Raw genomic sequence first — 57671 nt, 5'->3', positions numbered from 1 at the left:
CCAGCTCATCGGCCAGTGCGAAACTCCAGGCGGCCAGGGCCAGCTTCGACCTGCGGTACGCGGTGATCCCGTCGTAGTCCAGCACCAGCTCGACATCGGCGAAGTCGATCGGCTCCTGCCCGAGCGACCCGACGTTGACGACCTTGGCGGGGGCGTTGGCGGCGAGGGTCGGCAACAGCGCCCTGGTCAGCCGCACCGGGGCGAGGAAGTTGACGGCCCAGCGCAGCTCGTGCCCGTCGGCGCTCTCCTCCCGGGGCCCGCCCGGTTCCCCGAAGCCGACGCCGGCGTTGTTGACCAAAATCGTCAGGTCGCCCCGGTCACGGACGGCGGCGGCGAGGCGGTCGACCTCGGCCAGGTCGGCCAGGTCGGCCACGAAGCCCTCGGCGGTGCCTCCGGCGGCCCGGACCTCGTCGACGCCACGGTCGACCTTGCCGGCGTCCCGCCCGTGCAGCAGGACGGTGAGTCCCGCCTGCCCGAGCCGCGGCGCCAGCCACCGTCCCAGTCCCGAGGTTGCCCCGGTCAACAGCACAGCAGTCATGCCTCGACCGTACCCAGCCCTGGCCGACCGGCACGGGACGGGCAGAAATGCGGCGGCCCCGCGGACCGTGAGGTCGGCGGGGCCGTCGTGACGTGCGGTGCGGGGGTCAGCCGCCGAGGCCGGCGGGCAGGCCGCTGCTGTCGGCGTCCTTCGCATCGAGGATGTCGACGACGAAGCGCAGCGTGCCGGCCGGGTAGCCCTCGGGCGCGTCGTCGCCGTAGGCCTTGTTGCCGGGGATGTCGAGCTGGACGCGGGTGCCGACCTTCAGACCGACGAGGCCCTCGTCCCAGCCCTCGATGACCTGGAGCTGCTTGCCGAGCTGCTTCTGCCCGACGGGGATCTCGATGGTCTTCTTCCGCGGCCAGGAGGCGTCGAAGGTCTTGCCGTCCTTCATCGTGGCGCCGACGTAGTTCACCGTGACGGTCTGGCCAGCCTTGACGGTCTTGCAGTCGCCCTTGATCAGGATCGTCGTCCGGACGGTCTTGATCTGGTCGCTGCTGGCCGTGATCGTCGGCTCCGTGGCCAGAGCCTTGTTCATGCCGCCGAGCAACGGCGGGAACGCGTTGGCGTCACCCACCGGCTTGCACTTGACCTTGTTCTTCTCGGCCCGATCGCCGAAGTACCAGATACCGGCGAACGCACCGCCGACGGCCAGCAGGAGGATGAGCGTGCCGGCGATCGCCTGGCCGGTGCGGCGGCGGCGGGCCGCCTTCGCGGCGGCGATCCGCGCGGCGGCGCGCTTCTCCGCCTTCGACAGCGGCGTGACGACCTTCGCGTTCTTCCCCTTGGCGGCCTTGGAGGTCTCGGCCGCCTGGACGTCGTCCTCGTCGTCGCCGGCCGCGTCACCGGCGTCGTCACCGGCATCGGCAGCGCCGTCGGCGCCGTCGGCGGCGGCCTCCGGGTCGTCGGCCGTCTCGTCGTCGGCGTCCGCGTCCTCAGCCGTCTCGGCGGCCTCGACCTCGGACGTGACGGCGTCGTCGTCCTTCTTGCCCAGCGACACCGTCTCCGCTGGGGTTGTTTCGTCGCTTTCCGCATCCACGGTGGTCGGTTCGACCTCGGTGTCCGGGGTCGCCTTTGGCGCAGTGGCCTTGGTCGACCTCGCAGTGCGGCGGCTTCTGCCCCGATCGCTCACAGTTGGAAGACTCCCCTGCTGGACGGACCCGATACTGGCGGACCTGAGTTTTGTTCGCCAGAGCTTCCCATATCACACGCGCCGCGACACGCCCCGGGTGGCAGCGCAGCCGATAGGGTCATGACATGGGCACTGTTCAGGGCGTCGAGATTACCGGACCGGTTGACGGCCGCTTCGCTGAGATACTCACTGAAGAAGCTCAGAGTTTCCTGGCAGACCTGCACAGGGCGTTCGACGCCCGGCGGCTGGAGCTGCTCGCGGCCCGCAAGGAACGCGAGGCGGAACTCGCCGCCGGCGGGACGCTGGGGTTCCTGCCCGAGACGCGAAACATCCGCGAGGGCGACTGGCAGGTGGCCGAGCCGGCGCCGGGACTGATCGACCGGCGGGTGGAGATCACCGGGCCGACCGACGCGAAAATGACCATCAACGCGCTCAACTCAGGCGCGAAGGTCTGGCTCGCCGACCACGAGGACGCCAACACGCCACTGTGGGCGAACGTGATCGGTGGACAGCTCAACCTGCGGGACGCGAATGCCGGGGCACTGACGTACACCTCCGGCGAAAAGCAATACGCACTGACCGACGGACCCCGCCCGACCGTCGTCGTCCGGCCGCGGGGCTGGCACCTGCCGGAGAAGCACATCCTGGTCGACGGGGCGCCGACGTCCGGCTCGCTCACCGACTTCGGGCTGTACTTCTTCCACAACCACCTCGTCACCCGGCCGTATTTCTACCTGCCGAAGATGGAGTCGCACCTGGAGGCGCGGCTGTGGAACGAGGTGTTCGCGTTCGCGGAGGAGCGGTTCGGCCGGCCGACGGGCACGATCCGGGCGACCGTGCTCATCGAGACGTTCCCGGCCGCGTTCGAGATGGACGAGATCCTCTATGAGCTGCGCGAGCACTCCGCCGGCCTCAATGCCGGGCGATGGGACTTCATGTTCAGCGTCATCAAGAAGTTTCGGACCCGTGGCAAGGACTTCCTGCTGCCGGACCGCAACACGGTGACGATGACGGTGCCGTTCATGCGGGCCTACACGGAGCTGCTGGTGCAGACGTGCCACAAGCGGGGCGCGCACGCGATCGGCGGCATGGCGGCGTTCATCCCGAGCCGGCGGGACCCGGAGGTCAACCGGATCGCCCTGGAGAAGGTCACCGCCGACAAGACGCGGGAGGCCGGCGACGGCTTCGACGGCTCCTGGGTCGCGCACCCCGACCTGGTCGGCGTCTGCCGGGACGTGTTCGACGGCGTGCTCGGCGACCGGCCCAACCAGCTGGACCGGCTCCGCGACGACGTGTCGGTGTCCGCGGCGGACCTCCTCGCCGTCGGCGACACCCCCGGCCAGCAGACCGAGGCCGGGCTGCGCAACGCGGTCAGCGTCGGCGTGCAGTATCTCGACGCGTGGCTCAAGGGCAGCGGCGCCGTCGCGATCAACAACATGATGGAGGACGCCGCGACCGCCGAGATCTCCCGGTCGCAGGTCTGGCAATGGCTGCACAACGGTGTCACCCTGGCCGACACGGGCTCGTTGGTGACGCGCGAACTGGTCGAGCGGATCGCCGACGAGGAGCTGGCCCTGCTCAACGGCGACCTCGCGGCGGCGCGGGCCCTGTTCATGGAGGTGGCGGTGGCGGACGAGTTCATCGATTTCCTGACCTTGCCGGCGTACGACCGGATGCCATGACCATCGACGGGCTGGCTGCGCGCCTCCGGGGCTTCCTGAAACCGGAGCAGGTGCTCACCGACCGCCAGCAGCTGCGCACCTACGAGTGCGACGGCCTGACCCACTACCGGGTCGTGCCGGCGGTCGTGGTGCTGCCGCGCACCGCCCAGGAGTGCGCGGACACGGTCCGGGCCTGCGCGGAGGCCCGGGTGCCGTTCGTGGCGCGCGGCTCCGGCACCGGCCTGTCCGGCGGGGCGCTGCCGCACGCCGACGGCGCGCTCATCGTCACCTCGCAGCTGCGCGCGATCCGCGAGGTCGCCCCGCAGGACGAGCGGGCCGTGGTCGAGCCGGGCGTGATCAACCTGCAGGTCAGCCGGGCCGCGTCCCCGCACGGGTACTACTACGCGCCGGACCCGTCCAGCCAGCAGATCTGTTCGATCGGCGGCAACGTCGCGGAGAACTCCGGCGGCGCGCACTGCCTCAAGTACGGGTTCACCACCAACCACGTCACCGGCATCGAGATCGTCACGCCCGACGGCGACCTGGTCCGGCTCGGCGGGCGGGCCCCGGACCCGCCCGGCTACGACCTGCTCGGCGTGTTCGTCGGCTCCGAGGGCACGCTCGGCATCGCCACGGAGGTCACGGTGCGGCTCGTGCGCCTGCCGGAGACGGTCCGCACGCTGCTCGCCGCGTTCCCGGGCACCGACCAGGCGGGCGCCGCCACCTCGGCGATCATCGCGGCCGGGGTGGTGCCGGCCGCGGTGGAGATGATGGACGCCCTGGCCATCGAGGCCGCGGAGGCGGCGGTGCACTGCGGCTACCCGGCCGGCGCCGGCGCCGTGCTCATCGTCGAGCTGGACGGGCCGCAGGCCGAGGTCGACGCGCAGTTCGCCGCGGTCGAGGCGTTCTGCCGGGAGCACGGCGCGTTCGAGATCCGCATCGCCGCCGACGACGCGGAGCGGGCCCTGTTCTGGAAGGGGCGCAAGTCGGCGTTCGCGGCCGTCGGCCGGATCAGCCCCGACTACATCGTCCAGGACGGCGTCATCCCCCGCACCGCGCTGCCACGCGTCCTGACCCGCATCGCCGAGCTCGCCGACGAGCACGGCGTCCGGGTCGCCAACGTCTTCCACGCCGGCGACGGCAACCTGCACCCCCTGGTGCTGTTCGACGAGACCGTCCCCGGGCAGGCGGAGCGCGCCGAGGCCGTGTCCGGCGCCATCCTCGACATCTGCGTCGAGCACGGCGGGTCGATCACCGGGGAGCACGGCGTCGGCGTCGACAAGGCCAAACACCTGCCCAGCATGTACAGCGCCGCCGACCTCGACACGATGCAACTGGTGCGGTGCGCGTTCGACCCGCAGGGCCTTTCCAATCCGGGGAAGATCTTCCCGACGCCCCGCCTGTGCGGCGAGGTTCCGGGACGGCACAAAGGTCCCCATCCGCTGCACCAGCCAGGCATCGCGGAGGTCTTCTAGAACATGACAGCCGAGATCGCGGGGACGCCGGCCGCCACCGTCGCCACGCCCGGGTCGACCGATGAGGTCGCCGAGGTGGTCCGCGACGCCGCCGGCGGGGGGCTCGCACTGGTGGTGCGCGGGGCCGGCACCCGGCAGGACTGGGCGCTGCCGCCGCAGCGACTCGACCTGATCCTGGAGACGTCCAGGCTGTGCGGGCTGGTCGAGCACGCCGCCGGTGACCTCGTCGCGGTGGTCCGGGCGGGCACGCCGCTGCGCCAGGTCCAGGAGGCGCTGCGCCCCGCCGGGCAGCAGCTGGCCCTCGACGAGCCGCTGCCGGGCGCCACCGTCGGCGGGACGGTCGCGGTCAACGCGTCCGGTCCCCGTCGGATGCTGTACGGCACGGTCCGCGACCTGCTCATCGGTGTCACCGTCGTGCGCGCGGACGGCGTCGTGGCGAAGGCCGGCGGCAAGGTCGTGAAGAACGTCGCCGGGTATGACCTCGGCAAGCTCGTCGCCGGCTCGTACGGCACCCTCGGCGTCGTCACCGAGTGCGCGTTCCGGCTCCACCCGCTGCCCGCCGCGCGCCGGTTCGTCTCGGTGCGCCTCGACGGGCCCGACGACGCCGCCCGGGCGCTGTCCGCGGTCCTCGGCGCGCAGATCGTGCCGAGCGCGCTGGAGATCGACACCCACCCGCTCACCGTGACCGCGCTCGTCGAGGGCGTCCCGGCCGGCGTCGCCCAGCGGGCAGCCGACCTGGAGAAGCTCCTCGGCGCCGATGCCACCTCCACGGAGACCCCACCGGACGGCTGGGGCAGCTACCCGTGGGCGCCCGGCGACATCGGCATCAAGCTCACGTCGGCGCTGTCGCGGGTGCCGTACCTGCTGACCGCCGCCGGCGTGACCGCCCAGCTGCACGACGTGGCGCTGCACATCCGGGGCTCCGCCGGCACCGGCGTGCTCTACGCGGGGCTGCCCGGCGGCACCGACCCGGGCTCGGTCATCGGGGTCGTCAGCGACCTGCGGGCGGCGACCCGGGCCGGCGCCGGGCACTGCGTCGTGCTGACCGCGCCGGCGGCGATCCGGTCCCGCGTCGACGTGTGGGGCCACGTCGACGGCCTCGACCTGATGCGCCGGGTCAAGGAACAGTTCGACCCCCTGGGCATCCTCGCGCCCGGCCGGTTCGTGGGAGGCATCTGATGTCGTTCGTCGATCCCGATCTGGTCTCCGACTGCGTCCACTGTGGATTCTGCCTGCCGACCTGCCCGACCTACGTCCTGTGGGGCGAGGAGATGGACTCCCCGCGCGGCCGGATCCAGCTGATGCTGCAGCAGCTGGAGGGGGAGCCACTGACCCCGTCCGCGGCCGGGCACTTCGACGCGTGCCTGGGCTGCATGGCGTGCGTGACCGCGTGCCCGTCCGGGGTCCGCTACGACACGCTCATCGAGCAGACCCGGGTGGGTGTCGAGGAGCAGCATCCCCGGGCACTGCCCGAGCGGGCGCTGCGCGGGCTGGTCTTCGGCCTGTTCCCGCACCCGCGGCGGCTCGCCGTGCTGAAGCTGCCGCTGTGGCTGTATCAGCGGCTCGGCTCACCGCTGCTGGACCGGCTGCCGGGGCGGCTGTCGGCCCTGTCCGCCCTGGCCCCGCCGGTGCACCGGTCGGTGCCCCTGCCGGCCCGGCTGCCCGCGCTGGGGACGCGCCGGGCCGTGGTCGGGATGCTGACCGGCTGCGTCCAGCGGGCGTTCTTCCCCGACGTGAACGCGGCGACGGCGCGGGTCCTGGCGGCCGAGGGCTGCGACGTGGTGATCCCGCCCGGGCAGGGCTGCTGCGGCGCGCTCAGCGTCCACAGCGGACGGCGGGACGAGGCGGCCGGGTTCGCCCGCGGCATCGTGGACACGTTCGCCGACGCCGGCATCGACGCCCTCGTGGTCAACGCCGCCGGTTGCGGGTCGTCGTTGAAGGAGATCGGTGCCCTGCTCGCCGACGATCCGGTGTACGCACCACGCGCCGCCTGGCTCGCCGGGCGGGTGGCCGACTTCTCCGAGCTGCTGGGCCGGCTCGGCCCGGTCGCGCCCCGGCACCCGCTGCCCGTCACCGTGGCCTACCACGACGCGTGCCACCTGGCCCACGCGCAGGGGGTCCGGTCGCAGCCGCGCGAGCTGCTCCGCGGGATCCCGGGCCTCGTCCTGCGGGAAATCGCCGACCCGGAGCTGTGCTGCGGCTCGGCGGGGGTGTGGAACGTGCTGAACCCCGAGCCGGCCGCGGAGCTCGGCGCCCGAAAGGCGGGCAACGTCCTCGCGACCGGCGCGGACTGGCTCGTCACCGCGAACCCGGGCTGCCTCATGCAGATCGGCGCCGGGGTGCGCGCGGCCGGCGGCACGATCCGCACCGCGCACACCGCCCAGGTGTTGGACGCCTCGATCCGCGGTGTGCGCCTGCCGCGCTGACCTGCGTCGGGTAGGCGACGGGGCCGAGCCTGACGGCCCGGCCCCGCGTGTTTGCCGACATGAGAACAACGCTTGTGGACTGCCCCGAGTGCGGGCTGCCGGCGACCGCCCGCCCTGAGGGCCGAGTGTGGAGCACCGGCGGCCCGGTCGAGCACGTGCGGCTGCACTGCGTGCTCGGCCACCGCTTCTTCGGCCCGGCGACGACGCTGCTGCGCCGGCTCAGGGCCGCCTGACGATCCGGGGCTGAACGTTCAGTTCAGCCTGAACGTTCAGTTCCGGTTGACGTTCAGTTCCGGCTGACGCTCGGTTCGGGCCGACGCTCGGTTCCGGCTGACGCTCAGTTCGGGCGCAGCGGGCGGCCCTGGCCGTCGACCGGGCGGCCGGCGAGCATGATGATGCCGTCGACGACGAACCACACCCACAGGCCGAAGAAGACCAGCCAGGTCAGGCCGAAGACGACGAACCCGCACCAGAACGCCGTCCAGCCGACGACCACGCTGAGGATCAGCTGCGTGACGCCCATCGCGACGTTGCCGGCGTAGAGCCGGCCGATCCCGCCGAGGCCCAGGAACAGGCCCGGCAGCAGCTGCAGCAGGCCGGCGGCGAGCTTCGACTTGTCCGAATACGGCTGGCCCGTCACCGGGTCGTAGGCGGCACCGGCCACGCCGAGCACCGGCACGCCGTAGGCCGGCTGCTGGCCGTAGGCCGGCTGCTGGCCGTAGGCGGCCTGCTGCCCATACGGGTCGTAACCGCCGGACGTCGGCGCGCCGGAGACCGGCAGCTGGTAGGTCGGCGAATACGGCGGGCTGGACCCGGGCGGGCCAGAGGACGGCGGCCCCGACATCGGCTGCTGCGGCGCGGCAGGCAACGCGTACGGGTCGGAAGGCTGCTGCCCATACTGGCTCTGGCCATACGGATTGGGCTGATATGGGTCCTGCTGCCCGTAGGGTGGCTGCGTCATGGGAGCAGGCTACGTCACCCGTCCACCTAGCAGGAGCCTGTGACCATGGTGACGTTGAGCGTTTTCACACCATGCGATCGGATGGGTGCATGGACTTCGACGGCCGCAGGCCGCTGCGCACCACTGTCCGGCTCCTCGCACCCCGCAAATGGCGCATCGCCCTGGCCACCGTCGCGTTCGCGGCCAAGGACAGCCCGATCTGGCTGTTGCCGCTGCTCACCGCCAACATCATCGACGTCGTCGTGGACCACCGGCCGCTGCCGCAGCTGTGGCTCAACGCGGCCGTCCTCGCCGTGATCCTGCTGCAGAACATCCCCATGCACATGCTCTGGGTCCGGCAGATGAGTCTCATCGTGCGGGAGCTCGGCACCGACCTGCGCTCCGCGCTCGCCGGCCGGCTGCAGCAGCTGTCGATCAGCTTCCACACCAAGGCCGGCGCCAGCCTGCTGCAGACCAAGGTCGTCCGCGACGTCGAGAACGTGGAGATGATGCTGCAGCAGGTCGCCGCGTCCGGCACGTCGGCGGTGCTGACCCTCGTCGGCGCGCTGAGCCTGACCGCGGTGCGGGTGCCGCAGTTCGTGCCGCTGTTCCTGCTCGTCGTCCCGGCGACCGCCGGGCTCGTCGCGATGGTCCGCCGCCGCTCCGGCGCCCGCAACGAGGAGTTCCGCCGCCGGGTCGAGGACCTCTCCGCCCGCGTGGACGAGATGGCGCACCTCATGCCCATCACCCGCGCCCACGCCCTGGAGACCGAGGCGCTGCACCGGGTCCGCGGCACCGTCGACGAGGTCCGCGCCGCCGGCCACCGCCTCGACCTGGTCAACGGCAGGTTCGGGGCGCTGTCCTGGGTGACCTACCAGCTGCTCGGCGCGACCTGCCTGATCGCCGCCGGCTGGGCCGCCTGGAGCGGGTTCGCCCCGGTCAGCGCCGGCGACGTGGTCCTGCTCAGCACCTACTTCGCCGTGCTCACGTCCTCCGTCATCGGCCTGTTCGGCCTGGCCCCGATCATCACCAAGGGGCTCGAGTCGATCCGGTCCGTCGGCGAGGTGCTCGCCGCCCCCGACCTGGAGCGCAACGAGGGCAAGCAGACCGTCACCACCGTCGCGGGGGCCGTCACGTTGCAGGGCGTCGGCTACCGGTACGCCGACGCCGCGGCACCGGCGGTGAGCGGCATCGACCTCGACGTGCGCCCCGGCGAGACCATCGCGTTCGTCGGGCCGTCGGGCTCCGGCAAGTCCACCATGCTCAACCTGCTCATCGGGTTCATCCGCCCGACCGAGGGCCGGATCCTCCTCGACGGCGTCGACATGGAGCACATCGACCTGCGCAGCTACCGCAAGAGCGTCTCGGTGGTGCCGCAGGAATCCGTCCTGTTCGACGGCACGATCATCGACAACGTCACCTACGGGCTGCGCGGCATGACCGAGGAGACCGTGACCCGGGCGCTGCGCGACGCCAACGCCCTGGAGTTCGTGGAGCGGCTCCCGCACGGCTGGGACACGGTCGTCGGCGAGCGCGGCGCCCTGCTCTCCGGCGGCCAGCGGCAGCGCCTGGCGATCGCCCGGGCCCTGGTGCGCGACCCGCGGGTCCTCCTGCTCGACGAGGCCACCTCGGCCCTGGACAGCGAGTCCGAGGCCCTGGTGCAGGAGGCCCTCACCCGGCTCATGCGGGGCCGAACGACCTTCGTCGTGGCGCACCGGCTCGCCACCGTCCGCGGCGCCGACCGGGTCGCCGTGCTGTCCGGCGGCCGGCTCGCCGAGCTGGGCACCCACGACGAACTCATCGCCGCCGACGGGCTCTTCGCCAGGCTGCACCGGCTCCAGAAAGTCTGATCTGTGAGTGTCTGCCACACTGGGCGGGTGAAGCCGCCCGGTGCGTCAGACGAGCTGGCCAGTGCGAGCCTGGTCGAGCTCGCCGTGTCCCGCCTGAGCCGGGAGATCCTCAGCGGCGCCACCGACCCCGGCGAGCGCCTCGTCGAGGAGCAGCTGACCCGCCGGTTCGGCATCAGCCGCGCCCCGCTGCGCGAGGCCCTGCGCCTGCTCGCGCAGCAGGGCCTGGTCGAGCACGTGCCGCGCCGGGGGGTCCGGGTGGCCACCCTGTCCGCCGACGACATCCAGGAGCTCTACGCGGTCCGCGACGTCCTGGAGCGGCACGCGGTCACCGCCACCCCGCCGGACGCCGACCTGGCCGGCATCGCCTCCGCCGTGAAGGCCATGCAGGAGGCCGACGCCCGCGGCGACCAGTTCGACGTCGCGACCGCCCACCGCGAGTTCCACGTCGCGGTGGTCGCGCTCGCCGGCAACCGCCAGCTCACCCAGGTCTACGAGTCGATCCTGGTGAAGATCCAGCTGTACATGGCGCTCAACCTGCGCCGCGAGGCCGAGGTGGCCCGCCCGCACGACGGCGTGCACCGGCACGAGCACCTCTTCGAGGCGGTGTCCGCCCGGGATCCCGCCGCGGTGCTCGCCGCGCTCGACGCGCACGGCGCCCGCTCCTACCTGCCCTGACGGCCGCCTATGCGCTCGGCGGGGCCCAACCGTGCGCCGCTGTGTCCACCGATGGTGCTGTGCTTTCGTTGTTCGCGGTGGGTACCGGTGGGCCGCCCGACGCCCGAACGTCGGCAGGAGTGGGAACCGGGCTGAAGCCCGGTGCCGGGCCGGAGACTCGATCCGGCGTGGGCACCGGGCCCGGGGCCCAGACGGCGACGTGCGGGGCGGCCGCGGCCGGGACCGTCCAGCCGGCCGGCATCGGATACGCGGGGGCCGGCTGCGCGCGCAGCGCGGCGACGAAGTGCTCGTGGGGGCGGGGCAGCTCCAACCACGCCCCGTCGCGGCTCACCCGCACGCCCGCCGAGGCACCCGCGGAGCTGCGGGTGAACACCACCCACCCGGAGATCATCAGGGTCCCGGTGACCGCGATGACGACCAGGGCCGCCGCGCCCCTGGCGGACTCGCTGGTGCCCAGCGCCAGCACGGCGCCGGCGGCGAGGATGACCAGGCCGAGCAGGGCGCGCCACAGCTGGGTCAGGCCGCAGCGGCCGCACCAGGGCCAGCCCCGCACATAGACGACCTTGCGCAGGTAGTGGATCACGATGAGATAGAGCAGACCGCCGCCGACGAGCAGCAGCAGGAACATCCAGAGGGGCGGCCGGGAGAGGAACACCATCGGCTTCATCCTGGCCGGGCGGCCGTGCCGGACGCAGACGGGCAGGGTCAGGTGGTTCGCGGCGGCGGCCGGGATCCGGACGGGCGGCATGGCAGCTCCAGCTCAGAGGACTGGCGGGATTGTGCCATGCCACCCGCCGGTCAGACGGCCGCCAGAATCGTGCAGCTGGTGGTCGAGGCGCCGTCGGCGCCCGGGTAGCACAGGTCGGAGTCGAGGCCGCCGTTGAGGTTGTCGTAGCCGGCGTCGCCGTACAGGACGTCGTTGCCGGAGCCGCCGTTGAGCGTGTCGGCACCCTGCCGGCCGCGGAGGGTGTCGGGACCCCCGCCGCCGTTGATGACGTCGTCGCCGGAGTAGGTCTTGCACGGCGGCGGCGCCTGGATCGCGGTGGGTGAGAGCAGGCCGGACGGGACCGGCAGGCAGGGCGTGGTGTACCAGCCGCCGTCGAGCACGTTGGCGCTCGCGTTGCCGGTCAGCGTGTCGCCCGCGCCGCCACCCGTGATGTTCTCCAGCTCCTGATACACGTCGTGCTCGCTCAGCAGCGGGTCGCCGCCGCCCGCGGGCAGGACCAGGGTGGCCGTGATGGCGCCGGTGCGGCCCTGGTAGGTGACGGTGTCGGTGCCGTCACCGCCGTTGATCCAGTCGTCACCGGGGCCGGAGTAGATGATGTCGTCGCCGTCGCCGCCGGACGCGTCGCCCGCCGCGGCCGGGGTGGCGTGCCCGCCCATCTTGATGATGTCGGCGCCGTCGCCGCCGGAGGCGTGCACGTTGGACGTGGTGCGGTTGTCGATCACGTCGTCGAGGTCGGACATCTTGAGGTCCAGGAACGTCGCGGAGTGCACGCAGTGCACGGTGGTCATGGTGGCGTACGGATAGGAGCAGGTGCTCCCGTCCGGGGTGCTGAAGGTGATCGGGTAGACGTCGGTGAAGGCGACCACGCCCGCCGACGGGTTGCTGATGGTGAGCCGGTTGGCCTGGTTGAGCGCCGCCTCGTAGTGCATCTCACCGCTCATGGTGAGGGTGGCGACCGGTGGTTCCGCATGCGCGGGGCTCACGGCGGCGACGGTGAACGCGACGCCGAGCATGACCGCGAGACCGAGTCGGGACAGTCGTCTCATCGCGGCAGGGTCGCAGTGACCGTGATCACAATCCCGTGACTGTCGGATACTGTCCGCAGGACATCGACGCGTTACATGAGCCGCGGTTTCACGAAACAGAACTGTCGACAATCGACAGCATGACCGCACTCGCCGCCACCCGGACCGGGATAGCCGCCCTCCGCGACGCCTATCTCCGGGGCACACTCACCCCGGGCGAGGTCGCCGAGCAGGTCATCTCGACCCCGTCGGCGCCAGGGGTGTGGATCGAGCGGGTGTCCCCGGAGTCGCTGCGGGCCCGTGCGGCCGAACTGCAGGACCCGAGCCTGCCCCTTTACGGCGTCCCGTTCGCCGTCAAGGACAACATCGACGTCGCGGGGATGCCGACGACCGCGGGCTGCCCGGCGTACTCGTACACGCCGAACCGCAGCGCACCGGTGGTCGAGAGGCTCCTCGCGGCCGGCGCGATGCTCGTCGGCAAGACCAACCTCGACCAGTTCGCGACCGGGCTCACCGGGTCCCGCTCCCCCTACGGCGCGGTCGAGAGCGTCTTCGGCGGCGGGCTCATCGCCGGCGGGTCGAGCTCCGGCTCCGCGGTCGCCGTCGCGGCCGGCGTCGTCGCGTTCTCCCTCGGCACGGACACCGCCGGGTCCGGGCGGGTGCCGGCCGCGCTCAACGGCATCGTCGGGGTCAAACCGACCCGCGGCCTGCTCAGCACCGCCGGCGTGGTCCCGGCCTGCCGGTCCCTGGACTGCGTCTCGATCTTCACGCTCGACGTCGCCGACGCCCGCACGGTCCTGGACGTGGCCCGGGGACCGGCCGCGGAGGACCCATGGTCGCGGGCGGCCCCCGGTGAAAGCCTCCCACCGGCGGCCGTCCGCCTCGGCGTCGCGCGGCCCGACGTGCTCGAGTTCGACGGCGACCACGGGCAGGCCGAGCGCTACGTCGCCGGCTGCCTCACCGCGGCGCGGCTGACCTCGGCCGTCACCCAGGTCGACCTGGCCCCGCTGCTGGAGGCCGGCGACCTGCTCTACCAGGGGCCGTGGGTCGCCGAGCGGCTCGCCGACCTCGAGGAGTTCATCGCCGGGCACGCCGACGCGGTGCTGCCGCTGACGCTGGGCATCCTGCGCGGCGGCGAGCGCTACAGCGCCGCCGACACGTTCCGCGCCCAGCACCGGCTGCAGGTCCTCAAGGCGGAGGCCGCGCGGCTGTTCACCGCGATCGACGTGCTGGCGCTGCCGACGATCCCGACCACGTTCACCCTGGCCGAGATCGCCGAGGAGCCGCTGCGGCGCAACCTGGTCCTGGGCCGCTACACGCAGTTCGCGAACCTGCTGGACATGGCCGTCGTCACCGTGCCCAACGGGACGACGCCGGAGGGGCGACCGGCCAGCCTGTCGCTGATCGGTCCGGCCTTCAGCGAGGGGACGCTGCTCGGGCTCGCCGCGGCGTTCAAGGGCGAGGCGCTGGACGTACATGACGCTCAGCCACCGACGGTGGAACTGGCCGTGGCCGGTCACCACCTCCGGGGTGAGGCGCGAAACGCCGAGCTGGTGGCACTGGGAGGGCGGTTCGCGCGCACCACGCGAACCGAGGCGTGCTACCGGCTGTTCCGGCTGCCGACGGGGGTGCCGGGCCTGGTCCGGGTCGGCGCCGGCCAGGGCGCGCAGATCGAGGTCGAGATCTGGCGGCTGCCGAGCAGCGCGGTGGGTGCGCTGCTCAGCAGTGTCAAGGCGCCCCTGTCGATCGGTTACCTGTCCACGGTGGACGGTCAGACCGTGCAGGGGTTCCTCTGCGAGGCGTACGCGGCCGGCGACGCACAGGACATCACCGCCAGTGGGGGCTTCCGGGCCCACCGGCAAGAGGAGGGGCAATGAATGCAAGCATTGGTCCGGTCGTCGGCGCCCGGCCCTACGCCTGGCCGTATGACGGCTCGGTCCCGGTCGGGCGCACGGCACTGCTGTGCATCGACTGGCAGACGGACTTCTGCGGCCCGGGCGGCTACGTCGACAGCATGGGCTACGACATCGGCCTGACCCGCGCGGGGCTGCCGGCGACCGCGAAGCTGCTCGACCACGTGCGCAGCCTCGGCATGCTGGTCGTGCACACCAGGGAGGGCCACGACCCGGACCTGTCGGACCTGCCGCCCAACAAACGCTGGCGGTCCGCGCAGATCGGCGCGGAGATCGGCTCGGCCGGCCCGTGCGGGCGGATCCTCATCAAGGGCGAGCCCGGCTGGCAGATCGTGCCGGAGGTGGCGCCGGCGCCCGGCGAGGTCATCGTCGACAAGCCCGGCAAGGGCGCGTTCTACGCCACCAACCTCGACCTGGTGCTGCGCACGCACGGCATCACGCACATCATCCTGACCGGCATCACCACCGACGTGTGCGTGCACACGACGATGCGTGAGGCGAACGACCGTGGCTACGAGTGCCTGATCCTGTCGGACTGCACCGGCGCCACCGACCCGTCCAACCATGCCGCCGCCCTGCACATGGTCACCATGCAGGGCGGGGTCTTCGGCTGCGTCGCCACCTCCACCGACGTGATCGCAGCGACCGTCTCCTCCTAGGAGCCCTGATGGCCACAGTGGACGCACTTCCCGGACCCTTCACCTTCGACCCGGCCACCACCGCGCTCGTCGTCATCGACATGCAGCGCGACTTCATGGAGCCCGGCGGTTTCGGCGAGACGCTCGGCAACGACGTCTCCCAGCTGCGCCGGGTCATCGCGCCGACCGAGGCACTGCTGCGGGCCTGCCGCGCGGCCGGCCTCACGATCATCCACACCCGCGAGGGGCACCTGCCCGACCTGTCGGACTGCCCGCCGGCCAAGCTCAACCGCGGCGAGCCCAGCCAGCGCATCGGCGCGCCCGGCCCGATGGGGCGCATCCTCATCCGCGGCGAGCACGGCCACGACATCATCGACGAGCTCGCCCCGGCACCCGGCGAGCTGGTCATCGACAAGCCCGGCAAGGGCGCCTTCTACAACACGACGCTCGGCGAGGTCCTCGCCGGTCTCGGCACCCGCAGCCTCATCGTCACCGGCGTGACGACCGAGGTCTGCGTGCACACCACCGTCCGGGAGGCCAACGACCGCGGCTACGAGTGCCTCGTGCTGTCGGACTGCGTCGGGTCGTACTTCCCGGAGTTCCAGGAGGCGGGCCTGAAGATGATCGCCGCGCAGGGCGGCATCTTCGGCTGGGTCGCGCCGTCCACCGCGTTCATCGCCGCACTTCAACCGTCTCTGCAGAGGACGTGAGTCATGGCAACCGACACCTCTTTGAAGGTCCCGTGGTGGGTCCGCGGCGACACCAACGCGTTCTTCGGCTTCGGCGTCAACGTCCTCGTCAACGTCCTGACGCTGACGTCGCTGTGCCTGTTCGTGGTGAAGCTCAGTGAGGGCGACGTCTTCCAGGCGATCCTGCCGGCGCTCGGCATCGCGCTGGTCGCCGGCAACGTCTACTACACGTTCCTGGCGCGGCGCCTGGCCCGCAAGGAGAACCGCACCGACGTCACGGCGCTGCCCTACGGGCCGAGCGTGCCGCACATGTTCATCGTCATCTTCGTCATCATGCTGCCGGTGTACCTGAAGACGAACAATCCGACCCTGGCCTGGAAGGCCGGCCTGGCGTGGGCGTTCATCATCGGCGTCATCGTGCTCATCGGCGCGTTCGTCGGCCCCTACATCCGTAAGTACGCGCCACGGGCGGCGCTGCTGGGCACCCTCGCCGGCATCTCCATCACGTTCATCTCGATGCTGCCCGCGGCCCGGATGTGGGACCTGGCGTGGGTCGCGCTGCCGGTGTTCGCGCTGCTGCTGATCGGTCTGCTCACCGACACGAAGCTGCCCGGCAACTTCCCGATCGGCCTCGCGGCGCTGCTCGTCGGCACCGCGATCGGCTGGGCCGGCGGCGCCATGGACGGCAACGCGGTCAGCGCCGCCGTCGACGACATCGGCTTCGCGCTGCCCGGCTTCCACCTGGACCTGCTCACCTCGGGCCTGTCCGACGTGGCGCCGCTGCTGGCGACCGCGATCCCGCTCGGCGTCTACAACTTCACCGAGGGCATGTCCAACGTGGAGAGCGCCGCGGCCGCCGGGGACAACTACAACCTGCGCAGCGTGCTGCTGGCCGACGGGGCCGGCGCGATCATCGGCGCGGCCCTCGGCTCGCCCTTCCCCCCGGCCGTCTACGTCGGGCACCCCGGCTGGAAGAAGGCCGGCGGTGGCAGCGGCTACTCGATGGCGACCGGCATCGTCATCGCGATCCTGTGCTTCCTCGGCCTGTTCGGCTTCCTCGGCGCCATCTTCCCATTGCCGGCGATCGTGCCCATCCTGCTCTACATCGGGCTGCTGATCGGGGCGCAGGCGTTCCAGTTCTCCCCCAAGGCGCACGCCGCGGCGGTGATCGCGGCGCTGATACCGAACATCGCGCAATGGGCCACCAGCCAGATCGACAACTCCCTGGCGGCGGCCGGCACCAACGCGGCGAAGGTCGGCGACGCGGCCCTGGAGGGCAACGGCGTCATCTACAGCGGCCTGCTGACCCTCGGCCAGGGCGCGATCCTCGCCGGGCTGGTGTTCGGCTCGATCGTCGCGTTCATCATCGACAAACGCTTCATCCACGCCGGGATCTTCGCGCTGTCGGGGTCGCTGCTGGCCTTCGTCGGGCTGATCCACGGCGAGAAGGTCGCCTGGAACGCCAACGGGCAGGTCGCGCTCGGCTACCTGTTCATCGCGGTGGTCTGCGGGCTGTTCGCGCTGAGCCGGCCCGAGCCGCGGGTCAAGGAGCCAGACGAGATCGAGCTGGACCGCCTGCACGGCGAGGCGGCCCCCGCACCCGCACCCGCCGAGCCGGCGGCGGCTCCCGCAGCGGCTCCGGCACCGGCGGCGTAGGTTCCGTCCAACGGCGTGGTGGTCCCCTCCTCCGGTGGGGACCACCACGCGTGGATCGTCGTGCAAGCCGCTTGCAATGGAGGGGTCAGCCGTGCAGATCGACCGGGACGACGTCGTCGCCGAGGTGACCGCGGCCTTCGAGGCCTACGAGAAGGCGCTCGTCGCCAACGACACGGCCGCGCTCGCCGAGGCGTTCTGGGACTCCCCCGCCGTGGTGCGCTTCGGCATCGCGGACCGGCAGACCGGCGCCGGGGAACTGCGTGCGTGGCGGGCCGCCCAGGCGCAGCTGCCGCCCGGCCGCCGGCTGCGCGACACCCGGGTCAGCACGTTCGGGACCGACCTGGCGACCGTGACCACGATGTTCGACTACCCCGGCGGCGAGGACCGCCCCGGGAGGCAGTCCCAGACCTGGGTCCGTCTCCCGGAGGGCTGGCGCATCGTGCACGCCCACGTGTCCCAGGAGCAGCCGCCGCCGGGCCGGTGAGCGCCCGTCAGTGGGCGGCGGCCATCCGCCCCCGCCCCTGGTGTGTCAGCTGGTAGGCGGCGTACAGCAGCAGCGCGCCGCTGACGATCGCGTACAGGCCGATCGCCCACGCGATCGCGACCGCGCCCTGCGCCGGGCGGACCACCACGAACAGCCCGGCGACCACCGAGATCGCACCGACCAGCGCCAGGGTCCAGCCGCCGTGCTGGCGGGTGGCGAGCCACAGGTCGGCGACGCCGGTCACGATCGCCCACGCGCCGACCAGGACGGCCAGGACCACCCCGGTGATCCCCGGCCACACAATGGCGAGGAGACCGGCGGCGAGCCCGAACAGCCCGGCGACCGCGCGGGCCACCCGCGGGCCGGTGCCGTCGGCGAAGCCGGTCACCGGGTTCGTCGCGCCCGCGGACGGGCGCATCGCGTGCACGATCTGCTCGAAACCGGTCGCGATCGCGAAGACCCCGAACAGCAGCGCCAGCGCGATCACCGTCACCCCGGGCCAGATGACCGCGAGAATCCCGAACACGATGGCGAGAACCCCCCGCACCCCGAGCAGCCACGCTTCTCTTCTGAGCATCATGCCCTCCTAGCGAGTCGGTCTTCGACCGCCGGCGATTCGACAAGCGGCTCTAGCGAACCGGTCGGCTTCTCGCGAGTCGGTCTTCGAGTTCGTCGATGCGGTCGAGAAGGTCCAGGACCACCCCGACCGCGGCGTAGTTGAGCGTCAGGTCGTCATGCAGCCTGCGGATCCGGGCGACGGTGGCCAGTTCCGCGACGGGGAACCCGGGCGCGCCGGTCGGCCCGGTGGTGACCTCCACCAGGCCCAGCGTGACGAGGCGGGCCACCAGGTCGGGGTGCAGCCCGGCCGCGGCGGCGAAGGCGTCCAGTTGCAGGTCACGGGGCAGCCGAGCGGCCCGTACGAGAGGAAACGTCATGCCGGCCTCCGGGGGTCGGTCGTGGACGCCGCGGCGAGCTCCGCGTAGAGCCGCCGTTCGCGGTCGGACAGGTCCGGCGGGACCACGATGCGCACCTTCACGTGCAGGTCACCGGCGGCGCCTCTGGGGTTGGGCAGGCCCAGGGCGGGCAGCCGCAGCCGCCGCCCCGACGACGAGCCCGGCGGCACGTCGAGCCGCACCGGCCCGCCCGGGGTCTGGACCTGCACGGGCGCGCCGAGCGCCGCCTCCCACGGCGTCACCGGCAGCTCGACCACGATGTCCCTGCCGTGGACCTTGTACCGGGGGTGTGGCGACAGGTGGACGACGAGGTACAGGTCCCCGGACGGCCCGCCGCCGGTGCCGGGCGAGCCCTGGCCGGCCAGCCGGATGCGCTGGCCCTCGGCGACCCCCGCCGGCACGTCCACGGTGTACTGCCGGGGACGCCCGGTCGGTCCCGGCAGCGTGACTGTGCGCCGGGCACCGTGGTATGCGTCCTCGACCGCGACGGCGAACCCGGCCTGGCTGTCGGCGCCCGCCCGCGGCTGGTCGTGGCTGTCGGCACCCGGCCGTGGCCGGTCGTCGTTCGATCGCGGCCGGTCGCGGGGTCCCGGCTGGTTGTACGGGGGTTGGCGACGCTCCGGACCGGCCTGCCGCCCCGGCGCCTCCGGTCCGGCCTGCCGCCCCGGCGCCTCCGGTCCGGCCTGCCGCCCCGGCGCCTCCGGTCCGGCCTGCCGCCCCGGTGCCGGCGGCGAGCCGAGGCCGCCCTGGAACAGGCTGCCGAGCCAGTCGTCGGCGGTCGCCCCGCCCAGACCGCAGGTCGCGTCGTAGTCGCGGCGCCGCCGAGGGTCGGACAGCACCTGGTACGCCTCGGCGATCGCCTTGAAGCGCTCCTCCGCGCCCGGTTCGCGGTTCACATCCGGGTGGTGTCGGCGGGCAAGGTTCCGGTAGGCGCGCCGGACCTCCTCACTGCGGGCGGTTCTCGGCACGCCGAGGTCTGCGTAGTAGTCGCGGGTCTCAACCGGCATCGGTCCCCCCAACTGGTGCGCCGTCCGCGTCGACGGACTGCCGGCCCCTGAGGACCGGCAGCGTCGCGCGCCTCCACGGTGCTGGGCCGCCCCGGTCTCAGCTCATGCCGCTGCGACCGACCTGGCCCGTGCTGCCGGTGCCGGTGCTCCCGGCCTGCTGGCTCGCCGGCCCCGGCCGGGACTGGCCCTCACGCATCTGCTTCGCCTGCGCCGCCGGCGTGTCGGCCGGCCTGGTCTCCTGCTGCGGCCGCCCCTGCGTGCCCGGCTTGGCGCCCGGCTGCGGCTGCCCCTGTGCCTGCTGCTGCCCCGGCCGTCCGCCGGCCTGCTGCCCCTGCGGCGCCGGCTGACCCGCGCCCTGCGTCGACTGCTGGCCCAGCTGGGGCTGCGCCGCCTGGACGGTGATGCGCCGGGTCTGCTCCCCGCGCGCCTTCGGCGCGATGACGGTCAGGACGCCGCTGTCGAGGTTCGCCTCGACGCGGTCGTCGTCGATGTTGCCCGGCAGTGCGATGAGGTACTCGAACTCGCCCTCCTGCCGCGCGTGGTGGTGCATCATGCCGCCGCGGACCCGGGCCCGGTAGCTGCCCGCCACCCGGATCTCGTTGTCCCGTAGGTCGATCCGCACGTCGGCGGCGTCGACATCGGGCAGGTCAAGATCGACCCGGTAGGCGTCGGCGGTCTCCTCGATGTCGACCGGTACGCCACCGATGCGCGGCATCGCCGCCGCCGGGAACGTGAACGCCCGGCTGGGCCGGGTCACCAGGAATGCCATCGGGGTGTCTCCCAACGATGAGGGGATGTACGGGGCCATGCTGGGCGCGCATCGGGTGACCCCGTCCCACCCGCCGTGGATGAGCACGAGCCGTCGCGCCGATCGCTCCCTGCTGGTGATGGTGCTTCACCTGCCTGATGGGGAGCGTTCGGCGCATGTATGAAGACGTGTTCATAACGGAGGTCCGCGAGAAGACCGGCATCGCCACCGCGGAGGAGACCCGGCGCGCCATCCGGGGTGTGCTGCACGCACTGGCCACCCGCCTGCCGGACGGCTGGGTGCACCACCTGGCCGCGGAGCTGCCACCGACGCTTGCGGAACCGCTGTGGTCGTACCAGCACCTGTACGACCAGGAGGTGCACCTCGACTTCCTCGCCGACGTCGCGGCCCGGGCGGCCGTCCCGCCGGCGATGGCCGAGCGGCTGGCCAGGGCCGTCTTCGCCGTGATCGCGAGCGCCGGGGACCCGGCGCTGCTGCGCCGCGTGTACGCCCCGCTCACCAGCGACATCCTGGCCCTCACGGAATCCGACCGGTCGCTGCTGCCCGTATGACCCCGCCGGCCGCCAGGCGCGCCTTCGCCTGGCGGCCACCAACAGCGATCCACGGGTCCACGGCTCACCGGAAGGCGGCCATGACCTCCGCCATCGGCGCCATGCAGGCGGGGTCGGGCAGGCGGACCATCGCCTCGCGCACCCCCGCGTCCGCCAGCTGCCGGAACCGTCCGATGTGGTCGGTGACGGTGCCGGCGTTGACCTCCTTCGCGTAGGCCTCCCGGGACCGGCGGCCACGCCCCCGCTCCACGAGTTCCGCAAGGTGCCGGTCGTCGGCGGCGACGAGCGCGGTCCCCAGGTGGGTGAGCCGGGTGTCCGGGTTGTAGCCGCGCAGGACCTCGGCCTTGCGCCGCACGGTGGCGAGGTCACCCATGACGTTGGCGGCGTCGGCGTAGGTCGCGGCGAGCCGCAGGGTGCGCCGCTCGCCGTTGCCGCCGACGATGATCGGCACCCGCTCCTGCACCGGTCTCGGGTAGCACAGGGCCTCCGGCACCGTCAGGGTCCGCCCCTCGAAGCGCGGGCTGCCCTTGCCCCACAGCAGCGGCAGCACCTGCAGCGCGTCCTCGAGCAGCGCGTACCGGTCGCCGACGTCGGGGAACGGCCAGCCGTACGCGACGTGCTCCTCCTTGAACCAGGCGAGGCCCAGCCCGCACACCGCCCGGCCGCCGCTGAGCACGTCGAGCGTGGCCACGATCTTGCCGAGGTGCGCAACGTTGCGGTACGTCACGCCGGTGACCAGCGCGCCCAGCCGGACCTTCGTCGTGCACGCGGCGAGGTACGCCAGCGTCGTGTAGCTCTCCAGGAAGTCCTCCCAGGCCCGCCCGAGCTGCGGGATCTGCCGGAAGTGGTCCATCACGTAGATCGCGTCGAACCCGGCCTCCTCGGCGGTCGCGGCGGTCGCCCGCACGTCGACGCCCTGGAACTGCCCGATGTGCAGCCCGAACCCGAGCCGCGCCGGATCGTCCCGCTGCCGGTGGTGGGCCTCGGCCGCCGCCACGAACGCCTCGGGGACGGTGCGGGCCGGCGTCTCCAGGTGCACCGCGTCGAACCCCTCCGACGGCAGCGCGTCCCGGGTCGCCGCCCAGGCCCGCAGCTGCTGGGTGAGCACGTCGGCCGGGATGCGTCTGGTGGTCCTGGCCCGGTTCCTGGCCCGGCACTGCGCGGGTGGCGTGTCGAACGCGATCGCGACACACGGCAACCCGTGCGCCTTCGCCGCCGCGACCCAGCCCGCCCGCCGCTGCGCGTCCAACCCGAGGGTGTCGATGACCGTGGTCAGCCGCCGCCGGAGCCGCTGCGCCACCACCGTGTCGAGGACCGCGAACGCATCGGCGCTCGCGGTGATGTCGTCCTCACCGGCACCGACGAGGGCCCGGAGCCGGTCGCTGCTGACGATCCGGTCGGCCGCGAAGTGCGTCTGCGCCCACGTCGACTTGCCGGCCGCACCGGGCCCGACCAGCACGACCACACAGGGCTCAGGCAGCGTGAGCACGGCCGGCTGCGTCACGGTTTCGCGGGCCGGTCGAGGAGGCGGCGGACCGCCTGGGCGATCAGCGGCACGGCGCGGGCCTCCAGCTCGGCGCCGCCGTCGCGGACGAGGGTGACGCCGTGCTCGGTGACCCGGCAGCGGGCCACCGCCTGGCGGAACGACGCGACCGGGTAGCCACCGCGGGGCTCGGCGAGCAGGCCGGTGTTCCACTCGCGGGTCTCGGCGACGCCGTCGACGGGCTGGGTCCACTCGAACCGGCCGGCCACCCAGAGGGTGCCGACCTCGATCTCGTCGATCTCGACGCGTTCCCCGCCGAAGCGCAGCTTCACCGTGCGGCGGCGCTGCTCGATCACCGGACGGCCCGGGACGCCGCCGGCGACCAGGTCGCGGACCGCCTGGCCGGACATGACCCAGCGCGGCTCGTCGCCGGTGCGCTGCACCGGGCCGACGTTGCGGGCCGCACCGGCGGCGGCAGCGTGACGGCGGGCGGCGCACGGCTCGCACAGCGCGGCGTAGCCGTCGCCGGTTGCCGGGTTCCGGCCCTGGTGCGACATGCAGAACGCAGACCCGCAGTCCCGGCACCGGCCGATCGCCAGCACACCACAGTCGTCGATCCCGCATTCCGCAGCCATTCGAGCGACGATACCGCCGACGACCGCCGCGTGCCTCCACACGGGACGGCTGTGGTGCCCGCACCGCGCTCCGCATGATCCGGCGGGAATCGCAACACGGAAGGACTCGACCGGTCGGACGTTGACCGGCGGCCGGGGGTAGGCCAGTCTGGCTGCCATGCTCTCGTGGGGGCGCTTCCGGCGCTCGGCGCCGGACCTGGCCTCTTCCGGTCGTACGCTGCTGTACCGCAGCGGCGTGGGCTTGGCGTACCTGGGCACCGTACGCGCCGACGGCGGGCCACGGGTCCACCCGGTGAGCCCGCTGCTCGTCGAGGACGGCCTGTTCGCGCTGCTGATGGTCTCCCCGAAACTGGAGGACCTGCTGCGCGACGACCGCTTCGCCCTGCACACGTTTCCGCTGCAGGACGGGGAGGACGCGTTCTACCTCACCGGGCGGGCCAGGTTCCCGCGCGACGAGGCGCTGCGGCGCAGTGTCGCGGCCGCGTTCCTGGCCGAGCGGTCGCTGTCGGGGCCGCCGCCCGGCTTCGGCCAGCACGTGCTCGTCGAGTTGCACGTCGAGACCTGCGTGCTGAGCCGGGCGGGCGAGCACATCACCTGGGCGGCGGCCGAACCGAACCTGCACGAGATCGGCCGCCACCGGGCGATGCGGTAACGACACCCATCGCTGAACAGCGGTTCAGCCGATCGGACCGGCGGTCCTCGACTAGGCTCGCGCGGGTGATCGTCGTTCACGCTGCCTGGCTCGACGGTCGTCTGTCGCTCTGGGCCGAGGACCCTGACCTGCCACCCGGCCGGCGCCGCGGCCGGCCGAAGGTGCCCCCGCACCCGTTCGCCGTCCGCGGGCTCCGCCTGGACGCGGACACCGGGGTGCCCGCGACCCGGACCCTCAGCCTGCCGACCCGCGGCGACCTGCCCGAACCGTCGCCCGCCGCGCTCGGGCCGCAAGCACCCGCCGACACTCCCCTGCGGCTGAGCGAGTGGACGGTCGACACCGTCGAATACGGCCCCGACGACGCCTACGCCCTCTTGCGCTCGACACTGGTGGCGATCGCCGCCGACGACGGCACCGAGGACTTCGTGTTCGGCGACTCCGTGCGCGCCCTGGCAACCGTCGCATCCTTCGCCGGCTCCCTGGTCCGCCGCGGCCGGATGCTCCCCGGCCTGGTCACCGCGCCCGGCGGCGACGAGGCGCGCTGGGTGCCCGTGCTGACCGGGAAGGACGCCGCGTACACCCGGTCGCTCGCGCTGTCGCTGCCGCAGTCGGTGCTCGGCCCGGCGCCGTCCCGGGCCGCGCTGCTCACCGAGGTCCTCGACACCCTCGTCGACGCCGCCGCCCGGGCCGTGCTGCCCCCCGTCACCCACCGGGTCACCGGTGTCGCCGGCGCGTGGCTGACCGCGCTCACCGGCACCGACCGCGGCGTGCCCGGCGCCGCCGCCGAGCTCGACGCGCTGCGCGACGACCTGGCCGCGTGGCAGGCCGACGCGGTCGGCGGCACGGTCCGCGCCTGCTTCCGGCTGGTCGAACCACCCGAACCCGGCACCCTCGAAGAAGCCCTGGCCGACGACGAGGAACCCGTCTGGCGCCTGGAGTTCGCGCTGCAGGCCGCCGACGAACCGAGCCTCGTCGTGGACGCCGGCACCGTCTGGACGGCACCCGGTCCCCTCGAACTGTCCCAGTGGCAGGTCCCCACGCCGCAGGAGACCCTCCTGGCGGAGCTCGGCCGGGCCAGCCGCCTGTACCCGGCGCTCGAAGACTCGTTGCGCACCGCCCGGCCGGCCGCGCTGACCCTCGACACCGCCGGCGCGCACCAGCTGCTCAGCGAGCACGCGCCGCTGCTGGCCGGCGCCGGGTTCGGGATGCTGCTGCCCGGCTGGTGGCGCAAGCCCCAGGCCCGGCTGGGCGCCCGGCTCACCGCCCGCAGCCCGTCGGCGTCCCAGCCCGGCACCGTCGCCACCACCAGCGCCGTCGGGCTCGGCTCCGTCATCGACTACCGGTGGGAGCTCGCCATCGGCGAGGAGCCCCTCACCGAGGAGGAGCTGCGTCGGCTCGCCGACCTCAAGGCGCCCCTCGTCCAGCTGCGCGGGCAGTGGGTCGAGCTCGACCCGCGCCGCCTCGCCGCGGGCCTGGAGATCATGCGCCGGCAGGCCGACGAGAGCACGATGACCGTCGCGGACCTGCTGCACCTCGCCGGCGGCGACCCTGGAGATACTGGTGGAGGACCCGGCGGGCTGCCCGTGGTCGAGGTCGCCGCCGACGGGTGGCTCGGCGACCTGCTGTCCGGGGACACCGAGCTGCGCGTCCCGGCCGCCGAGCCACCGGAGCGGTTCAACGGCAGCCTCAGGCCGTACCAACTGCGCGGACTGAGCTGGCTGAGCTTCCTCGAAACCGCGGGGCTCGGCGGCATCCTCGCCGACGACATGGGCCTCGGCAAGACCGTCCAGCTGCTGGCGCTCCTCGCCGGCGAAGCGCCCGGCCCCACCCTGCTCATCTGCCCCATGTCGCTGGTCGGCAACTGGCAGCGGGAGGCGGCGAAGTTCGCGCCGGCGCTGCGCGTGCACGTCCACCACGGCGCCGAACGTGCCCGCGGCGCCGATTTCCGGGCCGCGGTCGCCGCGTCGGACCTCATCATCACCACCTACGCGATCGCCGCCCGCGACGCGACCGCGCTGAAGTCCCTGCCGTGGCACCGGCTCGTCCTCGACGAGGCGCAGGCGGTGAAGAACGCGGCCACCAAACAGGCGGTCGCGGTCCGCGGGCTGCCGGCCCGGCACCGCATCGCGGTCACCGGCACCCCGGTGGAGAACCGGCTCGCCGACCTGTGGTCGATCATGGACTTCGCCAACCCGGGCCTGCTCGGCACCGCCACGAAGTTCCGCGAACGCTTCGCCGAGCCCGTCGAGCGGCGCGGCGACGCCGACGCGGCCGCGCGGCTGCGCCGCATCACCCAGCCCTTCGTGCTGCGCCGCCTCAAGACGGACCGCAGCATCATCTCCGACCTGCCGGAGAAGCTGGAGATGGAGGTGCTGTGCAACCTCACCCGGGAGCAGGCGTCGCTCTACCAGGCCGTCGTCGACGAGATGCTCGGCAAGATCGAGCGCAGCGAGGGCGTCGCCCGCCGCGGGCTCGTGCTGGCGACCATGACCCGCCTCAAGCAGATCTGCAACCACCCGGCGCACGCCATGCGCGACGGCAGCCGGCTCGCCGGGCGCAGCGGCAAGCTGCTGCGCCTGGAGGAGATCCTCGACGAGGTCCTCGCCGCCGGTGAACGGGCCCTCGTCTTCACCCAGTACGCGGAGTTCGGCGGCATGCTGCGCGCCCACCTCTCCGCCCGCCTCGGCCGCGAGGTCGCCTACCTGCACGGCGGCCTGGACAAACCGGCCCGGGACACGCTCGTCGCCAGGTTCCAGGCCGCGTCGGCGTCCTCGCCGCCGGTGTTCGTGCTGTCGCTGAAGGCCGGCGGGACCGGGCTGACCCTCACCGCCGCCAACCACGTCGTGCACGTCGACCGGTGGTGGAACCCGGCCGTCGAGGATCAGGCGACCGACCGCGCGTTCCGCATCGGCCAGCGGCGCGCCGTGCAGGTCCGCAAGTTCGTCACCGCCGGCACCGTCGAGGAGAAGATCGCCGCCATGATCAACGAGAAGCGCGGCCTGGCCGCAAAGATCGTCGGCACCGGCGAGCAGTGGCTGACCGAGCTGTCCACCAGCGAGCTGCGGTCCCTCCTCGCGCTGGAGGCGGGCGCGGTCGTCGAGTAGCCCGTAAACTGCACCGATGTTCGTGATCACGCTCAGCTATCTGGTCGGCGTCGAGGAGATCGACGAGGCGATGCCCGCGCACCGCGAGTGGCTCGATGCGCAATACGAGGACGGGGTCTTCCTCGCCTCCGGCGCGCAGGTCCCCCGCAAGGGCGGCGTCATCCTCGCCGCCGGCCTGCCCCGGCTGGAGCTCGAGGCGCGGCTGTCCCTCGACCCGTTCAAGCAGAAGAACCTCGCCGCCTACGAGGTCGTCGAGTTCGTCCCGCGCGCCGTCAAGCCCGGCCTGGAGGCCCTGCAGGCATGACGACCCCGGAGTACTGGGGATCCCGGACGGTCAAGGTCGAGGGCGGGCTGCGGGCCCGCAGCGCGCGCGGCGCCATCGGCGAGAGCTGGTGGTCGAAGCGGTTCCTCGGCGTGCTCGAGTCCTTCGCCCTCGGCACCCGCCTGACCCGGGGCCGTAACTACGCCCGCGCAGGGCAGGTCCTGTCGCTGAGTGTCGAGCCGGGCACCGTCGCGGCGGTCGTGCAGGGTTCGCGGCCCACGCCGTACCAGGTGAGCATCGCCCTGGAGGTCTTCGACGACGACGTGTGGCGGCGGGTCGAGGCCGCCCTGGCCGCGGAGGCCCTCGGCGCGGCCAAGCTCCTTGCCGGCGAGCTGCCGCCGCACGTCGAGGACGTGTTCGCCGCCGCCGACGCGCCGCTCTTCCCCGCCCGCGTGCGCGACCTCGCGATGCGCTGCTCCTGCCCCGACGCCGCCGTGCCGTGCAAGCACCTGGCGGCGGCGTTCTACCTGCTCGCGGAGCGGTTCGACGCGGACCCGTTCCAGATCCTGCTGTGGCGCGGCCGGACCCGCGACGCGCTCCTGGCCAACCTGCGCATCCTGCGCACCGGCACCCCGCTCGTCGAGGTCGTCGAGGCCCCTGTGCCGACCGGTGCGGCCAGGGTGCTGGCCGACATGGACGAGCCGGACGTCGAGCTGGAGCGCTTCTGGTATCCCCCGGTGCCGCTCGCCGACCCCGAACCGGCCGTGGTCATCGGGCGGGATCTGCTGCTGCGTCAGCTGCCGACCCCGCCGCCGTCGCTCGGCGGCAAGGATCTGCTGAACGCCCTTCGCGGCTGGTACCGGTAACGGCATTCACGTTCGGGTAGGGTCGGCGTATGACCGGTGCGTACCCGCCGCAGGAGCCGGATCCCGCGCGCTACGGGCCGCCACCCGGCTCCTTCCCACCCGGCTCGTTCCCACCTGGCGCTGGGCCACCCTTGTACGCGCCACAGCCGGTCCGGGCGCCGCGGGACCGGATGGTCGTCATCCTGATCGCGATCATCGCCACGCTGGTCGTGCTGTGCCTGGCCATGGCCATCGGTTCGGTGTATTTCCTGCGCAAGGAGCCCGGCGCCGACGACAAGACCTCCGAGGTGCTCGACCACAGTCTCGTCACCGGCGGCTGAGGGTGCGTCGGGGCGTGGCGGTGGCGCTGCTCATCCTGACGGCGACCCTCGCCGGTTGCGGCAACCCGGCCGGCACCGACGGCGACCTGATCAACGGCTGGTTCGCGCTGCCCGCCGCCTCCTACGCCCCGCCGCCCGCCGGCACCTGCCTGACCGGCGGCGTCAGCGCGTTCGAGCCGTCGGTGGTGCCGCTGCAGGCCGTGGACTGCGCCGAGCCACACGCGATCGAGGTCGTCGGCACCGGCACGGTCCCCGACGCGGCCGCCCCGCCCGCCTGGGACAGCGACCCGAGCCGCGCCGCGTTCGCCGAGTGCGACAAGGCCGCCGCCGCGTACCTCGGCGGCGACTGGCGCGGCGGCCGGCTCTTCCCCGTCTTCCGCGTGCCGCTGCCCGCGGTGTGGCAGGCCGGCGGCCGGCAGTTCCTGTGCGGGATCGCCGAGGCGGCCGACGACCTGTTCGCGCCGCTGGAGCGCACCGGCAGCGTCAAGGGCGGGCTCGCCCAGGACCGCCCGCTCGCGCTGACCTGCGTCCAGCTCACCGGCGACGACCTGGACGCCAAGGGCTTCTACGGTGCCGTCGAGGCCGTCAAGCCCGTCGCCTGCGACGTCCCGCACGACACCGAGTTCGTCGGCGCGTGGACCGCCCCGGCCGGCGAGTACCCGAACCAGCTGCGCCTCAAGGAGCTCGCCGGCGACGCGTGCTACCTGAAGATCGCGCAGTTCCTCGGCATCTCACAGACCCAGCTGTATCAGCGCGCCGACATCTACACGTTCTGGACCGGCCTCACCGCGAGCCAGTGGGCCATCGGCGACCGCACCGCGCACTGCTTCCTCAACGTGTCGACCAAGACGCCGTTGCGCGCCTCGATCCGCAACCTCGGCACGAAGCAACTGCCCTAGGGCCGCGCTCACGCGCAGCCCCAGGACCACGCTCACGCCTCCAGGCCGCGGCCGAGGTCCAGGCTCGAGGGCAGCTCCGCGCGGCTGGTCACGTTGAGTTTGCGGTATGTCCGGGTCAGGTGCTGCTCGACGGTGCTCATGGTGACGAACAGCTTGTCGGAGATCTCCCGGTTGGTGTACCCCACCGCGGCGAGCGCGGCGACCCGGCGCTCGGCGTCGCTGAGCAACGCGACCGGGCTGGTCGCGGCGACGGCCACCAGCTCCGGGGCGGGTGCCTCGGCGGGGGCCTCGGGCTCGGCGATGCCGAACGGCGCCCGGCACTCCTGCGCCAGGCCCCGCGCCCGGCGGCTGATCAGGCCGGCCCGCCGGGACTCGCCGAGCGCCTCGTAGGTGTCGGTGAGTGCGGCGAGCGTGCGGGCCAGCTCGTACCGGTCGCCGCAGTTCTGCAGGAGGTCGCCCGACTGGCGCAGGAACATCGGCCGGTGCCGGAGCAGGCTCGTCGACGCGAACAGCCGCATCGCGATCCCGCACACCCGGGGCAGCTCCGTCGAGCGGTCGAGCTGCTCCTCGATGAGCTTCGTGGCCTGCTCGGTGCTGCCCATCGCCAGGTACGCCTCGGCCACGTCGAGCCGCCAGGCGATCAGGCCCGGCGAGTCGAGCGCCCACTCGCTCATCAGCCGGCCGCAGCGCTGGAAGTCGCGCAGCGCCAGCGAGACGTGCCCGGTCATCAGGCTGAACCGGCCGCGCGCCTGCAGGTATGACAGCCCGTAGCGGGTCTGGAACATGACCTCCGGCACCGGCTGGTCGAGGCACTGCTGCACCTCGCCGTGCTGGCCCATCGCCGCCCCGGCGAGGATGAGCACCGACAGCGGGCCGCCGACGGCGACGCCCCAGCTGCTCGCCGGGATGATCCGCAGGGCCAGGCGGGCGTGGTCGGCGGCGCTGGACAGCTCGCCGAGGCGCAGGGAGATCTCGGCGCGCACCGCCGCGAGCCGGGCCTGCCGGCTGGGGGCCCGCCGGGCGTACGCCTCCTCCATGAACAGGTCGCACCACGGCGCGGCCTGCTCCGCGTGCCCGGCGTAGGTCAGTGCGAGCAGCCCGCTCTCGACCGTGTCGAGCGTCATCTCGTCGAGGTGCGTGCTGCGCAGGATCCGCTCGACCGCGGCCACCGTGTCCCGGCCCGGGCCGCCCTCGAGCACGTTCGCCAGCACGCTCACCGCGCTGAGGCGGCGGCTGGCCGAGACCGTCGTGACGGCCGGGGCGGGGCGGGCGGACGGCCGGGGCAGCAGGTCCGGGAACTCCGGGTACGTGCAGCGCAGCCACGGCCGGCTGATCGCGAGCTCGGTGACCGTGTCCTGTTCGTCGACCGCCCCCGACTCGCCCAGCCGCTCGAACACCTCCTGCGCGCCGGCGAACTGGCCGTGCCACAGCAATGCCTTCGCCAGCACGATGGCGTCGTTGCCGCGCAGCTGGCCGCGGTACATGCTGTCGGACAGCTGCGTCAGCAGGTTGCCCGACATCGCGGGATTGATCCGCCACTCGGCGCGCAGCAGCATGGTCATGAGCGCGTTGCGGTGCGACTCCTCGCGGCACTCGCGCCAGGCGAGCTTGAGGTAGGCGACGCCGGACTCGACCCGGCCGTCGCGCAGCGCCTGCCGGGCGGCGTCCTCGAGCACCGCCACCGCCCACGGCTCGTCGATCCCGTCGGCGTTGAGCAGGTGCTCGGCGACGACCGCCGGTCCCACGCCACGGTCGTAGGCCAGGACGGCGGCGCGCCGGTGCAGGTCCATGAGCAGCTCGGTGTCGACGTCGGCCAGGACGGCGGCGCGGGCCACCTCGTGGCGGAACCGGCCCAGGCTCAGCACGCCGGCCGCGGTCAGCGACCGGACCACCTGGGACACCAGGGCGGGATCGACGCCGATCAGCCGGTCGACGGCGTCCGGCTCGGACAGCACCGCGAGCCCGCGGGCGATGTGCAGCATCCGCGGATCGCCGCGGTGCAGGCAGGTGACGACCGCCCGGCCGTACGCGTCGCTGACCGCCACCTCCTCGGGCGGGAGCCCCCGCTCGGCCGTGGCTGCGGCGTGGTCCTCCAGCAGCCCGCTGAGGAGCAGCGGGTTGCCGCCGCTGAGGGCGAACCAGTCGGCGCTGAAGCGCTCGGCCGGCGCGGCGCCGACCTGCGCGGCCGCCATCGCGAGCACCCCGTCCTGGGTCAGCGGCCCGAGCCGCAGCCGCGTGCCGTGCGGCGAGCGCAGCAGGTCGGCGTGCAGCGACGTCTCCGCCGAGCGGTCGAACTCCGAGTAGCTGAAGACCGTCAGCAGCTCCGCGAAGCGCACCCGGCGGGCGAGGTAGGCCAGGCACACCAGCGAGGCCCGGTCGGCGTGCTGCACGTCGTCGATGATGATCGCGAGGGGGTACCGCTCGGACAGCTCCAGCAGCACGGTGCACAGCGCGTGCACGATCTGCGCGTCGATCTGCCCGACGCCCTCGCCGGACTGCATGGCGGAGCGCGCACCCTCGTACAACAGGTTCATCGCGCGGTCCCGCTCGTCGGTGGGCAGCGGGGCGTCGCGCAGCAGCTGGTTGAGCAGGCCGAGCGGCAGTTCACGCTCGGCCCGGGACCCGCTGGCCTGGATCGCCAGTGCCCCGAGGTCGACGACCCGCTCGGCGAACATCTTGAGCAGTTCGGACTTGCCGGCGCCGACGGTGCCGGTGACGGCGACGACCCTCCCCCGGCCGGTCACCGCGCCGGCAAGGAACTCCTCCAACATGATCAAAGCCGCGTCCCGCTCCACGGTGTTCACTTTCGACCTCCCCGAATGTCGATTGCTGTGGCTTCATACCTACGATGTGCCGGGCCGGCCTCGGCGCACTATCGGACGGTTATCGATCCACCAGGTCCGCGGCACCTCAGCCCGCCGGAAGGGCGCGCAGCCGGCCGAGCGGCGGGGCCGGGATCCGCTGCGGGGTGGGCCTGGCGATCTGCGCCCGGCGGACCGCCGCGCAGACGGCCGCGTAGGCCGCGCGGGCGGGTTCGGCGTCGATGCCCACGCCCCACCAGCACTCGCCCCGGATCTGGCACGCCGCGTAGACGGCGACCTGGATGTCCGCGGCGTCCGGGGCCACGTCGATGCCGGTGCGGTGCAGCGCACGCACGTCGATGCCCCACAGCCCGAGCGTGGACGTGACCGCCTGGACGGCATCGGCACGGGCCGCGCCGATCGCGAACCCGCCGCCGTCGACGTACAGCTCGGTGGGGACGGTGCGGTGCGCGGCGATCGGCGCGGAGAGCAGCTGCCTGGAGACGTACGACTCGTGGAAGAGGTCGAACAGCCGGGCCGGGCCGAGCTCGCCGCCCTCGGCCTCGGCCACGCGCTGGACCCGACCGGCGAACTCGACCTGCAGCTCGCGTGGCAGGTGCAGGCCGAACCGGGAACTCATCGTATACGCGACGCCGCCCTTGCCGGACTGGCTGTTGATCCGCACCACGCTCTCGAAGGTCCGCCCGACGTCGGCCGGGTCGAGCGGCAGGTACGGGATCTGCCACGGCACGTCATCCTCGCCGGCCGCCGCCACGGCGACGGCGCGGGCCGCGAAGCCCTTGTTGATGGCGTCCTGGTGCGAGCCGGAGAAGGCGGTGTACACCAGGTCGCCGCCGTACGGGTGGCGGGGGTGCACCGGGATCTCGTTGCAGTACTCGACGGTCCGGCGGACCTTGTTGATGTCGCCGAAGTCGATGCCCGGGTCGATGCCCTGGGTCAGCAGGTTGAGCCCGAGGGTCACCAGGCACACGTTGCCGGCCCGCTCGCCGTTGCCGAACAGGCACCCCTCGACCCGCTGCGCGCCGGCCAGCTGAGCCAGTTCGGCCGTCGCGACGCCCGTGCCGCGGTCGTTGTGCGGGTGCACGGACAGGCACACGTGCTCCCGGCGGGAGAGGTTGCGGTCCATCCACTCGATCTGGTCGGCGAACACGTTGGGCGTGGTCCGTTCGACCGTCGTGGGGAAGTTCAGGATGATCGGTCGGCCCGGTCCCGGCTCCCACACGTCCATGACGGCCTCGCAGACGTCAAGGGAGAACTCGAGCTCGGTCTCGTTGAACATCTCGGGTGAGTACTGGAAGCTCAGGTCGCACCCGGCGAGCGTCCGGTCCGCGTACTTCATCATCAGCCGGGTGCCCCGCACCGCGAGGTCCCGGCACTCGTCGCGGGACATGCCGAACACCGTCGAGCGGAACAGCGGTGCCGTGGCGTTGTAGATGTGGATCGTCGCGCGGGGCGCGCCGGCGAGGCTCTCCACGGTCTGGCGCAGCAGCTCGTCCCTCGCCTGCACCAGCACCGCGATGCGGACGTCGTCCGGGATCAGGTCCTGCTCGATGAGCAGCCGCACGAAGTCGTGATCGTCCTGGCTCGCGACCGGGAAGCCGACCTCGATCTCCTTGTAGCCCATCTCCACGAGGAGCCGGAACATCACCAGCTTCCGTTCGGGGGACATCGGACGGACCAACGACTGGTTGCCGTCCCGCAGGTCGGTGGAGAGCCACCGCGGGGCTGCGGTCAGCTGCCGCGCGGGCCAGGCCCGATCAGGCAGGGCCACGCCGGCGGCGGGCAGGTAACGGTGGGCCGGACTGCGATTGCTGTTCACGGCACTTCCTCCTCGCAAGCGGTCGCCCGGGCCGCACGAGGGCAACCGGTGGGCGCGCCGCAGGCACCCCGCACCGGCACAGCCCGCTCATCCGTGCGTCCCGAAGTACATCGAGTACGACGACGGGGCGAGCACCACCTGGATCCGGCAGTTCTCGGCCCGGTCGGCATTGCGGATCGTCACGGTCACGTCGGGGTATGCGGCCGTCACACCGAGCGCAGCGAAATAGAAGTCGCTGTCGAAGACAATGCGGTGTGCACCGGTTTCAAACGTCGTGCCGATCCAGTCGGTGATGAATCCATCGATGTCCGTCTCGCCGGACGCGACCGGCTCCCACACGTTTTCACCGATGCGCTCGATACGAGCGCGAAGCCCGGCGGCGGAACGACCGTAAACGCCGTCCAACGCCTGCACCGAAACTCTCATTTTCCTCACCAACCTGGTTGCATGCGCCCGATGCGGGGTACCGGGTCACCGACGCCACGGCGCATCGAGATGTGTGCAAACAATCGACGACGGCACTATCCAACGATCTTCGGTCCGCTATCGTCGGATCATCGATCCGCTATCGCCGCACTATGATGCTGGCCTGGAAACGTCGAGATAGCGCACCGATGGAAGGCATTCCTACGTTGACTTCATCGCCGGCCGCACCGACAGGCAAGCGGCCGGAACACTCGACGAAGGCAGGTAGAGGAAATGCGTCGTTCACTCAAGATCCGCGCCATCATCGTCACGACCTGCGCCGCAGCGGCCATCATCTTCGCCGGCGCCACCGCCGCCCAGGCGGACGGCCCGGTCGGCACGCCCATTCCGATCCCCTCGAGCCCGTCGCCGAGCCCGTCGTCCAATGGGACCGACCACACGCCCTGGGGCTGAGCCTCCGGCGGCACGGCACGGCCATCAACCCGAACTGAGACCTGGTGTCGTCGCCTGTCCAGACGGCGGCGGCACGGCGGTCAGGCGGACGGGGCCGGCTCGTCCAGTGTCCGCCGCGATTGCTGCGGCACGACGGGCGACCCGGCGGGCGGCACCACGGGCGACACGGTGGGCGACTCGATGCCCTGGATCGTCGCCGACACCGAACCATCATCCACGCCGCGGCTTCCGGCCGCGGCGTATGCGTCTGCGAGCATGCTCAGCGCCTGCGCCTCGAACATGGGGGCCCGCATCCCCCGGAACAACTGCAGCGAGCGCTGCAACCGGCTGACCGCCTCCGTCGGATTCGCCTGCGCCAGGGCCAGCTCGCCCATGGCGAGCAGCACCCGTGCCTCGACCAGCCGCTCCCCTGCGGTGCCGGCCAGCCTGAGCGCCACCTCGAACGTGTCGCCCGCCTTCTGGAACGCCCCCAGGCCCAGGTGCACGGTGCCCAGGCCGTGCAGGGCGTACGCCTCGCCGATCGGGTCGCCGATGTCCCGCACCGCCTCGAGGGCCTGGCCGAACAGTTCGACCGCCGCGGTGTATGAGCGCTCCTGCAGATACAGGCCGCCGAAGCGGTGCAGCACCTGCGCCTCGACCCGGCGGCTGCCGCCGCGCCGGCTGAGGTCGAGTGCCTCGGTGAGCATCTGCTTCGCGGCGTCGACCCGGCCGCTCTCCAGCCGCACCTGCGCCAGGCCGTGCAGGACGTAGGCCGCCGCCACCAGGTCGCCGTCGCGGCGGAAGATCTCCAGCGCCTCCTCGTAGCGGCTCGACGCCCGGCCGAGTTCGCCGCCCATCCGGTCGAGGAACGCGAGGTTGCGCACCGCCTGCGCCTGGCCCTGCTCGTCGCCGACGGCTCCGAACAGCGTGTAGGCGCCCTCGAGCTCCCGGCGCGCATCCCCGAATCGTTGCTCCACGATGGACAGTGAGCCGGTCGAGTAGAGGATGGCGGCCTGCCCGAGCTGGTTGTTGGTCTGCCGGGCGGCGACCAGCGCGATCTCGTGGGTCTCCCGCCAGTCGTTGAGGTACAGCCGGGACTCGAACAGCGTCACGGCGGTGATCGCCAGGTCCCAGCACAGGTCGACGAGGCCGGCCTGCGCGGCACGGCGGATGCCGGCCACGATCGTCGCGCGCTCCCGCTCGAACCACTGCAGCGGCGGCGTGACGAGCTGATCGACGATCCGGTCGGACAGCGGCCACCGCGACGCCGTGCTGCGCAGTTGCAGGAAGTTGCCGCCGTAGACGCGCCGGTGCGCCTCGGAGGACAGGTACAGCAACGCGCCCAGCACCCGCTCGAGCGCCGCGTTGCGGTCCGCGACGCTCTCCTCCACGGCCAGGCGCTCGCGGGCGAAGACCCGGATCAGGTCGTGGAAGCGGTACTGGCTGTGCAGCCCGAGCCCGCCGTCGGTGATCTCCACCAGCTGCGCGTCGGCGAGGCTGTCGAGGAGGTCCTGTGCCTCGTGCAGCGGCAGGTCGAGCAGCGCGGCGCTGACCCAGCCGGAGAAGACGGGCAGATCGACGACGGCAAGCCGCCGGAACAACCGCTTGGCCGCCTCGTCGACCGCGTCGTACGCCAGCGAGATGCTCGCCCGGATGCCCATCCCGCCGTGCTTGAGCTCGTCGAGCCGGCGGGTCTCGTTGGTGAGCCGGTCGACCAGCTGCTCGAGGGTCCACTGCGGGCGGGCCGCCAGCCGGGCACCGGCGATGCGCAGCGCGAGCGGCAGGTGCCCGCACAGCTCGGCGAGGTCCAGGGCGGCGTTGGCCTCGTTGCGGACCCGGCCGATCCCGACGATCCGCGACAGCAGCTCGATCGATTGCCGTGAGTCGAACACCCCGACCTCGACGTGCACCGCGCCGGGAATGCCGGAGAGCCGGTTCTGACTGGTGATCATGACGACCGACAGTGGGGTGCCGGGCAGGAGGGGCAGCACCTGTCCCTCGCTGTCGACGTTGTCGAGCACGATCAGCACCCGCCGGTTGGACAGCAGGTCGCGGTACATCTCCGCGCGCTCGTCCAGGCCGTCCGGCATGGCGTTGCCGGGCACCCCGAGCGTGCGCAGGAACCGCTCGAGCAGTTGCATCGGGCCGACCCGCTGCGAACCCCGGCCGTGCAGGTTCGCGAAGAGCTGCCCGTCGGCGAAGTCGCCTGACACGCGGTGGGCGACGTGGACGGCGAGCGTCGTCTTGCCCACGCCGGGCTTGCCGACCATGACGATGACGGGCACCGCGAGCCGGTCGGGTTCGTCCTGGGCCATCACGCACTGCTGCTGGATCGCGTCGACGTGGCTGCTGCGGCCGGTGAAGTCGCCGATGTCCGTCGGCAGCATGTTCGGCGCGTCCACCGCCTGCGGCGGCGGGGGCGGTGCCGGGGTCCGTGGTTCGAGCGGGGCCACCTCGACCGGCTCGCGCGGCGCGGGCGGCCCGACCGGCACGACGGCGGGGAAGGGCGCGGACAGCTGCAGGGTCGCGTCGGAGGTGAGAATGCCGTGCTCCAGCCGCTGGAGCCACTCGTTGGGCTCGAGGCCGAGCTCCTCGATCATGGTCTGGCGGGCCGAGCGGTACACCTCGAGCGCCTCGGCCTGGCGCCCGGAGCGGTACAGCGCCAGCATGAGCTGCCCCCGCAGCCGCTCCCGCAGCGGGTGCTCGGCAACGAGATCGGTCAGCTCGGCCACCACGTCACGATGCTGACCCAGGCTCAACTCAAGCTCGATGCAGGCCTCGGCGACCGTGATCCGTCGCTCGTTGAGCCGGCCGACCGCGTTGCGCACCAGCGCGCTGTCGATGTCCTCCAACGCCGATCCGCGCCACAGCTGCAGGGCCGCGCGGTAGTGCTGCACCGCCTCCTCGGGCCGCCCCACGTCGCGGGCCCGCCTGGCGTTCGCGACCAGCTCGTCGTGCTGGTGCAGGTCCAGCGTGCCCTGCTGGACCTCCAGCACGTAGCCCTTGGAGCGGGTGATGATGGCCTCTGGCCGGCCGTGCAACGCGAACAACCGCCGCAGCGACGAGACGCAGATCTGGGTCTGTGCGCGGGCGGTCGAGGGGACGTCGTCGCCGTAGACGGCGTCGATCAGCCGGGCGATCGGGACGACCCGGTTGGCCTCCAGTAACAGGCTCGCCAGGACGATCTGCTGCCGTGATCCACCGAGTTCGATGCGGCGACCCCCCGCCAGCGCCTCCAACGGACCGAGCACGCGAAACTCCATGCGAATCCCCCCGTTGCGCGCACGGCCGGGGCATGTCCCCACCAGGCGGCGATCTTCGGGGTGTCGAAACTTGCGCGCTCGGCGCATGGTGCGAGCAATGGCGTGTCCGTCACGCTGGTCCGGTGATCACGGCTGATCATGACCTGTCCCGCACTGGTAGGACGGCAATGGCCTGGGCATGCGGATCCCGCACCGCCGCACATGCCACCGATCGACACCCGGACGGACCGACCGCGCACGACCGGCGTCAATGCGAAGAAGGAATGCGGGTGCGACACCCCAACCTGCCTCTTCGATTCACCCCAGGCCACCCTACGAGGCGGGTAGTTTTCTCGCAACCGGCGAACGATGAATTTCGCAGGCGCCAATTTGCATGGAGGGCCAAAAACGAAGGTTGGTGACATCGTTTCGACACCTCGCGCAACACAATCGTGACACTGCGCGCTGCGCACCCAATTCCGATGGCCGCCGAGGGGCTGACCACGGCAACTCGCGCCGGTGCCGGCAGCCCCTCGACGGCGTGCTGTTGCAGCGCTTTCCCGGCATCACGGGCCGAAACGGCCGGGCAAATACATGATCCGCACGGATAAGTCCGAATAACACCGGAAAGGCGGTTCGCGCCAACCGGCAGGACAAGCGCGTTTTCAGCTGGTACGGGGGCGAATCCGCCGATGAGCCGGACTTCCCGCGCTCAGGCCACGCGGCGAAGGGCAGAGGAACACGATCATCGCCGCACCGACCTACTCCGCGATCCGCGTCCGGCCGGTCCACTGGAAGACGACCGGGGACGCGTCGACGTCACCCGTCGTGACGCGCTCGAAGTGTTCGTAGCCCCCGTAGTACTCCAGCTTGATCTTCAGGTCGGAGGCCGAGGCGCGAGCGTCCCGCATCGCGGGCGGCATGTGCTGCGGCCCACCCTCGAGGCGGACGTAGACCATTTCGCTTACGTAATCTTCCATCACTTTGAACCTCCATCTGGGGTCGGATCACCGCGATTTGAAGATGGCCCGTGAACGACGATGTCCGCCTATTTTCGAATCGCTGTGATGATTCGAAGTTACGCGCGTCACACTGGGGCGCCAACCCGTACCGGTCCCCCTAGTGTTATCGCCCCGCAGCCGCTCGCGACCCGGTCGCGTCGGCGCCGTCGCGCGGCGCGGCGTCCGGGCTCAGCACTGCGATGGCGGTGACGAGCAACCCGTCGCGGGCCACCCACCGGCCGGTGAAGCCCGCGATCCGCAGGCCGCCGACCCGCGCCGGAGAAGTATGCAGCTTGGCGGTGAACGTGCCGTGGTCCGGGTCGATGTGCACCGTCGCGGCGTTGAAGTCCAGGAACCGGTGCGCGACCGGGTACCACGCCTTGTAGACCGACTCCTTCATCGAGAACAGCAGCCGGTCCCAGCACACGTCGCCGGCGGCCCCGAGCCGCCGGTGCTCCTGGCGCTCCTCGGGCAGCGAGATCGCCTCGAACACGCCGCCGGGCAGCGGCTCGTTGGGCTCGGCGTCGATGCCGACCGTCAGGACGTCCTTGCGATACGCCACCGCCGCGGCGCGGAAGCCGAGGCAGTGCGTGATGCTGCCGACGACCGCCGGCGGCCAGCTGGGCTCGCCCCGCTGCTGCGGCACGATCGGCGTCGGGGGCAGCCCCAGGCGGCGCAGTGCCGACCGGGCGCACCAGCGCGCGGTGCCGAACTCAAGCCGCCGTTTCTCGACCGCGCCCGCCACCACCGCCTGCTCCTGCGGGAACAGCGTGATCGGGTGGTCCTGGGTCGTCTCGACGCAGACGACCTGGCTCGGCACCAGCTCCTCGAGCACCGCTCAGCCCTCCAACCGGGCTGACCGGCCGAGCCGGCCGAACCCCGCGGTCAGCGCTACGACCGCACCCGCCGAGGACCCCGGGCAGCGGCGCACGGCTGCGCCCTCCGGCCCGGAAAACGGCCGCTCACAAAGGAATGTTGCCATGGTGACCGCGCCTGGCGGGCGCTTCCGCGGACGCCTCGGCGACCCGCGCCGGTGACGTGGCCAGTTCGACGACAGCAGTCATGGTGTTCTCCCCCCGCTGCGAGTCCGCAGCTGTCGGCAGTACGCGAAGGTGTCGTCGTAGCCGAACGCCGCAGACGTATGACAGGGGCGGAAACCGGCCGACGAGCATCTGATTCGCCACGGCGACCGTATGAATAACAAAGACACCGGTCAACCCCTATCAAACCGGTGGCGATGCCCCGGCAAATGCGTGGCACACCGTTACCGGGATGTTTCGGCGCCGCTATCGATGGGCTATCCGGCGACCACGGGGGTCGGGGGGAAGGGGCCGCCGGCAGGGGTGGGGCATCACGCTACGTGAGGAGGGTCTTCTGTACCTTGCCCATGGCGTTGCGCGGCAGCCGCTGCACGAAGTGGATCCGCCGCGGCCGCTTGTGCGCCGACAGGTGCTCGCCCACGAACCCCGCCAGCTCCCGGGCGCTGACCCCGTCGGCCACGACATAGGCGGTCACCTGCTGGCCCAGGTCGTCATCCGGGACGCCCACGACCGCCGCCTCGCGGACCGCCGGATGGGCCAGCAGCGCGTCCTCGACCTCGCCGGCGCCGATGCGGTAGCCGCCGCTCTTGATGAGATCGGTCGAGGCGCGCCCGACGATGCGGTGCCACCCGTCGGCGCCGATCGCCGCGACGTCCCCGGTGCGCAGCCAGCCGTCCACGGTCCGGGACGCCGCCGTCGCGTCGGGGCGGCGCCAGTAGCCGCTGGACAGCATCGGGCCGCGCACCTGCAGCTCGCCGATGGAGACGCCGTCGCGGGGCAGCTCGGCTCCGTCGTCGTGCACCAGTCTTGTCACCACCCCGTCGACCGGCAGCCCCACGTGCCCCGCCCGGCGTTCACCGTCCGCGCGGCCGCTGACGGTGATGAGGGTCTCGGTCATCCCGTACCGCTCGACGGGCCGGTGCCCGGTCAGCGCCCACAGCCGCTCGAAGACCGGGACCGGCAGGGGCGCACTGCCGGAGACCAGCAGCCGGGCCCGGGCCAGCGCGCGGGCGGCCGAGGGCTCGGCGGCGACGCGCGACCACACGGTCGGCACCCCGAAGTACAGGGTCCCCTGCGCGGCGGCGTACCGCCTGGGGTGGGGGCGGCCGGTGTGCCGCAACGGGCTGCCGATCCGCAGCGGGCCGAGCAGCCCGAGCACGAGCCCGTGCACGTGGAACAGCGGCAGGCCGTGCACCAGCACGTCGGCCGGGGTCCACGCCCAGGCCGCGGCCAGCGCGTCGATACCGGCGGCGAGGGCCGCCCCGGACAGCATGACGCCCTTCGGCGCGCCGGTGGTGCCGCTCGTGTACATGATCATCGCGAGCCGGTCCGGGTCCGCCGGAGGGGGCGCCACGGCCGAGCGGCGGGCCACGTCGACCGGGACCTCCGGCACGCCGGACGGCGGGAGGGCATCGGGGCCGGTGCGCAGCAGCAGCTCCGCGCCGGAGTCGCCGAGCAGGTGCGCGCGCTCCGCGACACCCGAGTCGGGAGGCACCGGGACCACGGTCACCCCGGCGGCGAGCGCGCCGACCATCGCGACGACGGTCTCCAGCGTCGGGGTGGCGTGGATCGCGACCACGCCCGCGCCGGCGACGTCGGCGGCGACCGCGCGCCCGGCGCCGAGCAGGGCCTCCCCGGACAGCGTCCGGTCGGCCACGCACACCGCGTCGGGGCGGTCCAGGGTCCCGTCGCACAGACCGGTCAGCACGTGCACCACCGTTCTCTCCAGAGCGATCGACGCGCGATGCGCCGCGCGGGCGTGGCGGTCGCCCGATCGTAGGGGCGCCACACCCGCACCGGACAACCCCTACGATCCGCCCCGCCGGGGCTTCCGGCCGGTCGGTAGGGGTTGCCGGACGGGCGGATCACGGCAGGCGCACCACCATCGCCGCGTGGGACAGTCCCGCGCCGAAGCCGACCAGCAGCGCCAGGCCTCCCGGGGTGACCGCGTTGTCGGCGAGGAGCGTCTCCAGCGCCAGGGGGATCGACGCGGCCGAGGTGTTGCCGGACCGCTCGACGTCGCGGGCCACCACCACCGGCTCCGGCAGCTGCAGCGCCGCCGCCAGCTTGTTGATGATGCGGACGTTGGCCTGATGCGGCACGAACGCGGCGAGATCCGCCACCGTCAGTCCGGCGGACTGCACCGCGTTCCTGGCGACCGGCGCCATTTCCTGGATGGCCCAGCGGAACACCTCCGGCCCGGCCATCCGCATCCACGGCCAGAAGTCCGGCTTGCCCCGCACGGCCAGCCAGGACTCGTCGTGCGCGATGAGGTCGCGCTTGGCGCCGTCGGCGCCCCACACGACCGGGCCGATCCCGGGCTCCTCGGCCGGACCGACGAGGACGGCGCCCGCGCCGTCGGCGAACAGGAACGCGGTCGAGCGGTCCTTGGGGTCGATGACGTCGGTCATCCGCTCGGATCCGATCACCAGCACGTGCCGGGCCGAGCCGCCCCGGATCAGCGCGTCGGCGACCGCGAGCGCGTGGCAGAAGCCGGCGCACGCGGCGCCGATGTCGAACGCCGCCGCACCGCGCACGCCGATGCGGTGGGCGATCTCCGGTCCGGCGGGCGGCGACTGTTCCAGGTATGACATCGACGCCACCAGGACCGCGTCGACCCGGTCGGGCCCGATGCCGGCCCGCTCCAGTGCGTCCGCGCCCGCCGCGACGCCCATGCTGACCACCGTCTCCTCCGGCCCAGCGAACCGCCGGCACACGATCCCGGAGCGCTGCCGGATCCACTCGTCGGTCGAGTCGATCGGGCCACAGATCTCGTCGTTGTAGACCACGCGCGGCGGCCGGTACACGCCGACGCCCCGGATCCGGCTGCCGGCGGCCGGCGGCGCGGTCAGGACCGCCGTCACCGCTGTGCCCCGGTGACCGCGGTGGAGGGCTGCGGCGTGGCCACGGTGCTCAGCGTGCCGTCGAGGTACGCGGCGCGGCACGCCCGGCGCTGCACCTTGCCGCTGGAGGTGCGCGGCAGGGACCCCCGGCGGATCAGCACGACGTCGGCGACCGGGATCGCGTGCCGGGACTCGACCCTCGCGCAGATGCGCTCGATCAGGTCCTCCGCGGGGGTCTCCTTGAGCACCTTGCCGTTGACCTCCACCACGACGACCAGGTCCTCGACGTCGTCGTGATCCACCGGGAACGCGGCGGAGCAGGACGGCTGCAGGCCCGGGGCGCACCGCTCGACGGTCTGCTCGATGTCCTGCGGATAGTGGTTGCGACCGAAGCGGATGATCACGTCCTTCAGCCGGCCGGCGATGAACAGCTCGCCGTCGTGCAGGAAGCCGAGGTCGCCGGTGCGCAGGTGGCGCGTGCCGAGCTCCTCGCCGGCGATGACGGCGTGGAAGGTCTCGGCGGTCTCCACGGGCTTGCCGAGGTAGCCGGCGGCGACGCACGGGCCGGACAACCAGATCTCGCCGACCTCGTCCGGATGGCAGCGCCGGCGCGTGGCCGGGTCGACGATGGCGACCTCGGTCAGGCCGTCGGGCCGCCCGCAGCCGACCATCGGCGTCGCGTCCCTGGCACCGGCTTCGGCGAACACGACCCGCCGGGCCGACAGTCCCGCCGCCGAGAGCCAGCGCACCCGGGCCGCCTCGCCGGTCCGGCTGCCGGAGACCTTGAGCGTGTTCTCGGCCAGCCCGTAGCCCGGGCATGCCGCGCCCGGGTCGAAGCCGAACGGGGCGAACGCCGTCCCGAACCGCTGGATCGTCGACCAGCGCACCGGCTCGGAGCCGTTGATCGCGGCCCGCAGCAGGGACAGGTCCAGCGTCGGCGGCGCGTCCGGGGCCGCCTGCGCGCACAGCTCGTAGCCGAGGTTGGGCATCGCGACGTGCGTGCCGCGCACCTGCTGGATCCGCTCGAGCCAGCGCATCGGGCGGCGCACGAAGTCGTCCGGCGAGGACAGGAACGCCGGTATGCCCGACCACAGCGGCAGCACGATGCCGAACAGCAGCCCCATGTCGTGGAAGAGCGGGAGCCAGGACACCACCCGGCCGCCGTCCGTGGTGGGCCAGCGGGTCTCCAGATCGGCGGCGTTCGCGCAGAAGTTGCGATGGGTGACCATGACGCCCTTCGGGGTGCCGGTCGATCCCGAGGTGTACTGCAACATCCCGATACCGTCGGGATCCAGTACCCGTGGCAGGAAGGCCGTGGCGTGCCCGTCCGGGACCGTGTCGGTCTCGATCCACATCAGCCCGTGCAGCTCGGGCATGTCGCCGAAGCGTTCCTGGAGCTGCCGGCGGACCTCGGCGGTGGTCAGGATGACCCGGGCGCCGGCGTCGTCGGCCACCGCGCTCACCCGCTGCAGGCCGGTGCGCCGGTTCGGGATCTTGACCGGCGCGGCCGCGACGCCGGCGAGCTGGCAGGCGAGCAGTGCCTTGGGGAACTCGGCCCCGGTCGGAAACAGCAGCACGGCGCTGGAGCCGTCCAGGCACCGGTCGAGCAGGTTCGCCGCCCGGGCCCGGGCGGCGACCTCGAGCTCGCCGTAGGTCACCACCTCCTCGCCGTGCGGCCCGGCGATCGAGTACGCGACGGCGCCAGGAGACTCGGCGGCACGCCGCGCCAGCATTGTCGGCAGGTCGAGAATCTCGGTGCTCGTAAGAATCGATGTCATGATGCGAATCACTCCCCGCAATGTCTGGCCATTCGCGCACGCATTCGACGCGTTTCGTGAATCGTTTGTCTCGACGCATACCGCCATTGAGGAACGTAACAACGCGGCACCCCCTCCCCAACCCCTACGCGGACCCCTCACCGCCGATTTCTCCGGCCGCTCCCGGGCCTCCTGACGCACACGGCACCGCCCCGCCATCCGGGTCGGTCGGGTGACGGGGCGGTGCCGTGCGGAGGGTGGGTCAGACGGCGACCGGGCGGGCCCGGTGGGTGCCCAGCTGCGCGGCCATGACCCGCAGCACTGCGGCCTGGTGACCGGTCAGGTAGAAGTGGCCACCGGCGTAGGTGTGGAAGTCGAACGCGCCGGTGGTGTGCTCCCGCCAGGACCGTGCCTCGTCCAGGGTCACCTTCGGGTCGGCGTCGCCGACGAACACGGTCACCGGGCAGCTCAGCGGCGGCCCGGGCCGGCACCGGTAGGTCTCCGCCGCGGTGTAGTCGGCCCGGATCGCCGGCAGGATCATCCGCAGGACCTCCTCGTCGCCGAGCAGGTCGCCGTTGGTGCCGCTGAGCCGGCGCAGCTCCCTGATCAGGCCGTCGTCGTCCTCCTGGTGCACCCGCTCGTCGCGCACGCGTGACGGCGCCCGGCGGCCGGAGGCGAACAGCCACAGCGGCACGACCCCCTCCTCGTGCTCCAGCAGCCGCGCGACCTCGAACGCGAGGCTCGCGCCCATGCTGTGGCCGAAGAGGGCCAGCGGCTGGTCCGCGCGCCCCCGCAGCACGCCGAAGATCCTCCTGGCCAGCTCGTGCAGGTCCGTCTCCGACGGCTCCGTGCGGCGGTCCTGCCGGCCCGGGTACTGGATCGCGAGGACCTCGACGTCCGGCGCGAGCGCCCGGGAGACCGGGAAGTAGAAGCTCGCGGAGCCTCCGGCGTGCGGCAGGCAGACCAACCGGGGACTGCCCGGCGCGGCCGGGTGATAATTGCGAATCCAGAGATCCTCGTCGTCGGTGGTCATTTCCCGTCCTTTCCGCGAAATGCCGCCGGCGTTCTTCGGGCCCGGAATCGTGCCGGACCCCGCACCGGCTTTTCATCAGCATCGCCATCTGCGGCGGACAATGGCAAGGCGAATCCGACCTCCTGCGGCCAGTTTCCCGGAATAGGGGTGGCATACGGGTACCGGTCCGCGGTGCCCCGTTTGAACATGGAGCCTGGGTCACAAGCCTGCGATCGCGGCTCACGAGACCCGCGGCGGCGCCCGCGCCGGCCGCACAGCGTCACCGCGCCGCGCTCGTCCGGTCCTGCGGGACCCGGCGGGCGCGGTCGCATGAGCGAGTCCAACGGCAGATCCTGGCACGAGTCTCTGGAGCCGGACATGATCGAAGTACGCGACCTGCGCAAGTCCTACGACCTGCGGTTCGGCCGGCAGAAAATCACGGTTGACGCCGTCCGCGGCATCAGCTTCGACGTCGGGCCCGGGGAGGTCCTGGGCTTCCTCGGCTCGAACGGCGCGGGCAAGACCACGACCCTCCGCATGCTCACGACCCTGATCAAGCCCGACGGCGGCGGCGCCACCATTGCCGGCGCCGACCTGGTGAAGGAGCCGAACGAGGTCCGCCGCCGGATCGGCTACGTCTCGCAGGGTGGCAGCACGTGGGGCGACGCCACCGCCCGCGAGGAACTGGTCATGCACGCGCGCATGTACGGCATCAGCAAGGCCGAGGCGCACCGCCGGGCGGAGCGGGCGCTGGAGACGTTCGGCCTCACCGAGTACGCCGACCGGCGGTGCAAGACCTACTCCGGCGGTCAGCGCCGCCGGGTCGACATCGCCATGGGCATGATCAACGATCCGCAGGTGCTCTTCCTCGACGAGCCGACCGCCGGGCTGGACCCGGCCGGGCGCGCCGAGATCCGCGAAGAGGTCAAGCGCCTGCGGGCCGAGGGCATGACGGTCCTCATCACCACCCACTACCTGGACGAGGCCGACGCGCTCTGCGACCGCATCGCGATCATCGACCAGGGGCAGATCGTCGCGAACGACAGCACCGAGTCGCTCAAGCGCGAGATCGCCGGCGACGTGGTCACCCTCAACCTCAACGGCTCGACCCCGGCGGCGCACAAGCTGCTCGACGAGGAGCCGTACGTGGCGAAGATCGAGCCGCTCGAGGAGCACGGCCTGCGCCTGTACGTCGAGTCCGGCTCGGCCTCGATCACGCACATCCTGCGCACGCTCGACGGCGCGGGCATCGTCCCCGACAGCATCGAGGTGCACCGGCCCAGCCTCGACGACGTGTTCCTGGCCAAGGCCGGCCGTTCGCTGAACGTGAGCTGAAGGGAACCGACATGGACACCGCTCGCGGCACCTGGCTGATCTTCCATCGCCAGCTGACCCAACTCATCCGCAACCCGGTCTGGATCTTCCTCGGGATCTTCGAGCCGCTCACGTACCTGCTGTTGTTCGCGCCGCTGCTCAAGAGTGCCCTCGGCGCGTCGAGCAGCGGCGAGGCGTACACCATGTTCGTGCCCGGCCTGCTGGTGCTGCTCGCCATCTTCGGCGGGCTGTTCCAGGGCTTCGGGCTGCTCGTCGAGCTGCGCGCCGGCGTGATCGAGCGGTCCCGGGTCACCCCGATCAGCCGCCTCGCCATGCTGCTGGGCCGCTCGCTGCGCGACGTGGTCGTGCTGCTGTGCCAGTGCGTGCTCATCACCCTGCTGGCGCTGCCGTTCGGCCTGCGGGTCCACCTCGTCGACCTGCTGCTGGCGTTCCTGCTGGTGAGCCTCATCGCGCTGAGCACCTCGGCGGCGTCCAACGGCGTCGCCCTGGCGCTGAAGAGCGAGGCGACGCTGTCCCCGATCATCAACACCATCTCGCAGCCGCTGTTGCTGCTGTCGGGCATCCTGCTGCCGATGGCGCTGGCCCCGCTGTGGCTGCAACACGTCGCGAAATGGAATCCGTTCTCCTGGGCCGTCGGCGGGATGCGGGCCCTGTTCGCCGGCGACGTCGGCGCCGACGTCGTCTGGCAGAGCGTGACGATCGTCGCGGTGCTCGCGGCGGCCGCGGTCGTCTGGAGCTCCCGGCAGTTCGGCCGCAGCGTCCGGTAGCGGCGCGACGCGACAGACGGAAACGGCCCCGGGAGGATCTCCCGGGGCCGTTCCGTTCGCTCACAGCGGGATGTTGCCGTGCTTGCGGTTGGGCCGCTCGACCCGCTTCTGCCGCAGCGTCCGCAGCGCACCGGCGACCAGCTCCCGGGTCTGCGACGGGCGGATCACCAGGTCCAGGTAGCCGCGCTCGGCCGCCACGTACGGCGTGCTGAACTTCTGCTCGTATTCGTCGGTCAGCTTGGCCTGCAGCTGGTCCCGGTCGGCGCCGTCGACCGCGCCGAGCGCCTTGCGGTGCAGGACCTGGACCGCGGCCCGCGCGCCGACCACGGCGATCTGGGCGGTCGGCCAGGCGAGGTTGAGGTCGGCGCCGAGATGCTTCGAACCCATGACCGCGTAGCCGCCGCCGAAGGCCTTGCCGACCACGACGGTCACCTTCGGCACGGTGGCCTCCGCGTACGCGTACAGCAGCTTCGCCCCGTGCCGGATGATGCCGCGCCGCTCCTGCTCGATCCCGGGCATGTACCCCGGCACGTCGACCAGGGTCAGGATCGGGATGTTGAACGCGTCGCAGAAGCGCACGAACCGCGCCGCCTTGTCCGACGCGTCGATGTCGACCGCGCCCGCCTGGAACATCGGCTGGTTCGCCACGATGCCCACCGAGTGCCCCTCGATGGCGGCGAGCACGCAGATGATGTTCGGCGCGAAGGACGCCTGGACGGTCAGGAACGCCCCGTCGTCGACGAGCCGGGAGATGATCTCGTGCATGTCGTAGGCCTGGTTCGCCGAATCCGGGATGATCCGGTCCAGCTGGAGGTCGCGCTCCGTGGGGCCCGGCGTCGGCTCGAAGCCGAAGACCGGCACGTCGTCGAGGTTGTTGCTGGGCAGGTAACCCAGCAGATCACGTACCCACGACAACGCCTCCTGCTCGTCCGCGGCGACGTAGTGGGCGTTGCCCGAGATCTGGCTGTTGATCGCCGGGCCGCCGAGATCCTGCGGGCTGGTCCGCTCGCCGGTCACCGCGGTCACGACCTCGGGTCCGGTGACGAACATGTACGAGATGTCCTCGACCATGACCGTGACGTCGGTCATCGCCGGGGAATACACGGCGCCACCGGCGCACGGGCCCATGATGAGCGAGACCTGCGGGATGACCCCCGAGGCGAGCGCGTTGCGGCGGCCGAGCTCGGCGTAGTACGCGAGCGACACGACCCCTTCCTGGATGCGGGCGCCGCCGGAGTCGTTCATCCCGACGATCGGGCAGCCGATCTTCATGGCGAGGTCCATCACCTTGAGCACCTTGCCGCCGAACGCCTCGCCCATGCTGCCGCCGAGAATCGTGAAGTCCTGCGAGAACGCGCAGACCTGGCGCCCGTCGACGGTGCCGTAGCCGGTGACGACGCCGTCGCCGTAGGGCCGGTTGTCGCCCATGCCGAAGTCGGTGCACCGATGCCGGACGAACTCGTCGAGCTCCACGAACGAGCCCGGGTCGAACAGCAGATCCATCCGCTCCCGGGCGGTCAGCTTGCCCTTGGCGTGCTGCCGGCCCTTTGCCCGCTCCTCGGCGACCTCGACCACCTCGCTGTGGCGGGCCGCCAGGTCGGCGAGCCGGTCGGCGGTGCCCGTCGGACGCGCCGGAACCACGGGCTCCGGGTGCGGCGCAGGGTTGGGTAAGGACCGCACCGGTACCTGATGATCGAGCATGTCTGGCACTCCCTCCCTGCCACTTCCGGCAGAACGCTCAGGACGTTTCGAGCTCGCTGTCGATGAGCGCGAAGATGCTGTCGGCGGTGGCTGCCTCGAGGTCCTCGTCGGTGTCCCCGCCCGGCGCTGACGCCGCGGAGCCGTCGGCGTCCCGGACCCGTTGCAGGAGCACCTCCAGGCGCATGCGGACCCGCGACCGGTCGTGCGACCCGAGGTCGGCGAGCACCGCCTCGACCCCGTCCAGGTGCTCCTGGAGCAGGACCGCCGGGGTCGCCCGGTCCGGCAGCAGCGACGCGCGCAGGTGCGCGGCGAGCGCCGCCGGCGTCGGGTGGTCGAAGACCAGCGTGGCCGGCAGTCGGGTTCCGGTGGCGGCGGTGAGCCGGTTGCGCAGCTCCACCGCCGTCAGCGAGTCGAAGCCCAGGTCCTTGAAGGCCCGGTCGGCGCCGACCGCGTCGGCGGTGGCGTGCCCGAGCACCGCGGCCGCGTGACCGGCGACGAGGTCGAGCAGGAGCCGGTCCTGTTCCGGCGCCGACCGCGTGGCCAACCGCTCGGCCAGCGTCGCGGCGCCCATGGAGACGCCGTCGGCCGCGCGGCGGATCGCCGGTCGCAGCAGCCGGCGCAGCAGAGCCGGCGGCTGGGTCGCCGCAAGCACCGAGGGATCCAGGTTCGCCGGCACCAGATGCGCCGCCGGCAGGCCCAGCGCGGCATCGAACAGGGCCAGGCCGAGCTCGCCGGACAGCGCCGCGCCGGCCCGCGTCGCCCGGGTCAGGTCGGCGCCGCCGAGGTGCCCGGTCATCGCGCTGGCCTGCGCCCACAGGCCCCAGCCGAGCGAGACCGCCGGCAGGCCGAGGGCACGGCGGTGCGCGGCGAGCGCGTCGAGGAAGCCGTTGGCGGCCGCGTAGTTGGCCTGCCCGGCCGAGCCGACGGTGGCCGAGACGGAGGAGTAGAGCACGAACATCGACAGGTCCAGGCCGCGGGTCAGCTCGTGCAGGTGGACCGCGGCGTCGACCTTGGACCGGAAGACCGCGTCGACGCGCTGCGGCGTCTGCGCCGCGAGGACGCCGTCGTCGAGCACGCCCGCGCAGTGCACCACCCCGGTCAGCGGGTGGGCGGCGGGAACGCCGGCCAGCAGCGCGCTCAGCGCGGCGCGGTCGGCGGCGTCGCACGCCACCACGTCGACCTCCGCGCCGAGCTCCTCCAGGCGACCGGCCAGCGCCGCCGCGCCAGGCGCCGCGGCACCCTGGCGACTGGTCAGCACCAGGTGCCGCACCCCGTGCCGGGTGACCAGATGCTCGGCGAGCAGGCCGCCGAGCAGGCCGGTGCCGCCGGTGATCAGGACGGTGCCCCGCGGGTCGAGCGGGACCGGGACGGTGAACACGTTCTTGCCGACGTGCCGGGCCCGGCTGATGTGGCGGAACGCCGGCACCGCGTCGCGGATGTCCCAGGCGGTGACCGGCGGCAGGCGCAGGCTGCCCCGCTCCACCAGGGCGAGAATCTCGGCGAGCAGCTCACCGATGCGCTGCGCGCCGGCCTCGACCAGGTCGAACGCGTCGTAGCGCAGGTGCGGGTGGCGGGCCTGGACCACGGCCGGGTCGCGCTTGTCGGTCTTGCCCATCTCCACGAACCGGCCGCCCGGGGCGAGCAGCTCCAGCGAGGCGTCGACGAACTCGCCGGCCAGCGAGTTGAGCACGACGTCGACCCCGCGGCCGCCCGTGCCCCGGCGCACCGTGTCGCAGAAGTCGAGCGTGCGCGAGGAGGCGATGTGCTCGTCGTCCAGGCCCCACCGGCGCAGCGTGTCCCACTTGCCGGGGCTCGCGGTGCCGAAGACCTCGACGCCCCACAGCCGGGCCAGCTCGACCGCCGCCATCCCGACCCCGCCGGCGGCGGCGTGGACCAGCAGCGTCTCGCCGGGGCGCAGGTCGCCGCGGTCGCGCAGGCCGAACCAGGCGGTGAGGTAGATCGTGGGCAGTGCGGCCGCCTGGGCGAAGGTCCAGCCGTCCGGGATGCGGGCCACCAGCCGGCGCTCGGCCACCACGGCCGGGCCGAACGCGTCGCCGACGGCGCCGAACACCCGCTCCCCCACGGCGATGTCGTCGACGCCGGGGCCGACCTCGACCACCACACCGGCCGCCTCGGTGCCCATGCCCTTCTGGTCGGGCACCAGGCCCAGCGCGATCGCCACGTCGCGGAAGTTGATGCCGGCCGCGCGGACCGCGAGGCGCAGCTCCCCCGGGCCGAGCGGCCGGTCCGCCGCCGGCGCCGGCAGCAGCGCGAGGGCGTCGAGCGTGCCCGCGCCGGCCGCGTCCAGCCGCCACGGAGCGCCGATCTCCTCCGCCGCCGATCCGTCGGGCGGGCTCAGCGAGGCCGCGGGCAGCGCCCGCACCAGCCGCGGCACCAGCAGCCCGCCGTCGCGCAGCGCGAGCTGCGGCTCGTCGGCGGGCAGCAGGCCCGTTGCGGCCCGCCAGGAGTCCGGGGTGTCGTCGAGGTCGAGCAGCACCAGCCGGTCGGGGTGCTCCGACTGCGCCGAGCGCAGCAGGCCCAGCGCCGCCGCGGCGGCCAGGTCGGTGATCGGCTGGCCGGCCGGTGCGGCGCCCCGGGTCAGCACGACGAGCCGCGAGTCCGTCGAGCGCTCGTCGGCCAGCCAGCGCTGCGCGGTGTCGAGCGCGTAGCAGGTCAGCTCGCGTGCTGCGGCGGCCGGCGGGGCGCCGCTGTCCTCGGAGTCGAGGTGCAGCAGCACGGTGGCCGGGAATGCGATGTCCGCGCGCTGCAGTGCGGGCAGGTCGGGGTACACGCTGACCACCCCCAGCCGCTCGGCGACCGCAACCGGTCCGATCACGGCCAGGCCGGTCTGGTCGGCGGGGGTGGCCGGCGGCCCGGTCAGGGGCTCCCACTCGATGCGGAACAAGGAGTCGTCGAGGCGGTGGCGCGGCGCGGCGTCCAGGGCCTCGCCGGAGACCGGCCGGAAGACCAACCTCCCGACGGCGGCGACCGGCTGGCCGGTGCCGTCGGCGACCTGGAGCGTCAACTCGTCGGGGGCGGTGGCGCACAGGCGCACCCGCAGCAGCGTCGCGCCGGTGGCGTGCAGCGTCACCCCGGTCCAGGCAAACGGCAGGCGTGCGGCCGGCGCCGTGCCGCCGTGGCCGGCGTCGGGGTCGGGGTTGGCGTCGGGATTGGCGAGGCCGGCGGCGTGCAGTGCGGCATCCAGCAGCGCGGGGTGTACGCCGAACGCGGCGCCGTCCTCCGTGGAGGGCAGGCTGACCTCGGCGTACACGTCTGCGCCGGACCGCCATGCCCGGCGCAGTCCCTGGAACACGGGACCATAGCCGTAGCCGGCGTCGCGGGCCGCGTCGTAGATCCCGTCGAGGTCGACCGGCGTGGCACCGGCGGGCGGCCAGGCCGTGAGGTCGAAACCCGGCCCAGCGGCGGCGCCGCGGTCGGCGGCCTGGTCGGTCGTCGCGCCGGGGCCGGCGGCCGGGTCGGCGGTGGTCGTGCCGGATTCAGTGGCTGGGTCGGCGGTGGTCGTGCCGGAGTCGGTGGCCGGGTCGGCGGTGGTCGGATCGGAGTCGGTGGCCGGGTCGGTGGTCGCGCCGAGCAGACCGTCGGCGTGGCGCATCCACAGGTCGTCGCCGTCGGCGCGGGAGGAGATATGCACCGGGCGGTCACCGCGTTCGTCCGCGGCGCCGACGCGCACCTGCAGCTGGACGCCGCCCTCGTCCGGCAGCACCAGCGGGGCCGCGATCGTGAGCTCGTGGATCGTTGCCGCGCCGAGCAGGCGTCCCGCGTGCAGGGCCAGTTCGACGAAGCCGGTGCCGGGCAGCAGCACCCGGCCGAGGACCTCGTGGTCCGCCAGCCAGGGATGCGTCGCGGTCGACAGGCGGCCGGTCAGCACGGCGCCGTCCCCGTCGGCGAGCGGCACCATGGCCGCGAGCAGCGGGTGGCCTCCGGGGGCCAGCCCGGCCGAGGACACGTCACCGGTCACCGCGCCGCCGCGGGGCCAGAACCGTTCCCGCTGAAACGCGTACGTCGGCAGGTCGACCGGTTCCGCCGCACCCACCGGACCCACTGCGCCCGCCGGACCCGCCGCGTCCACGGTGCCCGCCGCGCCCGCCGGACCTACCGCGCCCGCCGGACTTGCCGTGCTCGCCTGACCCGCCGCATCCACTACGTCCACTGCGACCGCCAGACCTGCCACGCCGGCAGCGTTCACTGCGTCCGCCGCGTCCGCTGTGCCCGCCGCGTCCGCTGTGTTCGCGGCGCCCGGCCCGGTCGGTACATCGGGGGCGAGCACGTCCCGCCAGCCGACACCGACGCCGTGCACCCAGACGCCGGCGGCGGCGCGCAGCAGCTGGGACCACCCGTCCTCGTCCCGGCGCAGGGTGCCGACCACCGTGCCGGTCTGACCGGCGTGCTCCTGCACTCCGGCGGTGAGCACCGGGTGCGGGCTCACCTCGATGAACGTCGAATGCCCGGCCGCGACCAGTGCCGCCACGATCTCGTCGAAGCGGACCGGCTGCCGGACGTTGTCGAACCAGTAGTCCGCGTCGAGGACCGGGGCGTCGCCGAGACCGTCGCCCAGGCCGTCCGGGCCGACGCCGGTCACGGTCGAGAAGAACGGCAGGCGCAGGGGTTGCGGCTCCACCGTGCCCAACGTGGCCATCAGCTCGTCGCGGACGAGGTCGACGTGGGCGGAGTGCGAGGCGTAGTCCACCGTGACGCGCTTGCACCACACGCCGGCCGCCTCGCACCGTGCGACCACGGCGTCGAGACCGGTGTTGCCGCCGGAGACCACCACCAGGCCGGGGCCGTTCATGGCGGCCACGCCGACGTCGGTCACCCCGTCCAGCAGCGGGCCGACCCGGTCGGCGGCGGTGCCGACCAGCAGCATCCCGCCGAGTCCGGACAGCGCCCGCAGCACCCGGGAGCGCACGACGACCACGCGGGCGCCGTCGATCAGACTGAGGCCACCCGCGACGACCGCGGCCGCGATCTCACCCTGGGAGTGGCCGACGACCCCCGCGACCGTCACGCCCAGCCACTGCCAGACGGCGGCGAGCGACACCATGACCGCCCAGAGCACCGGCTGGACCACGTCGACGCGCTCCAGCCACCAGCCGTCGGCGCCGCACAGCACGTCGGTCAGCGACCAGTCCACCAGACCCGACAGCGCCGCCTCGCACTCGCGGATCCGTTCGGCGAACACGGGGCAGGTCGTCAGCAGGTCGGCGGCCATGCCCAGCCACTGCGCGCCCTGCCCCGGGAAGACCAGCACGGCGCCGCCGTCCGGGCCCGCGGCGCGGGCGCCCCGGACCAGCGCGTCGGCGTCGTCGCCGCGCCGCAACGCGTCCAGGCCGGCGAGGAGCCCCGCCGTGCCGCCGGCGACGACGACCGCCCGGTGGTCCAGTGCCGCCCGCGTCCCGGCCAGGGCCCGGCCCACCGCGCCGGCGTCCGCCGCGACGTCCGGCCGCGACCGGAGGTGCTCAGCGAGCCGGGCCGCCTGAGCCCGCAACGCCGCCGGGGTCTTGCCCGACACCACCCACGGCACCACCGTCGGCCGCGCACCGTCCACCGGCACGCCGCCATCCGGCGCACCGTCCAGCGGCACGCCGGATGACGCATCGGCCAATGGCACGCCGGATGACGCATCGGCCAACGGCGCACCCGCTGGCGCCTCCTCCAGGATCAGATGGGCGTTGGTGCCGCTCATCCCGAACGACGAGACCCCGGCCCGGCGCGGCCGGCCCTCAGGCGTCCACGGCCGGGCCTCGGTGAGCAGCGCCACCGCGCCCGAGGACCAGTCCACGTGCGGCGACGGCGCGTCGACGTGCAGGGTCTGCGGCAGCACCTCGCGGCGCAGCGCCATGACCATCTTGATGACCCCGCCGACACCCGAGGCGGCCTGCGTGTGACCGATGTTCGACTTGAGGGAGCCGAGCCACAGCGGGCGGTCCGCGGGCCGGTCCTGCCCGTACGTCGCCAGCAGCGCCTGGGCCTCGATGGGGTCGCCGAGCTTCGTGCCGGTGCCGTGCGCCTCCACCGCGTCGACGTCGGCGGCGGCCAGCCCGGCGCCGGCCAGCGCCTGGCGGATCACCCGCTCCTGGGCGGGGCCGTTCGGCGCGGTGAGGCCGTTGGAGGCGCCGTCCTGGTTGACCGCGCTGCCGCGGATCACGGCGAGGACCCGGTGACCGTTGCGGCGCGCGTCGGACAGCCGCTCCAGCACCACGATGCCGGCGCCCTCGCCCCAGCCCGTGCCGTCCGCGGCGGCGGCGAACGCCTTGCACCTGCCGTCCCCGGCCAGCCCGAGCTGGCGGCTGAACTGCACGAAGGCGGCCGGGCTCGACATGACCGTCACGCCACCGGCGAGCGCCATGGTGCAGTCGCCGGACCGCAGCGCCTGGACCGCCAGGTGCAGGGCCACGAGCGACGACGAGCACGCGGTGTCCACGGTGACCGCGGGTCCTTCGAGGCCGAACTCGTACGCGACCCGGCCGGACAGCACGGCGGCGGCGTTGCCGGTGCCCTGGTGGCCCTCGGTGTCCTCGCCGGAGGCCGCGAGCAGGCCGAGATAGTCCTGCCCGCTGGTGCCGACGAAGACGCCGGTCCGGCTGCCGTGCACCGAGCCCGGGTCGATCGCGGCCCGCTCCAGCGCCTCCCAGGACACCTCCAGCAGCAGCCGCTGCTGGGGGTCCATGGCGAGGGCCTCGCGGGGCGAGATGGCGAAGAGGTCCGCGTCGAACATGGCCGCGTCGGCGATGAAGCCGCCCTGCGCCACGTACGAGGTGCCGGTCCGCCCGTCCGGGTCGTGCAGGGCCTTGAGGTCCCAGCCCCGGTCGGCGGGGAACGGCGACAGCCCGTCGGCGGCGGTCGCGACAAGCCTCCAGAGGTCCTCCGGCGAGGTGACCCCGCCCGGGTACCGGCAGGCCATCGAGACGATCGCCACCGGCTCGCCGGCGTCGGCGGTGGTGGCGGCGGGCGCGGCCGGGACGCTGTCGCCGCGGACCAGCCGCGAGCGCAGGTGCCGGGCCAGCGCCAGCGGCGTCGGGTGGTCGAACAGCAGCGTCGCGGGCAGCGCCAGCCCCGTCTCGGCGTTGAGCTCGTTGCGCAGTTCGACGGCGGTCAACGAGTCGAACCCGAGCTTCTTGAACGGCGCCCGCGGGTCGATCGTGCCGGCGTCGCGGTGCCCCAGGACGGCGGCGCCCCGGTCGCGCACGAGGTTGAGCAGCAGCCGCTCCTGCTCCTGCGCGGGCAACGCGGCCAGCTCCCGTGCGAGCGGGGTCTGCTCCGGCCCGGCCGGCGCGGGCGGTGCGGTCCTCGCCTCGGGCAGCTCGGCCAGCAGCGGCTGCGGCCGGTTCACGGTGAAGGCGGGGGCGAAGCGCGGCCAGTCGATGTCGGCGACCGTGACGCACGCGTCGCCGGTGTCCAGTGCCTGAGCGAGCGCGGCGCAGGCGGTCGCGGGGGCCATCGCGCGCAGGCCGCGGCGCCGCAGGTACTCCTCGGTGCTCGCCGCGCCCGCCATGCCGGCCCCGGCCCAGGGGCCCCACGCGATCGCGGTGCCGGCCTCGCCCCGGGCGCGGCGGTGCTCGACGAGGCCGTCGAGGTGCGCGTTCGCGGCCGCGTACGCCGCCTGGCCGCCGCTGCCCCAGACCCCGGCGACGGAGCTGAAGACGACGAAGAAGTCGAGCGCGAGTCCGGCGGTGAGCGCGTCGAGATGCTCCGCCCCCGCCGCCTTCGCGCGGACCGTCGAGGCGAACGCGTCGAGGTCGGTCTCGGCGATGACGCCCATGTCGCCGGCCCCGGCGGCGTGCACGACACCCGTGAGCGGACGATCGGCCGGGATCGCGGCGAGCAGGCGGGCCAGCGCCTCGCGGTCGCCGACGTCGCAGGCGGCGACGGTGACGTGGGTGCCGCCCGCCTCGAGCTCCGCGGCGAGGGCGACGATGCCGGGCGCGTCCCCGCCCCGCCGGCCCGCCAGCACCAGGTGCGGCGCGCCTCGGGCGGCGAGCAGCCGGGCCACGTGGGCGCCCAGCGCTCCGGTCCCACCGGTGACCAGCACGGTGCCCGTGCACGGCCGGGGCGCCTGACCGCCGACAGCGCCGGACGGGTGCACCGCGGGAGCGCGCACCAGCCGGCGCGCCGCGACCCCGCCG

At 73.1% G+C, this 57671-nt stretch carries 45 protein-coding genes (2 of these 45 cut by a window edge); 22 read left to right on the top strand and 23 right to left on the bottom strand.

The features are described from left to right. Together ACFPIJ_RS62465 and ACFPIJ_RS62460 are read right to left on the bottom strand one after the other, a co-directional pair. Positions 1–538, bottom strand: partial view of an SDR family NAD(P)-dependent oxidoreductase gene (locus ACFPIJ_RS62465; RefSeq protein WP_380129059.1) — the 5' portion only. 239 nt of this gene lie to the left of the window's left edge; only the first 538 of its 777 coding nucleotides appear in the window; the start codon lies at positions 536–538; its stop codon lies off the left edge, out of view. 106 nt (positions 539–644) lie between these two features. Continuing rightward, positions 645–1577: an FKBP-type peptidyl-prolyl cis-trans isomerase gene (locus ACFPIJ_RS62460; RefSeq protein WP_380129058.1), complete on the bottom strand. Its 933-nt coding sequence runs from the start codon at positions 1575–1577 to the stop codon at positions 645–647. A 218-nt stretch (positions 1578–1795) separates the two neighbouring features. On the opposite strand from ACFPIJ_RS62460, the gene aceB reads away from it, so the two are divergent. The 5 genes from aceB to ACFPIJ_RS62435 are packed head-to-tail and all read left to right on the top strand — an operon-like array spanning position 1796 to position 7465. Continuing rightward, entirely contained in the window at positions 1796–3352 is a 1557-nt protein-coding gene (gene aceB, locus ACFPIJ_RS62455) for a malate synthase A (RefSeq protein WP_380129057.1), read from the top strand. Then, complete coding sequence (locus ACFPIJ_RS62450; protein WP_380129055.1) at positions 3349–4806, top strand: FAD-linked oxidase C-terminal domain-containing protein; 1458 nt, start codon at positions 3349–3351, stop codon at positions 4804–4806. The genes aceB and ACFPIJ_RS62450 overlap by 4 nt, the downstream gene beginning before the upstream one ends. A gap of 3 nt (positions 4807–4809) precedes the next feature. After that, a complete protein-coding gene (locus ACFPIJ_RS62445; RefSeq protein WP_380129053.1) occupies positions 4810–5985 on the top strand; it encodes an FAD-binding oxidoreductase in 1176 nt (391 codons plus the stop codon). After that, a complete protein-coding gene (locus tag ACFPIJ_RS62440) occupies positions 5985–7232 on the top strand; it encodes a (Fe-S)-binding protein (protein ID WP_380129052.1) in 1248 nt (415 codons plus the stop codon). Before ACFPIJ_RS62445 ends, ACFPIJ_RS62440 begins: the two co-directional genes overlap by 1 nt. A 59-nt stretch (positions 7233–7291) precedes the next feature. Continuing rightward, positions 7292–7465 carry a hypothetical protein gene (locus ACFPIJ_RS62435; protein ID WP_380129051.1) on the top strand — a complete coding sequence of 58 codons (174 nt, stop codon included), beginning with the start codon at positions 7292–7294 and terminating at the stop codon, positions 7463–7465. A 104-nt stretch (positions 7466–7569) separates the two neighbouring features. Here the strand turns inward: ACFPIJ_RS62435 and ACFPIJ_RS62430 are convergent, their stop codons facing one another. Beyond that, complete coding sequence (locus ACFPIJ_RS62430) at positions 7570–8193, bottom strand: NINE protein (RefSeq protein WP_380129049.1); 624 nt, start codon at positions 8191–8193, stop codon at positions 7570–7572. Between the two features lie 89 nt (positions 8194–8282). On the opposite strand from ACFPIJ_RS62430, the gene ACFPIJ_RS62425 reads away from it, so the two are divergent. Both ACFPIJ_RS62425 and ACFPIJ_RS62420 read left to right on the top strand, forming a co-directional pair. Next, the gene (locus tag ACFPIJ_RS62425) at positions 8283–10022 is read left to right on the top strand and encodes an ABC transporter ATP-binding protein (protein ID WP_380129047.1); all 1740 of its coding nucleotides are present in this window, start codon (positions 8283–8285) and stop codon (positions 10020–10022) included. A gap of 27 nt (positions 10023–10049) precedes the next feature. Beyond that, positions 10050–10697 (top strand): GntR family transcriptional regulator, encoded by a 648-nt coding sequence (locus ACFPIJ_RS62420; RefSeq protein ID WP_380129045.1) that lies wholly within the window; start codon positions 10050–10052, stop codon positions 10695–10697. 7 nt (positions 10698–10704) lie between these two features. Here ACFPIJ_RS62420 and ACFPIJ_RS62415 read toward each other — a convergent pair whose 3' ends face one another. Then, positions 10705–11445 (bottom strand): hypothetical protein, encoded by a 741-nt coding sequence (locus tag ACFPIJ_RS62415; RefSeq protein WP_380129044.1) that lies wholly within the window; start codon positions 11443–11445, stop codon positions 10705–10707. 50 nt (positions 11446–11495) lie between these two features. Further along, positions 11496–12470: a calcium-binding protein gene (locus tag ACFPIJ_RS62410; protein ID WP_380129043.1), complete on the bottom strand. Its 975-nt coding sequence runs from the start codon at positions 12468–12470 to the stop codon at positions 11496–11498. Between the two features lie 119 nt (positions 12471–12589). Between ACFPIJ_RS62410 and atzF the strand changes: the two genes are divergently transcribed. The 5 genes from atzF to hpxZ all read left to right on the top strand — a co-directional run bounded on the left by atzF (position 12590) and on the right by hpxZ (position 17829). Further along, positions 12590–14326, top strand: coding sequence for an allophanate hydrolase (gene atzF, locus ACFPIJ_RS62405; protein ID WP_380129041.1), 1737 nt, complete (start codon positions 12590–12592; stop codon positions 14324–14326). Further along, complete coding sequence (gene biuH / locus ACFPIJ_RS62400; RefSeq protein WP_380129039.1) at positions 14323–15021, top strand: biuret amidohydrolase; 699 nt, start codon at positions 14323–14325, stop codon at positions 15019–15021. The genes atzF and biuH overlap by 4 nt, the downstream gene beginning before the upstream one ends. Positions 15022–15029: 8 nt before the next feature. After that, positions 15030–15710, top strand: coding sequence for a cysteine hydrolase family protein (locus ACFPIJ_RS62395; RefSeq protein WP_380129037.1), 681 nt, complete (start codon positions 15030–15032; stop codon positions 15708–15710). A gap of 3 nt (positions 15711–15713) precedes the next feature. Continuing rightward, positions 15714–17345 carry a SulP family inorganic anion transporter gene (locus tag ACFPIJ_RS62390; protein ID WP_380129036.1) on the top strand — a complete coding sequence of 544 codons (1632 nt, stop codon included), beginning with the start codon at positions 15714–15716 and terminating at the stop codon, positions 17343–17345. Between the two features lie 91 nt (positions 17346–17436). After that, on the top strand, positions 17437–17829 hold the full coding sequence (gene hpxZ, locus ACFPIJ_RS62385; RefSeq protein WP_380129035.1) for an oxalurate catabolism protein HpxZ: 393 nt from the start codon (positions 17437–17439) through the stop codon (positions 17827–17829). A 7-nt stretch (positions 17830–17836) separates the two neighbouring features. On the opposite strand, the gene ACFPIJ_RS62380 is transcribed toward hpxZ, so the two are convergent. The 4 genes from ACFPIJ_RS62380 to ACFPIJ_RS62365 form a co-directional block, all read right to left on the bottom strand. Then, entirely contained in the window at positions 17837–18406 is a 570-nt protein-coding gene (locus ACFPIJ_RS62380) for an HdeD family acid-resistance protein (protein WP_380129034.1), read from the bottom strand. Positions 18407–18458: 52 nt separating this feature from the next. After that, positions 18459–18764, bottom strand: coding sequence for a chaperone modulator CbpM (locus ACFPIJ_RS62375; protein ID WP_380129033.1), 306 nt, complete (start codon positions 18762–18764; stop codon positions 18459–18461). Beyond that, a complete protein-coding gene (locus ACFPIJ_RS62370; protein WP_380129032.1) occupies positions 18761–19789 on the bottom strand; it encodes a DnaJ C-terminal domain-containing protein in 1029 nt (342 codons plus the stop codon). The genes ACFPIJ_RS62375 and ACFPIJ_RS62370 overlap by 4 nt, the downstream gene beginning before the upstream one ends. A 97-nt stretch (positions 19790–19886) precedes the next feature. Beyond that, a complete protein-coding gene (locus tag ACFPIJ_RS62365; protein WP_380129031.1) occupies positions 19887–20558 on the bottom strand; it encodes an Hsp20/alpha crystallin family protein in 672 nt (223 codons plus the stop codon). A 155-nt stretch (positions 20559–20713) separates the two neighbouring features. On the opposite strand from ACFPIJ_RS62365, the gene ACFPIJ_RS62360 reads away from it, so the two are divergent. Further along, a complete protein-coding gene (locus tag ACFPIJ_RS62360) occupies positions 20714–21109 on the top strand; it encodes a DUF2267 domain-containing protein (RefSeq protein ID WP_203851323.1) in 396 nt (131 codons plus the stop codon). Between the two features lie 64 nt (positions 21110–21173). On the opposite strand, the gene ACFPIJ_RS62355 is transcribed toward ACFPIJ_RS62360, so the two are convergent. Further along, positions 21174–22598 carry an LLM class flavin-dependent oxidoreductase gene (locus ACFPIJ_RS62355; RefSeq protein WP_380129030.1) on the bottom strand — a complete coding sequence of 475 codons (1425 nt, stop codon included), beginning with the start codon at positions 22596–22598 and terminating at the stop codon, positions 21174–21176. Between the two features lie 11 nt (positions 22599–22609). Next, positions 22610–23227: a hypothetical protein gene (locus tag ACFPIJ_RS62350; protein WP_380129029.1), complete on the bottom strand. Its 618-nt coding sequence runs from the start codon at positions 23225–23227 to the stop codon at positions 22610–22612. 157 nt (positions 23228–23384) lie between these two features. Between ACFPIJ_RS62350 and ACFPIJ_RS62345 the strand changes: the two genes are divergently transcribed. The 6 genes from ACFPIJ_RS62345 (at position 23385) to ACFPIJ_RS62320 (ending at position 29330) form a co-directional block, all read left to right on the top strand. Further along, complete coding sequence (locus ACFPIJ_RS62345; protein ID WP_380129028.1) at positions 23385–23879, top strand: pyridoxamine 5'-phosphate oxidase family protein; 495 nt, start codon at positions 23385–23387, stop codon at positions 23877–23879. A 65-nt stretch (positions 23880–23944) separates the two neighbouring features. Continuing rightward, on the top strand, positions 23945–26983 hold the full coding sequence (locus tag ACFPIJ_RS62340; RefSeq protein ID WP_380129027.1) for an SNF2-related protein: 3039 nt from the start codon (positions 23945–23947) through the stop codon (positions 26981–26983). A 16-nt stretch (positions 26984–26999) separates the two neighbouring features. After that, positions 27000–27287, top strand: coding sequence for a YciI family protein (locus ACFPIJ_RS62335; protein ID WP_380129026.1), 288 nt, complete (start codon positions 27000–27002; stop codon positions 27285–27287). Then, the gene (locus ACFPIJ_RS62330) at positions 27284–28111 is read left to right on the top strand and encodes an SWIM zinc finger family protein (protein ID WP_380129025.1); all 828 of its coding nucleotides are present in this window, start codon (positions 27284–27286) and stop codon (positions 28109–28111) included. Before ACFPIJ_RS62335 ends, ACFPIJ_RS62330 begins: the two co-directional genes overlap by 4 nt. Positions 28112–28140: 29 nt before the next feature. Next, positions 28141–28431, top strand: a complete 291-nt coding sequence (locus ACFPIJ_RS62325) for a hypothetical protein (RefSeq protein WP_380129024.1) — start codon at positions 28141–28143, stop codon at positions 28429–28431. 14 nt (positions 28432–28445) lie between these two features. Then, a complete protein-coding gene (locus ACFPIJ_RS62320; RefSeq protein WP_380129023.1) occupies positions 28446–29330 on the top strand; it encodes a septum formation family protein in 885 nt (294 codons plus the stop codon). Between the two features lie 32 nt (positions 29331–29362). Here ACFPIJ_RS62320 and ACFPIJ_RS62315 read toward each other — a convergent pair whose 3' ends face one another. The 3 genes from ACFPIJ_RS62315 to ACFPIJ_RS62305 all read right to left on the bottom strand — a co-directional run bounded on the left by ACFPIJ_RS62315 (position 29363) and on the right by ACFPIJ_RS62305 (position 34385). Continuing rightward, on the bottom strand, positions 29363–32134 hold the full coding sequence (locus ACFPIJ_RS62315) for a helix-turn-helix transcriptional regulator (protein ID WP_380129022.1): 2772 nt from the start codon (positions 32132–32134) through the stop codon (positions 29363–29365). A 106-nt stretch (positions 32135–32240) separates the two neighbouring features. After that, entirely contained in the window at positions 32241–33989 is a 1749-nt protein-coding gene (locus tag ACFPIJ_RS62310; protein WP_380129021.1) for a 2-isopropylmalate synthase, read from the bottom strand. A 69-nt stretch (positions 33990–34058) separates the two neighbouring features. Beyond that, complete coding sequence (locus ACFPIJ_RS62305; protein ID WP_380129020.1) at positions 34059–34385, bottom strand: hydroxyisourate hydrolase; 327 nt, start codon at positions 34383–34385, stop codon at positions 34059–34061. Between the two features lie 285 nt (positions 34386–34670). Between ACFPIJ_RS62305 and ACFPIJ_RS62300 the strand changes: the two genes are divergently transcribed. Next, positions 34671–34850 carry a hypothetical protein gene (locus tag ACFPIJ_RS62300; protein WP_380129019.1) on the top strand — a complete coding sequence of 60 codons (180 nt, stop codon included), beginning with the start codon at positions 34671–34673 and terminating at the stop codon, positions 34848–34850. Positions 34851–34930: 80 nt separating this feature from the next. Here ACFPIJ_RS62300 and ACFPIJ_RS62295 read toward each other — a convergent pair whose 3' ends face one another. The 7 genes from ACFPIJ_RS62295 to ACFPIJ_RS62265 all read right to left on the bottom strand — a co-directional run bounded on the left by ACFPIJ_RS62295 (position 34931) and on the right by ACFPIJ_RS62265 (position 45745). After that, entirely contained in the window at positions 34931–38080 is a 3150-nt protein-coding gene (locus ACFPIJ_RS62295; protein ID WP_380129018.1) for an AfsR/SARP family transcriptional regulator, read from the bottom strand. Between the two features lie 752 nt (positions 38081–38832). Further along, a complete protein-coding gene (locus ACFPIJ_RS62290; RefSeq protein ID WP_380129017.1) occupies positions 38833–39051 on the bottom strand; it encodes a DUF5988 family protein in 219 nt (72 codons plus the stop codon). 145 nt (positions 39052–39196) lie between these two features. Next, complete coding sequence (locus ACFPIJ_RS62285) at positions 39197–39907, bottom strand: 4'-phosphopantetheinyl transferase family protein (RefSeq protein ID WP_380129016.1); 711 nt, start codon at positions 39905–39907, stop codon at positions 39197–39199. Between the two features lie 521 nt (positions 39908–40428). After that, complete coding sequence (locus ACFPIJ_RS62280; protein WP_380129373.1) at positions 40429–41826, bottom strand: AMP-binding protein; 1398 nt, start codon at positions 41824–41826, stop codon at positions 40429–40431. Between the two features lie 151 nt (positions 41827–41977). Beyond that, positions 41978–42976 carry a beta-ketoacyl-ACP synthase III gene (locus tag ACFPIJ_RS62275; RefSeq protein WP_380129015.1) on the bottom strand — a complete coding sequence of 333 codons (999 nt, stop codon included), beginning with the start codon at positions 42974–42976 and terminating at the stop codon, positions 41978–41980. Next, a complete protein-coding gene (locus ACFPIJ_RS62270) occupies positions 42973–44733 on the bottom strand; it encodes a fatty acyl-AMP ligase (RefSeq protein WP_380129014.1) in 1761 nt (586 codons plus the stop codon). The genes ACFPIJ_RS62275 and ACFPIJ_RS62270 overlap by 4 nt, the downstream gene beginning before the upstream one ends. Before the next feature lie 241 nt (positions 44734–44974). Then, entirely contained in the window at positions 44975–45745 is a 771-nt protein-coding gene (locus tag ACFPIJ_RS62265) for a thioesterase II family protein (RefSeq protein ID WP_380129013.1), read from the bottom strand. Between the two features lie 357 nt (positions 45746–46102). On the opposite strand from ACFPIJ_RS62265, the gene ACFPIJ_RS62260 reads away from it, so the two are divergent. Next, positions 46103–47059, top strand: coding sequence for an ATP-binding cassette domain-containing protein (locus tag ACFPIJ_RS62260; RefSeq protein ID WP_380129012.1), 957 nt, complete (start codon positions 46103–46105; stop codon positions 47057–47059). Between the two features lie 11 nt (positions 47060–47070). Next, positions 47071–47826: an ABC transporter permease gene (locus ACFPIJ_RS62255; protein ID WP_380129011.1), complete on the top strand. Its 756-nt coding sequence runs from the start codon at positions 47071–47073 to the stop codon at positions 47824–47826. Positions 47827–47886: 60 nt separating this feature from the next. On the opposite strand, the gene ACFPIJ_RS62250 is transcribed toward ACFPIJ_RS62255, so the two are convergent. Together ACFPIJ_RS62250 and ACFPIJ_RS62245 are read right to left on the bottom strand one after the other, a co-directional pair. Then, positions 47887–49527, bottom strand: a complete 1641-nt coding sequence (locus ACFPIJ_RS62250) for an acyl-CoA carboxylase subunit beta (protein ID WP_460490990.1) — start codon at positions 49525–49527, stop codon at positions 47887–47889. A 37-nt stretch (positions 49528–49564) separates the two neighbouring features. Beyond that, positions 49565–57671, bottom strand: the 3' portion of a protein-coding gene (locus ACFPIJ_RS62245; protein ID WP_465252356.1) for a type I polyketide synthase. The gene runs 3470 nt beyond the window's last position; 8107 of the gene's 11577 nt are visible here — the last part of the coding sequence; the start codon falls outside the window, past its right edge; the stop codon is at positions 49565–49567.

Origin of the sequence: Dactylosporangium cerinum, from assembly GCF_042653625.1 — a bacterium.
Lineage (GTDB): Bacteria > Actinomycetota > Actinomycetes > Mycobacteriales > Micromonosporaceae > Dactylosporangium > Dactylosporangium cerinum.
Note: the sequence above shows the minus strand (reverse complement) of the source record. Positions and strands in the feature narration are given on the sequence as shown.

Bases quoted from the DNA above. Each gene is read 5' to 3' on its own strand.
- aceB (WP_380129057.1), top strand. From the start codon at position 1,796: ATGGGCACTGTTCAGGGCGTCGAGATTACCGGACCGGTTGACGGCCGC.
- ACFPIJ_RS62450 (WP_380129055.1), top strand. From the start codon at position 3,349: ATGACCATCGACGGGCTGGCTGCGCGCCTCCGGGGCTTCCTGAAACCG.
- ACFPIJ_RS62445 (WP_380129053.1), top strand. From the start codon at position 4,810: ATGACAGCCGAGATCGCGGGGACGCCGGCCGCCACCGTCGCCACGCCC.
- ACFPIJ_RS62440 (WP_380129052.1), top strand. From the start codon at position 5,985: ATGTCGTTCGTCGATCCCGATCTGGTCTCCGACTGCGTCCACTGTGGA.
- ACFPIJ_RS62435 (WP_380129051.1), top strand. From the start codon at position 7,292: ATGAGAACAACGCTTGTGGACTGCCCCGAGTGCGGGCTGCCGGCGACC.
- ACFPIJ_RS62430 (WP_380129049.1), bottom strand. From the start codon at position 8,193: ATGACGCAGCCACCCTACGGGCAGCAGGACCCATATCAGCCCAATCCG.
- ACFPIJ_RS62425 (WP_380129047.1), top strand. From the start codon at position 8,283: ATGGACTTCGACGGCCGCAGGCCGCTGCGCACCACTGTCCGGCTCCTC.
- ACFPIJ_RS62415 (WP_380129044.1), bottom strand. From the start codon at position 11,445: ATGCCGCCCGTCCGGATCCCGGCCGCCGCCGCGAACCACCTGACCCTG.
- ACFPIJ_RS62410 (WP_380129043.1), bottom strand. From the start codon at position 12,470: ATGAGACGACTGTCCCGACTCGGTCTCGCGGTCATGCTCGGCGTCGCG.
- atzF (WP_380129041.1), top strand. From the start codon at position 12,590: ATGACCGCACTCGCCGCCACCCGGACCGGGATAGCCGCCCTCCGCGAC.
- biuH (WP_380129039.1), top strand. From the start codon at position 14,323: ATGAATGCAAGCATTGGTCCGGTCGTCGGCGCCCGGCCCTACGCCTGG.
- ACFPIJ_RS62395 (WP_380129037.1), top strand. From the start codon at position 15,030: ATGGCCACAGTGGACGCACTTCCCGGACCCTTCACCTTCGACCCGGCC.
- ACFPIJ_RS62390 (WP_380129036.1), top strand. From the start codon at position 15,714: ATGGCAACCGACACCTCTTTGAAGGTCCCGTGGTGGGTCCGCGGCGAC.
- ACFPIJ_RS62380 (WP_380129034.1), bottom strand. From the start codon at position 18,406: ATGCTCAGAAGAGAAGCGTGGCTGCTCGGGGTGCGGGGGGTTCTCGCC.
- ACFPIJ_RS62375 (WP_380129033.1), bottom strand. From the start codon at position 18,764: ATGACGTTTCCTCTCGTACGGGCCGCTCGGCTGCCCCGTGACCTGCAA.
- ACFPIJ_RS62370 (WP_380129032.1), bottom strand. From the start codon at position 19,789: ATGCCGGTTGAGACCCGCGACTACTACGCAGACCTCGGCGTGCCGAGA.
- ACFPIJ_RS62365 (WP_380129031.1), bottom strand. From the start codon at position 20,558: ATGGCATTCCTGGTGACCCGGCCCAGCCGGGCGTTCACGTTCCCGGCG.
- ACFPIJ_RS62360 (WP_203851323.1), top strand. From the start codon at position 20,714: ATGTATGAAGACGTGTTCATAACGGAGGTCCGCGAGAAGACCGGCATC.
- ACFPIJ_RS62350 (WP_380129029.1), bottom strand. From the start codon at position 23,227: ATGGCTGCGGAATGCGGGATCGACGACTGTGGTGTGCTGGCGATCGGC.
- ACFPIJ_RS62345 (WP_380129028.1), top strand. From the start codon at position 23,385: ATGCTCTCGTGGGGGCGCTTCCGGCGCTCGGCGCCGGACCTGGCCTCT.
- ACFPIJ_RS62335 (WP_380129026.1), top strand. From the start codon at position 27,000: ATGTTCGTGATCACGCTCAGCTATCTGGTCGGCGTCGAGGAGATCGAC.
- ACFPIJ_RS62330 (WP_380129025.1), top strand. From the start codon at position 27,284: ATGACGACCCCGGAGTACTGGGGATCCCGGACGGTCAAGGTCGAGGGC.
- ACFPIJ_RS62325 (WP_380129024.1), top strand. From the start codon at position 28,141: ATGACCGGTGCGTACCCGCCGCAGGAGCCGGATCCCGCGCGCTACGGG.
- ACFPIJ_RS62300 (WP_380129019.1), top strand. From the start codon at position 34,671: ATGCGTCGTTCACTCAAGATCCGCGCCATCATCGTCACGACCTGCGCC.
- ACFPIJ_RS62290 (WP_380129017.1), bottom strand. From the start codon at position 39,051: ATGGAAGATTACGTAAGCGAAATGGTCTACGTCCGCCTCGAGGGTGGG.
- ACFPIJ_RS62270 (WP_380129014.1), bottom strand. From the start codon at position 44,733: ATGACATCGATTCTTACGAGCACCGAGATTCTCGACCTGCCGACAATG.
- ACFPIJ_RS62265 (WP_380129013.1), bottom strand. From the start codon at position 45,745: ATGACCACCGACGACGAGGATCTCTGGATTCGCAATTATCACCCGGCC.
- ACFPIJ_RS62260 (WP_380129012.1), top strand. From the start codon at position 46,103: ATGATCGAAGTACGCGACCTGCGCAAGTCCTACGACCTGCGGTTCGGC.
- ACFPIJ_RS62255 (WP_380129011.1), top strand. From the start codon at position 47,071: ATGGACACCGCTCGCGGCACCTGGCTGATCTTCCATCGCCAGCTGACC.
- ACFPIJ_RS62250 (WP_460490990.1), bottom strand. From the start codon at position 49,527: ATGCTCGATCATCAGGTACCGGTGCGGTCCTTACCCAACCCTGCGCCG.